At 62.0% G+C, this 56,958-nt stretch carries 50 protein-coding genes and 1 pseudogene; 31 read left to right on the top strand and 20 right to left on the bottom strand.

Going from position 1 to position 56,958, the window contains the following annotated elements:
- The 14 genes and pseudogenes from GL300_RS26485 to GL300_RS22840 form a co-directional block, all read left to right on the top strand.
- Positions 1 to 245: pseudogene (locus GL300_RS26485) on the top strand (hypothetical protein); the annotation flags it as partial.
- Between the two features lie 1,180 nt (positions 246 to 1,425).
- Complete coding sequence (locus GL300_RS22900) at positions 1,426 to 2,058, top strand: GntR family transcriptional regulator (protein WP_192338617.1); 633 nt, start codon at positions 1,426 to 1,428, stop codon at positions 2,056 to 2,058.
- A gap of 175 nt (positions 2,059 to 2,233) precedes the next feature.
- The gene (locus GL300_RS22895) at positions 2,234 to 2,590 is read left to right on the top strand and encodes a cupin domain-containing protein (RefSeq protein WP_155042003.1); all 357 of its coding nucleotides are present in this window, start codon (positions 2,234 to 2,236) and stop codon (positions 2,588 to 2,590) included.
- Positions 2,591 to 2,722: 132 nt separating this feature from the next.
- Positions 2,723 to 3,667: a 2-hydroxyacid dehydrogenase gene (locus GL300_RS22890; protein WP_155042002.1), complete on the top strand. Its 945-nt coding sequence runs from the start codon at positions 2,723 to 2,725 to the stop codon at positions 3,665 to 3,667.
- Between the two features lie 30 nt (positions 3,668 to 3,697).
- The gene (locus GL300_RS22885; protein WP_170297791.1) at positions 3,698 to 4,660 is read left to right on the top strand and encodes an NAD(P)-dependent oxidoreductase; all 963 of its coding nucleotides are present in this window, start codon (positions 3,698 to 3,700) and stop codon (positions 4,658 to 4,660) included.
- Between the two features lie 205 nt (positions 4,661 to 4,865).
- The gene (locus GL300_RS22880) at positions 4,866 to 6,446 is read left to right on the top strand and encodes an ABC transporter substrate-binding protein (RefSeq protein ID WP_225612546.1); all 1,581 of its coding nucleotides are present in this window, start codon (positions 4,866 to 4,868) and stop codon (positions 6,444 to 6,446) included.
- Between the two features lie 103 nt (positions 6,447 to 6,549).
- Positions 6,550 to 7,518: an ABC transporter permease gene (locus GL300_RS22875; RefSeq protein ID WP_155042008.1), complete on the top strand. Its 969-nt coding sequence runs from the start codon at positions 6,550 to 6,552 to the stop codon at positions 7,516 to 7,518.
- On the top strand, positions 7,508 to 8,380 hold the full coding sequence (locus tag GL300_RS22870; RefSeq protein ID WP_155042000.1) for an ABC transporter permease subunit: 873 nt from the start codon (positions 7,508 to 7,510) through the stop codon (positions 8,378 to 8,380). The genes GL300_RS22875 and GL300_RS22870 overlap by 11 nt, the downstream gene beginning before the upstream one ends.
- Complete coding sequence (locus tag GL300_RS22865) at positions 8,370 to 10,004, top strand: ABC transporter ATP-binding protein (protein WP_155041999.1); 1,635 nt, start codon at positions 8,370 to 8,372, stop codon at positions 10,002 to 10,004. The genes GL300_RS22870 and GL300_RS22865 overlap by 11 nt, the downstream gene beginning before the upstream one ends.
- A gap of 17 nt (positions 10,005 to 10,021) precedes the next feature.
- Positions 10,022 to 10,777, top strand: coding sequence for an SDR family NAD(P)-dependent oxidoreductase (locus GL300_RS22860; RefSeq protein WP_155041998.1), 756 nt, complete (start codon positions 10,022 to 10,024; stop codon positions 10,775 to 10,777).
- 101 nt (positions 10,778 to 10,878) lie between these two features.
- On the top strand, positions 10,879 to 12,204 hold the full coding sequence (locus GL300_RS22855) for a glutamine synthetase family protein (protein WP_155041997.1): 1,326 nt from the start codon (positions 10,879 to 10,881) through the stop codon (positions 12,202 to 12,204).
- A gap of 31 nt (positions 12,205 to 12,235) precedes the next feature.
- Complete coding sequence (locus GL300_RS22850; protein ID WP_155041996.1) at positions 12,236 to 13,546, top strand: NAD(P)/FAD-dependent oxidoreductase; 1,311 nt, start codon at positions 12,236 to 12,238, stop codon at positions 13,544 to 13,546.
- Positions 13,547 to 13,917: 371 nt separating this feature from the next.
- Positions 13,918 to 14,181, top strand: a complete 264-nt coding sequence (locus GL300_RS22845) for a YjhX family toxin (RefSeq protein WP_155041995.1) — start codon at positions 13,918 to 13,920, stop codon at positions 14,179 to 14,181.
- 1 nt (position 14,182) lies between these two features.
- Entirely contained in the window at positions 14,183 to 14,791 is a 609-nt protein-coding gene (locus GL300_RS22840; RefSeq protein ID WP_155041994.1) for a GNAT family N-acetyltransferase, read from the top strand.
- Between the two features lie 77 nt (positions 14,792 to 14,868).
- On the opposite strand, the gene GL300_RS22835 is transcribed toward GL300_RS22840, so the two are convergent.
- Positions 14,869 to 15,813 (bottom strand): NAD(P)/FAD-dependent oxidoreductase, encoded by a 945-nt coding sequence (locus GL300_RS22835; protein ID WP_211595350.1) that lies wholly within the window; start codon positions 15,811 to 15,813, stop codon positions 14,869 to 14,871.
- Positions 15,814 to 16,619: 806 nt separating this feature from the next.
- Here GL300_RS22835 and GL300_RS22830 point away from each other — a divergent pair.
- The 5 genes from GL300_RS22830 (at position 16,620) to GL300_RS22810 (ending at position 24,524) form a co-directional block, all read left to right on the top strand.
- Complete coding sequence (locus GL300_RS22830; protein WP_155041993.1) at positions 16,620 to 17,228, top strand: DapH/DapD/GlmU-related protein; 609 nt, start codon at positions 16,620 to 16,622, stop codon at positions 17,226 to 17,228.
- Between the two features lie 632 nt (positions 17,229 to 17,860).
- A complete protein-coding gene (locus GL300_RS22825; RefSeq protein WP_155041992.1) occupies positions 17,861 to 19,174 on the top strand; it encodes a class I SAM-dependent methyltransferase in 1,314 nt (437 codons plus the stop codon).
- Positions 19,171 to 21,732, top strand: coding sequence for a glycosyltransferase (locus tag GL300_RS22820; protein ID WP_155041991.1), 2,562 nt, complete (start codon positions 19,171 to 19,173; stop codon positions 21,730 to 21,732). The genes GL300_RS22825 and GL300_RS22820 overlap by 4 nt, the downstream gene beginning before the upstream one ends.
- Complete coding sequence (locus tag GL300_RS22815; protein WP_170297790.1) at positions 21,725 to 23,458, top strand: capsular polysaccharide export protein, LipB/KpsS family; 1,734 nt, start codon at positions 21,725 to 21,727, stop codon at positions 23,456 to 23,458. Before GL300_RS22820 ends, GL300_RS22815 begins: the two co-directional genes overlap by 8 nt.
- A gap of 4 nt (positions 23,459 to 23,462) precedes the next feature.
- Entirely contained in the window at positions 23,463 to 24,524 is a 1,062-nt protein-coding gene (locus GL300_RS22810; protein ID WP_155041989.1) for a hypothetical protein, read from the top strand.
- 493 nt (positions 24,525 to 25,017) lie between these two features.
- Here GL300_RS22810 and GL300_RS22805 read toward each other — a convergent pair whose 3' ends face one another.
- Positions 25,018 to 25,305, bottom strand: coding sequence for an HU family DNA-binding protein (locus GL300_RS22805; RefSeq protein ID WP_155041988.1), 288 nt, complete (start codon positions 25,303 to 25,305; stop codon positions 25,018 to 25,020).
- A gap of 289 nt (positions 25,306 to 25,594) precedes the next feature.
- Positions 25,595 to 25,723: a hypothetical protein gene (locus GL300_RS27205; RefSeq protein ID WP_281353202.1), complete on the bottom strand. Its 129-nt coding sequence runs from the start codon at positions 25,721 to 25,723 to the stop codon at positions 25,595 to 25,597.
- Positions 25,724 to 26,330: 607 nt separating this feature from the next.
- Between GL300_RS27205 and GL300_RS22800 the strand changes: the two genes are divergently transcribed.
- Both GL300_RS22800 and GL300_RS22795 read left to right on the top strand, forming a co-directional pair.
- Positions 26,331 to 27,263: a Bug family tripartite tricarboxylate transporter substrate binding protein gene (locus tag GL300_RS22800; protein WP_170297789.1), complete on the top strand. Its 933-nt coding sequence runs from the start codon at positions 26,331 to 26,333 to the stop codon at positions 27,261 to 27,263.
- Positions 27,256 to 27,933 (top strand): RraA family protein, encoded by a 678-nt coding sequence (locus GL300_RS22795; protein ID WP_170297788.1) that lies wholly within the window; start codon positions 27,256 to 27,258, stop codon positions 27,931 to 27,933. The genes GL300_RS22800 and GL300_RS22795 overlap by 8 nt, the downstream gene beginning before the upstream one ends.
- A gap of 33 nt (positions 27,934 to 27,966) precedes the next feature.
- Here GL300_RS22795 and GL300_RS22790 read toward each other — a convergent pair whose 3' ends face one another.
- The 7 genes from GL300_RS22790 to GL300_RS22760 are packed head-to-tail and all read right to left on the bottom strand — an operon-like array spanning position 27,967 to position 33,845.
- Positions 27,967 to 28,713, bottom strand: coding sequence for an RraA family protein (locus tag GL300_RS22790; RefSeq protein WP_155041985.1), 747 nt, complete (start codon positions 28,711 to 28,713; stop codon positions 27,967 to 27,969).
- The gene (locus tag GL300_RS22785) at positions 28,710 to 29,531 is read right to left on the bottom strand and encodes a sugar phosphate isomerase/epimerase family protein (RefSeq protein ID WP_155041984.1); all 822 of its coding nucleotides are present in this window, start codon (positions 29,529 to 29,531) and stop codon (positions 28,710 to 28,712) included. The genes GL300_RS22790 and GL300_RS22785 overlap by 4 nt, the downstream gene beginning before the upstream one ends.
- The gene (locus GL300_RS22780; RefSeq protein WP_155041983.1) at positions 29,528 to 30,331 is read right to left on the bottom strand and encodes an SDR family NAD(P)-dependent oxidoreductase; all 804 of its coding nucleotides are present in this window, start codon (positions 30,329 to 30,331) and stop codon (positions 29,528 to 29,530) included. Before GL300_RS22780 ends, GL300_RS22785 begins: the two co-directional genes overlap by 4 nt.
- Before the next feature lie 3 nt (positions 30,332 to 30,334).
- Positions 30,335 to 30,811 (bottom strand): type II 3-dehydroquinate dehydratase, encoded by a 477-nt coding sequence (locus tag GL300_RS22775; RefSeq protein ID WP_155041982.1) that lies wholly within the window; start codon positions 30,809 to 30,811, stop codon positions 30,335 to 30,337.
- Between the two features lie 10 nt (positions 30,812 to 30,821).
- Positions 30,822 to 31,979: an MFS transporter gene (locus GL300_RS22770; RefSeq protein ID WP_170297787.1), complete on the bottom strand. Its 1,158-nt coding sequence runs from the start codon at positions 31,977 to 31,979 to the stop codon at positions 30,822 to 30,824.
- A gap of 30 nt (positions 31,980 to 32,009) precedes the next feature.
- Complete coding sequence (locus tag GL300_RS22765; RefSeq protein WP_155041980.1) at positions 32,010 to 32,825, bottom strand: sugar phosphate isomerase/epimerase family protein; 816 nt, start codon at positions 32,823 to 32,825, stop codon at positions 32,010 to 32,012.
- 30 nt (positions 32,826 to 32,855) lie between these two features.
- Positions 32,856 to 33,845, bottom strand: a complete 990-nt coding sequence (locus GL300_RS22760; protein ID WP_155041979.1) for a Bug family tripartite tricarboxylate transporter substrate binding protein — start codon at positions 33,843 to 33,845, stop codon at positions 32,856 to 32,858.
- A 296-nt stretch (positions 33,846 to 34,141) separates the two neighbouring features.
- Here GL300_RS22760 and GL300_RS22755 point away from each other — a divergent pair, with 296 nt between their 5' ends.
- From GL300_RS22755 to GL300_RS22725, 7 genes are all read left to right on the top strand, one after another.
- Positions 34,142 to 34,606, top strand: coding sequence for a type II 3-dehydroquinate dehydratase (locus GL300_RS22755; protein ID WP_155041978.1), 465 nt, complete (start codon positions 34,142 to 34,144; stop codon positions 34,604 to 34,606).
- A 40-nt stretch (positions 34,607 to 34,646) separates the two neighbouring features.
- Positions 34,647 to 35,699, top strand: coding sequence for a Gfo/Idh/MocA family protein (locus tag GL300_RS22750; RefSeq protein WP_211595348.1), 1,053 nt, complete (start codon positions 34,647 to 34,649; stop codon positions 35,697 to 35,699).
- 129 nt (positions 35,700 to 35,828) lie between these two features.
- Positions 35,829 to 36,770 (top strand): LysR family transcriptional regulator, encoded by a 942-nt coding sequence (locus GL300_RS22745; protein ID WP_155041976.1) that lies wholly within the window; start codon positions 35,829 to 35,831, stop codon positions 36,768 to 36,770.
- Between the two features lie 158 nt (positions 36,771 to 36,928).
- Complete coding sequence (locus tag GL300_RS22740; protein WP_170297786.1) at positions 36,929 to 37,378, top strand: nuclear transport factor 2 family protein; 450 nt, start codon at positions 36,929 to 36,931, stop codon at positions 37,376 to 37,378.
- Between the two features lie 84 nt (positions 37,379 to 37,462).
- Positions 37,463 to 38,446, top strand: a complete 984-nt coding sequence (locus tag GL300_RS22735; RefSeq protein ID WP_155041974.1) for a Gfo/Idh/MocA family protein — start codon at positions 37,463 to 37,465, stop codon at positions 38,444 to 38,446.
- Between the two features lie 17 nt (positions 38,447 to 38,463).
- A complete protein-coding gene (locus tag GL300_RS22730) occupies positions 38,464 to 39,303 on the top strand; it encodes a sugar phosphate isomerase/epimerase family protein (protein ID WP_155041973.1) in 840 nt (279 codons plus the stop codon).
- The gene (locus tag GL300_RS22725; protein ID WP_155041972.1) at positions 39,300 to 40,073 is read left to right on the top strand and encodes an SDR family NAD(P)-dependent oxidoreductase; all 774 of its coding nucleotides are present in this window, start codon (positions 39,300 to 39,302) and stop codon (positions 40,071 to 40,073) included. Before GL300_RS22730 ends, GL300_RS22725 begins: the two co-directional genes overlap by 4 nt.
- A 61-nt stretch (positions 40,074 to 40,134) precedes the next feature.
- Here GL300_RS22725 and GL300_RS22720 read toward each other — a convergent pair whose 3' ends face one another.
- Both GL300_RS22720 and GL300_RS22715 read right to left on the bottom strand, forming a co-directional pair.
- Positions 40,135 to 41,127 (bottom strand): Bug family tripartite tricarboxylate transporter substrate binding protein, encoded by a 993-nt coding sequence (locus tag GL300_RS22720; RefSeq protein ID WP_155041971.1) that lies wholly within the window; start codon positions 41,125 to 41,127, stop codon positions 40,135 to 40,137.
- 99 nt (positions 41,128 to 41,226) lie between these two features.
- On the bottom strand, positions 41,227 to 44,145 hold the full coding sequence (locus GL300_RS22715; RefSeq protein WP_211595346.1) for an FAD-binding and (Fe-S)-binding domain-containing protein: 2,919 nt from the start codon (positions 44,143 to 44,145) through the stop codon (positions 41,227 to 41,229).
- Positions 44,146 to 44,217: 72 nt separating this feature from the next.
- Here GL300_RS22715 and GL300_RS22710 point away from each other — a divergent pair, with 72 nt between their 5' ends.
- From GL300_RS22710 to GL300_RS22700, 3 genes are all read left to right on the top strand, one after another.
- Positions 44,218 to 45,144, top strand: a complete 927-nt coding sequence (locus GL300_RS22710; protein WP_170297785.1) for a LysR family transcriptional regulator — start codon at positions 44,218 to 44,220, stop codon at positions 45,142 to 45,144.
- A 209-nt stretch (positions 45,145 to 45,353) separates the two neighbouring features.
- Positions 45,354 to 46,349, top strand: coding sequence for a Bug family tripartite tricarboxylate transporter substrate binding protein (locus GL300_RS22705; RefSeq protein WP_155041969.1), 996 nt, complete (start codon positions 45,354 to 45,356; stop codon positions 46,347 to 46,349).
- A 35-nt stretch (positions 46,350 to 46,384) separates the two neighbouring features.
- Complete coding sequence (locus tag GL300_RS22700; RefSeq protein ID WP_155041968.1) at positions 46,385 to 47,455, top strand: hydroxyacid dehydrogenase; 1,071 nt, start codon at positions 46,385 to 46,387, stop codon at positions 47,453 to 47,455.
- Between the two features lie 147 nt (positions 47,456 to 47,602).
- On the opposite strand, the gene GL300_RS22695 is transcribed toward GL300_RS22700, so the two are convergent.
- The 8 genes from GL300_RS22695 to GL300_RS27340 all read right to left on the bottom strand — a co-directional run bounded on the left by GL300_RS22695 (position 47,603) and on the right by GL300_RS27340 (position 56,819).
- A complete protein-coding gene (locus GL300_RS22695) occupies positions 47,603 to 48,589 on the bottom strand; it encodes an ABC transporter substrate-binding protein (protein ID WP_155041967.1) in 987 nt (328 codons plus the stop codon).
- Positions 48,589 to 50,406 carry a thiamine pyrophosphate-binding protein gene (locus GL300_RS22690; RefSeq protein WP_155041966.1) on the bottom strand — a complete coding sequence of 606 codons (1,818 nt, stop codon included), beginning with the start codon at positions 50,404 to 50,406 and terminating at the stop codon, positions 48,589 to 48,591. The genes GL300_RS22695 and GL300_RS22690 overlap by 1 nt, the downstream gene beginning before the upstream one ends.
- A 234-nt stretch (positions 50,407 to 50,640) precedes the next feature.
- Positions 50,641 to 52,134, bottom strand: coding sequence for a tripartite tricarboxylate transporter permease (locus tag GL300_RS22685; protein ID WP_155041965.1), 1,494 nt, complete (start codon positions 52,132 to 52,134; stop codon positions 50,641 to 50,643).
- 25 nt (positions 52,135 to 52,159) lie between these two features.
- On the bottom strand, positions 52,160 to 52,585 hold the full coding sequence (locus GL300_RS22680) for a tripartite tricarboxylate transporter TctB family protein (protein ID WP_170297784.1): 426 nt from the start codon (positions 52,583 to 52,585) through the stop codon (positions 52,160 to 52,162).
- A 41-nt stretch (positions 52,586 to 52,626) separates the two neighbouring features.
- A complete protein-coding gene (locus GL300_RS22675; RefSeq protein ID WP_246195355.1) occupies positions 52,627 to 54,135 on the bottom strand; it encodes an aldehyde dehydrogenase family protein in 1,509 nt (502 codons plus the stop codon).
- An 80-nt stretch (positions 54,136 to 54,215) separates the two neighbouring features.
- The gene (locus GL300_RS22670) at positions 54,216 to 54,359 is read right to left on the bottom strand and encodes a hypothetical protein (protein WP_155041963.1); all 144 of its coding nucleotides are present in this window, start codon (positions 54,357 to 54,359) and stop codon (positions 54,216 to 54,218) included.
- A 131-nt stretch (positions 54,360 to 54,490) separates the two neighbouring features.
- Entirely contained in the window at positions 54,491 to 56,314 is a 1,824-nt protein-coding gene (locus tag GL300_RS22665) for a relaxase/mobilization nuclease domain-containing protein (RefSeq protein WP_170297783.1), read from the bottom strand.
- On the bottom strand, positions 56,307 to 56,819 hold the full coding sequence (locus GL300_RS27340) for a plasmid mobilization relaxosome protein MobC (RefSeq protein ID WP_170297782.1): 513 nt from the start codon (positions 56,817 to 56,819) through the stop codon (positions 56,307 to 56,309). The genes GL300_RS22665 and GL300_RS27340 overlap by 8 nt, the downstream gene beginning before the upstream one ends.
- Positions 56,820 to 56,958: the final 139 nt, after the last annotated feature.

Below are 56,958 nucleotides of genomic sequence, written 5' to 3'. Positions count from 1 at the left end.
TAATTTCTTGCGCTTTCTTTGCCGCGCGCTTGACCCGGCATGGCGGTACGATCGTCCATTATGCAGGGCTGGGACAGAATGCCTATGAAATTGCGGGGATGCCGGATGTTGCGCATGGCTTTCCCGACATGCTGGATGTGCTGCAGGCCAGTAGTCCGATCAACAGGGAGCACCCGCTGAGGGCTGATGACGACCCGCAGGCGGAACGTGCGGTCCTACTCTTGGGGCGGGGGCTCAGTTACTGACGCTTTGCGCGATCCGGCGATTCACAGCGTTGAGCAGAGAATGGGGCATCGGATTTGCAAGATGCGACGTCTTGCCCGCCGGGGCTGTCGTTGGCAGAGAGAGCCATCCGTTCCAGGCCGGCCCATAACGGCCGGTCGACAGCCGCTAGCTTCTTCCAAACCGGACGTTGAGGCGGGGTTCAGCGAGATCGCTTAATCTTAAACCCCAGTGCGGACGAAGCAGTCAATGACGGCTCTATTCGCCAATAGGGCCGGGAGGTGCGAGGAGCCTGTGCCAAGCATCCCTGAATTGTGCCTGGTCGTAGGCCTTCGGTTGTAGCCAATATGACTGAACACCGTCGCGGCTCTTTGCAGGATCGCTGTGGAAACAAAGATCAACAACCTCCTGCCGCCTCAAGATGAAACAGATCGGGTTGTCCGATTTCGCGTTGATGGTAATAATCCACCAATCCGATCGAAGATTGCCAAGGTTCGACCCCAGCCCAACCGGACCTCTCTTTGACAATCCCTTGCTCTGCACCCCAAAGATGACGGTCTCTGCATCGTTCGCGCAATACAGCTCGCTTCCATTCGCGTTCCGCGTGGTTGGCATCACGTTCCAGCCCCTCTTTGAAGGCTGCCATGCGACATAGTGCATGGCAGCATTTCCGGTCGCTTGCGATGATTTCACATCCACGTCGGTGCCCCCAGTTTCTATCCGACGGCAATCTAGTCTTACCCTTTCCGATCCGACAAGTCCGACACGGCGCGCGCCACATCGTGCACGAACGCCTCTGATGGGCTCATCACGACGATCTGCTGCACAATGCGACGAGACGGGTTTAGCTCAGCCTCAGTCACGCGCATCTCGGCCCTTTGCGGCCGCTCAGTCCCGCCGGTATGCTGCGGTGCAGTATCCCCAAAGCAGCCATTGGTGATTATCGCAGCGATCGGGGCGAAAAAATAGCGGTGCCACGGAAAGCCGGTGCAAAGTCGAACGAATACCAACGCGGTTTGCTGTTTGCTCTGCAATAGTCCAAATTTTGTCCTGCAAGCGCCAACCGCAAAGTTGCAGTGTCCTCGCAACTGCGATCACAGTTACACTCCACGGATTCGTGTGTTAAGAGACTGCAGGAAAGATCGGGGAGGGAAGATGGAGTGCTGCGTTCAGAGCGACCGTGAGGCTGAGGCGCCGTTGCGCATGATGGTCTATCGCACCTTGCGCCATCGGTTGGTCACCGGGACGATTACTCCGGACCAGGTTCTTTCCTCACGCGGAATCGCGCGCGAACTTGGCGTCAGCCCGATGCCGGTGCGTGATGCGATTGCCCGGCTGGCGGCCGAAGGCGCGCTGGAGATCCGGTCGAAAAGCAGTGTTGTCGTCCCCGAAATGACGCAGATCCGGTTCGAAGACCTGCTGTTCTGCCGCCTGCGTCTGGAGCCGGCCGCTGCGTCCCGCTCACTGCCGGTGATCTCGGATGATCTGATCGAGGAAATGCACGAGATCGACCGCCGGATGAAGCTGTGCCTCTCCTCTGGCGAGGTCGAAACTTACATGAGCAGCAATTACGAGTTCCATTTCAAACTCTACAGTGCGCAGCCAGCGCCGACGACCATGCAGATGATCGAGACATTATGGCTGCAATTCGGCCCGCTGATGCGCGTGGTATTCGAGCGTACCGCCGGAAGGCACCCCGATGAGGACAGACATCCCGCAATCCTCCGCGCCCTGCACCTGCGCGATGCGGACGCGATGTGTCTTGCGCTGCGGGCCGAGATTCATGACGGCATGAATCTTCTGCCGTTCAAACACAATATCAGCCCCCTCATCTGAGATCGCAGATTTTTATTTACAGACTGAGATCGCAGTTATAGGCTTCTTTCAAGCCAAACCGCTACTCGCTTCAGTGCAGATCCTGCAATGCCGTCGCCGGGCGAAGACAGCAGAGTCATGCGCAAGCGCCAGATGACGGCGATGGCACGACATACAGTCTTTACGGGAGATGATGATGGACGCGCTTTACTTTTATGATGTGAAGCAACTGGGCACGCCAGAACCGGGTGCCCCCTTGCCCGACCGCGTAACCGAGGGCGCGCCGACCAACAAGACCTGGGAGATTGAGGTGACGCCCGATGGCTCGGTCAGCACCGGCATTTGGGAAGTCCGCGACGGTTCTTGGCGTGTGGTCAAGGAAACCTGGGAATTCTGCACGATCATCGAGGGCGAATCCGAGCTGATCGAGGACGGCAAGCCGCCACGCCGCATCACCGTGGGCGACAGCTTCATCATGCGCCCCGGGCACAGCTATATCTGGAGGGTCATCACCCCCACTAAGAAGATCTATGTGATCCGCGAAAACACCTGATCCCTGGGGATCACCCTTTCCATTATTCGGCCTGTTTCGGTCGAACGCCGCTGAAGAGCGGTCGCGCATCCTCGCGACCGAATGATGACCTGTGTCCGGGCATAATCCGGACCACCAAGGATTGATGCGACCATGTCCGACACCGAACAGGCGATGTTGATCATTGCGACCGGCGAGAACCCAGAGGATTGGCGCAGCGCGTTGCGTGCTGCAGCCCCCGATCTGCCAATCTATGTATTGGGCGAAAACTTTGACCCCGCTACGATCCGATGGGCGCTGGTCTGGAAGCCGCCCCATGGCTATCTGGCCAAGTTGCCGAACCTTAATGCGATCTTCTCTATGGCAGCGGGAGTGGATCACATCTTCGCCGACCCGGACCTGCCGCTCGGGATCCCGGTCGTGAAGCTCGTGCATGAGGTAACCCGCCAGCAGCACCGCGATTATGTGCTGCATGCAGTGATCCATCACCACCGCGACATGATGCTGTTCGATATCCGCCAAAAGGAACGCCGCTGGGCATTCGTTCGCCCTGCGATGAACTTTCAACGCAGTGTCGGGCTGATGGGTGCGGGCCCGTTGGGGCTTTTCGTTGCCGAGGCGCTGGTCGGGCTCGGTTTCCCTGTCAGGGTCTGGAGCCGTTCTCCCAAAGAAATAGCCGGAGCTGAGAGCTTTCACGGCGCGGAGCAACTGTCTGAATTTGCGGCGGGCAGCGACATTCTGGTGGCAATGCTGCCGCGCACCCCGGCCACCACCGGCATGCTGAATGCCGATCTCTTTGCCACACTGCCGCAGGGCGCTGCGGTGGTGAACATCGGTCGAGGCGACCACATGGATGAGGATGCCTTGCTGGCAGCGCTGAACAGAGGACATCTTTCAGGTGCCACACTGGATGTGATGCGGCAGGAGCCGCCACCCGCCGACCATCCGTTCTGGGCGCATCCGAATATTCGCCTGACACCGCACATCGCGAGCGAGCCTAACCCGTGGGCGACTGCTCAATCCGTTCTGAGCAATATCTCTCGTATGCGAAGTGGGCTCGCTCCGGAGCCGCTTGGAAATCGTTCGGCGGGGTATTGAGCGATGGAAGCTTTTGAAAGAACTGGGCCTGTGAAAGTGGTCGTCGTCGAACCGGGCTATGCCAGCTATGCCGCGGAAAGCGAGGTTCTGACCCCGCTCGGCGTGCAGATCACGGCTTTGGATTGGCAGGGTGACCGGCAGACGCTGCTGCGGGGTGTGGCCGATGCCGATCTGATCATGCTACGCGACACAGCTGTGGATGCTGCGCTGTTCGATGCTGCGCCGCGCCTGCGAGGGTTGGTGCGCTATGGAGTCGGGTTGGACAAAATTGATCTGGACGCGGCGCGCGAACGCCGCATCAAGGTCGCCAATGTGCCCGATTATGGCGCGGACATCGAGGTGGCAGATCACACGCTGGCGCTGTTCCTGGCTGTTCGCCGCCGGATCGTCACTCGTGACTCCGCTGTCCGCAAAGGGGCATGGGAAGTCGGCCAGACCGAGCCGTTGCAACGGATCGCCGGCGCAACACTGGGCCTTGTTGGCTACGGCCGCATTGCCCGGGCTGTCCACAAGCGCTTTGCCGCGTTCGGTGTTGATCGAGTTCTGGTCCATGACCCTTTCCTTGACGAGCAGGGCGCCGCAGCCGCCGGGGTGATACGCGTCACGCTGGAGGATCTGGTCGAGGCGGTGGAGATCTTGTCTTTTCACGCCCCTGGCCGCTCCGATCTGCGACCGACGCTGACCGCCGAACTGATTGCAAGACTGCGGCCCGGCGTCGTGATCTTGAACACCGCAAGGGGTAGCCACATCGACGAGGCGGCACTGAGTTCAGCCATTCTTTCGGGGCGTGTCGCCGGGGCAGGGCTGGATGTTTTCCAGCGCGAACCGCCGGATCGCGACAACCCTCTTTTCGATCTGCCGCATCTGGTCGTTAGTGATCACACCGCTTGGTATTCTGAACAGTCAGTTCAGCAAATTCAGCAGCTTGCAGCTGCCGAAGCCTATCGCATTCTGACCGGAAGAATACCGCTGAACTGGGTTAACCCATGGTAGGGGCATATTTCAGTTTACTTACTGAGATCTCAGATCTAACGTCAGAATCTATAACTGAGATCTCAGTTATCCAAAGCACTCTCCGACTGGCAGTTGCCACTGAAGAACTGCGAATCTTTGGCCGCAGGAAGGCTTTTCCTTCGATTTCGTCCTCAATGAGATCTGCCGAGAACAGGTAGGCTCTTCCCAACAGGAGTAGAGAGAAATGAAAGACATCGAGTTCCATCGTAGCCCTGGCGGCCTAATTATGTCGCGCAGGACGCTACTTGGCACGGCCATGGCCGCAGCGGCGTTGCCGCTATTTGCCGGCCAGAGCATGGCCCAAGATGCGCCGAAAAAGGGCGGGGTGCTACGCGTTGCCATGGGGCAGGCGAATACCGCCGAGGGGCTGGACCCCGGCACCTATGCAACCTCGCTTTCGATCGCCTTCGCCTTCTGCCGGGGCAATGGCCTGACCGAATACGGCGCGCAGGACGAGATCGTCCCCGAGCTGGCCGAAAGCTGGGAGGCCAGTCCGGATGCCCGGATATGGACGTTTAAACTGCGCAGCGGCGTGACCTTCCACAACGGCAAGGCGCTGACCAGCGAGGACGTTGTTGCCACCTATAACTACCATCGGGGCGAGGCCTCGACCTCAGGCGCCAAGGCTCTGCTTTCGGATCTGAAGGATGTGCGTGCCGACGGCGACAGCACCGTCATTTTCGAACTGGCCAATGGCAATGCCGACTTCCCGGCACTGACCGCAGGGTTCGCCCTAATCATCCTGCCTTCGGACGGCAAGGGCGGTGTCGATATCGCGTCGGGAGCGGGCACCGGTGGCTACCGCATCCAGTCCTTCGAGCCGGGCGTGCGGATCGAACTGGTGCGCAATCCCGATTATTGGAAGCCGGATGCGGCCTATTTCGATGAAATCCATCTGATCGCGGTGCTGGATCCGGCAGCGCGCAACAACGCCGTCATCTCGGGTCAAGTCGATATCAGCGAACGCAACGACACCTCGACCCTTGCCCTTCTTGCACAAGATGAGCGGGTAATCGTCGACGAAACACCCAGTGCCGCGCATAACAATTTTGCCATGGCCTGCACGATGGCGCCTTTCACCGATGCCAATATTCGTCTCGCCATGAAATACGGCGTCGACCGAGAGGACGTGCTCCGTAAAACCCAGTTCGGTCATGGCTACGTCGGCAATGACCATCCGATTGCTCGCTCGAACAAGTTTTTCAACACCGAGCTGGAGCAGACCGCCTATGATCCGGAAAAGGCACGCTATTATCTGAAGCAGGCTGGGCTGGACTCTCTGGATGTGGAATTGATTACCTCGGAAGGAGCCGGATCGGGAGCAGTGCCTGCTGCAGAGCTGTTTAGTGCCAGCGCAGCTGCAGGCGGTATCAATATTACGGTTAAGCGCGTGCCGGGCGACGGATACTTCTCGGATATTTGGCTGAAAAGTCCCTTCGCGGCATCGGACTGGGGCGGACGGCCCACGGCGGATCTCGCATTTACCGTGGCCTATGCCAAGGACGCCCCCTGGAACGAGACACACTGGCAGAATGCGCGGTTCAACGAATTGCTGGTCGCCGCCCGCACCGAGCTGGATGAGCCGAAGCGCAAGGCTATGTATTGGGAAATGCAGGAAATCTGCAACCGCGACGGCGGGGCAATCGTGCTGAACTTCGCCAACTGGATCGTGGTCCGCGCCAAGAAAGTGGCCCATGCTGAGGCTATTAGTGCGCAGTGGCCGTTGGACGGCTACAAAGCATTTGAGCGCTGGTGGTTTGCCTGATCTGCCGCAGGGTAGTCGACGGCTATCCTGCGGATGCGTGACGCAGTCTCCGGCCCCGCGCCGGGAACTGCCCCACCCTTTGCCCACCTATCAGAGACAGGCCATGCATCCGCTCATCCGAACCATTTTGCAACGTCTTGCTCTGGGTGGCATCGCACTTTTCGCCGTATCGGTGGTGGTGTTTTCGGCGCTGGAGTTCCTGCCCGGGGATTTCGCCACCTCGGTCCTTGGTCGCAATGCGACGCCAGAAACCGTCGAAGCCTTTCGTGACGAACTGGGCCTGAACCTGCCTCCGGCAGAACGCTATCTCGGTTGGATCGGTGGGGTGCTGCGAGGCGATCTGGGCCATTCTTTCGCGGGTCGAGCTTTCACACCGCGCGCAGTCAGCGACATCGTGCTGCCCCGCCTGGCGAATACCCTGTTTCTGGCCGCGATCACCGCCGCCATTGCTGTGCCCGTCGCGCTCCTCTTGGGGTTGATGGCAGCGCTCTACCGCAACACCCGCTTTGACCGCATCGTGAATGCTGCCACCCTGTCCACCGTCGCGATGCCGGAGTTCTTGGTCGCCTATCTTGTGATCCTTGTGCTGGCGGTCAAGTTACCTGCCTTCTACGCCATGTCGACCTTGTCGCCGGGAATGGACCTGACTGAGAAGCTGCAGGCGGTGGCCCTGCCGGTGCTGACCCTGTCGCTGGTGATCATCGCACATATGATGCGCATGACGCGCGCGGCGATCATCGGTGTGCTGGCCAGCCCCTATATTGAGATGGCACGGCTGAAAGGTGTGCGGCCGTGGCGCGTGATCCTGCGCCATGCCCTGCCGAATGCCCTGGCACCCATCGTCAATGTCATTGCGTTCAGCCTCGCCTATCTCGTGGTGGGCGTCGTGGTCACAGAGGTGGTCTTTGTCTATCCGGGAATTGGACAAACCATGGTTGACGCCGTGCGCAACCGTGACATCCCCGTCGTGCAGGCCTGCACCCTGATCTTTGCCGCAACATACATCCTGTTGAATCTGTTGGCCGATATCATCTCCATCGCAACCAGCCCGAGGTTGCTTCATGCAAAATAATTCGCAAGGCGCACCTGCAGTCTCCCGGCGGCGCAGGTCTCTGTCCATCGCCAGCGCATCGCTCGCGGCACGGATCGGCATGATTGTGGTGCTGATCTATTTGCTGGTGGCGCTGTTCGCGCCCTTCCTCGCGCCGTTCGGCGAGGCTCAGGTGGCCTCGTCCATCCCCTATGCGCCGCCGGATGGCACCTTTCTATTGGGCACGGATCAACTGGGCCGCGATCAGTTCAGCCGCCTCATCTATGGTGCGCGCAATTCTATGGGCATAGCGCTGGCAACAACTCTCATCTCGTTCACGGTCGGCGGCCTCGTCGGTGTCATCTCGGCCGTGCTGGGTGGATGGGTAGATCAGCTGATCTCGCGCCTTGTCGACGTGATCATGGCGATCCCGCAGCTTATCTTTGCGTTGATCCTGCTATCGATTGCCGGGTCGTCGATCCCGAACCTGATCCTGATCATCGCACTGCTGGACAGCACGCGGGTGTTCCGGGTCTCGCGCTCGGTAGCGATGAATGTGGCGGCGATGGAGTTCATCGAGGCTGCCCATCTGCGTGGCGAACGGCTGCCCTGGATTATCCGGCGCGAGGTTCTGCCGAACATCATGCCCACGCTGGTTGCAGAATTCGGGCTGCGCTTCTGCTTTGCTTTTCTGACGATCTCGGCCCTGTCCTTCCTGGGTCTGGGGATCCAGCCGCCCACGGCCGACTGGGGGTCAATGGTGCGCGAAGCCTCGGCGCTGATCGCCTATGGCAATCTGACGTTGTTCATCCCCGCCGGCGCAATTGCTGTGCTGACGATCTCGGTCAATCTGATCGTGGACTGGTTCCTCGACAAGGCAAGCGGGTTGCGAAATGGCCAGTGACACAGGACACCTGCTTGAGATCCGTGGCCTGCGGATTGAAGGCGAAAGCGATGGCCAATGGTCCACGCTGCTGCATGGCGTTGATCTGACCTTGCGGCGCGGCGAGGTGCTGGGGCTGGTCGGAGAATCCGGCGCCGGGAAATCCACACTCGGGCTGGCGGCACTTGGCCACATCCGGCCTGGATGCCGCATTACGGGCGGCAGCGTGCGCTTTGACGGCATCGACCTGCTGGCTCTACCGGAAAGCGATCGGCTCAAACTTCGCGGGAGCCGTATCTCGTATGTGGCGCAAAGTGCTGCCGCCTCGTTCAATCCAGCTCATGCATTGTTGCCACAGACCGTTGAAACCGCCGTGCAGCATCGCCTCATGCCGCTGCAGACGGCCCGTCAAGTGGCGGTGGCGCAGTATCGCCGATTGCAGTTGCCCAAGCCCGACACAATCGGCACGCGCTATCCGCATCAGGTATCTGGCGGACAATTGCAGCGGGTCATGACTGCGATGGCCATGCATTGTGGGCCAGATTTGATTGTGTTCGACGAGCCGACCACTGCACTAGATGTGACCACCCAGGTCGAGGTTCTGGCCGCGATCCGCGAGGCGGTCGAGGCCCGTGGCACCGCCGCGATCTACATCACGCATGATCTGGCGGTGGTGGCCCAGATGGCCCATCGCATCATGGTCATGCGACATGGCAGTCTCGTTGAGGAAGCCCCGACCAGCGCGATTCTTGCGGCACCGCAAGAGGAATATACACGCTCGCTTTGGGCGGTGCGCGAACTCGTCAAGCCCGACCAGCCAAGCGCCGCCGCGCCGCTGATGACCATCGAGGGACTGGATTTCAGTTACGGCCGTAATGGTGCCAAGGCGCTTGAGGGCATCACGCTGACCATCCCGCGCGGGCGTACCCTGGCCGTGGTGGGTGAATCTGGTTCTGGCAAATCTACGCTAGGTCGGGTGATCGCCGGACTGAACGTGCCCACAGCCGGGCGCATCACGCTGGACGGCCAGTCGTTGCCGCCTGCTCTGCGCCTGCGCAGCCGTGATCTGCGGCGGCGTATTCAGTTGGTCCATCAATCCGCCGATACCGCGCTGAACCCGCGGCAGACCGTCGCCGAACTGATCGCCCGACCGCTGGAACTGTTTCACAGACTCCGAGGACGGGCGACGGCCGCCCGGGTAAACGAGTTGTTGGACATGATTGAGCTTGGCCCGCGCTATGCCGACCGGCTGCCATCCGAACTGTCGGGCGGTCAGAAACAGCGCGTCAATATCGCGCGCGGCCTTGCCGCAGGCCCCGAGCTGATGATCTGCGACGAGGTCACCTCAGCACTGGACCAGTTGGTGCAGGAAGGAATTCTCCGGATGTTGCTGGATCTGCAGGCGCAACTGGGGATCAGCTATTTCTTCATCACCCATGACATCTCAACAGTGCGGGCCATCGCCGACGAAGTCGTGGTTATGAACCGTGGTCGGATCGTCGAATCCGGCCCTAGGGCCGAAGTGCTGTCACCCCCGCACCATCCCTACACCGAGCTTTTGCTCGGCTCGACCCCCGAAATGCGCCCGGACTGGCTGACCGATGTGCTGGCGGCGCGCAAGGCCGGGCAACAGGCTGAATCATGACATTGCAAGGAACAAACATGTTCGATTTCACCAATCGACTGGTGCTGATCACCGGCGGCAGCAGCGGCATCGGCGCCGCCGTTGCAAAGACATTTTCTGAGGCGGGCGCCAATGTTGCCGTCCACTACAATTCCGGCAAGGCTGCGGCAGAGGCGCTGGTCGCCGAAATCACCGCTGCGGGCGGGTCGGCACTGGCAGTGCAGGGAGATCTGTCTCAAAAGGGCGCCGCCCGGCAGGTCGTCGATACCGCCGCCGCCGGGCTTGGCGGTCTGGACGTTTTGTTCAACAACGCTGGTGCCATGATCCGGCGTGAGGCATTTGCCAATCTCGACCTTGACCTTTACCAGCAGGCCATGGACCTGAACGTGCGCTCGGTGATCGAAGCCTCACAGGCCGCCATTCCGCATATGGAGCGGCGCGGCGGCGGCGCGATCATCAATGTGGGTTCAGTCGCGGGCAATGATGGCGGCGGCAGCGGCTCGGGCCATTATGCCAGCGCCAAGGCCTATATTCACAATCTGACGCGGCATATGGGCCGCGACTTGGCGGGGCGCGGCATCCGGGTGAATGCGATCTCGCCCGGGGCCATCGCCACGCCCTTCCATTCCGCGACGCCGCCGGAACGCATGGCGGCCATGGAAAAAACTATCCCGATGGGTCGTCTTGGCCGACCTGAGGATCTGGTCGGGCCAACGCTGTTCCTGGCTTCACCCGCCTCGGCGTATGTTACGGGCCAGATCCTGCATGTGAACGGCGGCATGTTCTCGCCCTGAGCGGCACCCCGACTGCCCTCGCCTGCGTCCCTCTCCCGGCCTGAGCCTCGCGGCGCAGGCCGTTGCGGGGCTATTCCCGAACCTTTCCAGGACATTGCGACATGACATTGCGCACGACTCTGACCGCCCCGCGATCGGCCGGGTTACACACCGGTGATCCGGCGGCTTTCTACGCTGCGATCTTCGACATGAACGGCATCCTGCGCGGCAAACGCCTGCCGCTTTCGCACCTCAGCAAGGTTCTGTCAGCTGGCACGCGGATGCCGCTGTCCTCAATCGGGGTCGACATTTGGGGCACTGATGTCGCCGGAACCCGCCTTACGCTGGAGCGGGGTGATCTGGACGGATGCTGCCTGCCCACCGGGCGTGGCCTGCTGGATCTGGGCTGGCCGGGCAACCCCTTTCCATTACTGCCTTTGTGGATGACCTGCGAGGATGGCAGCCCTTACCTGGGCGATGCGCGTCATCTGTTGGCCGCGGTGTTGGCCCGCTATGCCGCGCTTGAGTTGACACCCGTGGTCGCCACAGAGGTCGAATTCTATCTGACGGATCCGGCCGCGGCGACATCAGGCAGTGACAGCATCTATGCCATCTCTGAACTTGCAGGGATGAGTGCGTTTCTGGACGATGTCTATGCTGTGGCTGCCGCCTGCGGGATCAGCGTTGAGGCGGCGACCGCCGAAGGTGCGCCCGGCCAGTTTGAATTCAATCTGGTGCATCAACCCGATGCGATGAAGGCGGCCGAGGACACCCTGTTCTTCCGCCAGATCATCCGCAACGCCGCGCGTCGCCATGGCCATGAGGCCAGCTTCATGGCCAAACCGTTCGGGGATCATGCCGGCAGCGGGCTGCATGTGCATTTCTCGGTTCTGGATGCCAAGGGGCAGAATATCTTCAGCAACGGCACGCCCGAAGGCTCGGCGATGCTGCGCCATGCGGTGGCCGGGCAACTGGCCACGCTTGCCGATCTAAGCCTGGCCTTCGCGCCGCATCTGAACTCATATCGCCGCCTGGCCCCCGGCGGGCTGGCCCCGACCCGGATTGGCTGGGGCTATGAGAACCGCACCAGCGCATTGCGTATCCCCGCAGGGCCTGATGTCGCGCGACGCATCGAACATCGGGTCTCTGGTGCGGATGCCAATCCTTTCGTGGTGCTGGCCGCCATCCTTGGCGGTGCGTTGCATGGCATCACGCAGCAGCTGAGCCCGCCGCCGCCGATCAGCACAAACGCGCATGTCGAGGACCAGCCCCGGATCGCGAAGGACTGGCCCGATGCGCTTGAACGCTTCCGACGCGTAGACCTTGTGGGCCAGATCCTGCATCCCGACTTCGTGGCAGCCTTCGCAGCCTGCAAGCAGCAGGAGCAAGAGGTCTTTGCCGCCCATGTCAGCGATTTTGAAATGAAGACCTATCGGCTGGCCCTATGATGCCACCGATCCAACTAGATCAGGGCCTGAAATGACCTCTTTGACCCTTCCTCATACCGGCTCCTACTATGCTGCCACCGCCAACCCCGTTCCCCTTTGGCCCGCGCTCGCTGAGAATCTGACAGTAGATGTGGCCATCATCGGCGGTGGTTTCACCGGCGTGGCCGCAGCGGTCGAACTGGCCGAGCGTGGTCGTTCTGTCGCTTTGGTAGAGGCCAACCGGATCGGATGGGGCGCCAGCGGTCGGAATGGTGGGCAGATCACAGGCTCGCTTTCCGGGGATACCGCAATGGAGCGCCAGTTCACCCGAATTCTGGGGGATGGGGCAAAGGACTTCGTATGGGCTCTGCGCTGGCGCGGGCATGACATCATCCGAAACCGTGTGGGGAAATACGGCATCGCCTGTGATCTGAAACATGGCCAGGTCGAGGCCGCCTGGCAGGAATCGCATGTCGCGGGGCTGGAGGCGACCCATGCCCGGGCTGTGGCCCACGGCATGGGCGACGAGGTGGAACTGGTTCGCGGTGCCGCGTTGCGCGAATATGTCGGGACCGACATCTACCCCGCCGGGCTGGTCAACCGCCGTAACATGCACGTTCATTCGCTGAACCTCTGCCAAGGAGAGGCGATGGCGGCGGAAAGCCTGGGCGCGCGGATCTTCACCGGTACCAAGGTCGACCGGATCACCTATGGCCCGCGCCCCGTGCTACAATGCGCCGGGGGACGGATCACGGCCGACAAGGTGCTGATCGCCGGGAATTTCCTGCATGATTTCGGGCGGTCACGGCTGGCCGGGCGGCTTTTCCCGGCATCGCTCGGGATCGTGGCGACCGAACCCTTGTCCGAGGCGGTGGCTCAGCAGATCCTGCCCCGGGACTATGCGCTTTACGATACCCGCTTCGTGCTGGACTACTATCGTCTGACCGCCGATCACAGGCTGATCTTCGGTAGCGGCACCAACTATTCCGGCCGTGACAGCCAAGATCTGGACGAGCGGATGCGCCCGGCGATCGAGCGCACCTTCCCGCAACTGAGAGGCGTGAGTATCGACTATGCCTGGTCGGGCCAGGACGGCATTTCCATCAATCGCATTCCACAATTGGGCAGCCTCGATTCCAATGTGTTCTATGCTCAGGGATATTCAGGCCATGGCATTGCCACGTCACATATCATGGCCGAGATCATCGCAGGTGCGCTTTGTGGGGAGAACCGGGATTTCGATGCTTTTTCAAAGGTGAGACACTGGCGCTTCCCTGTGGGCAGAGCGTTGGGCGGGTTAGGCATTTCTCTGGGCATGGCCTTGTTCAAGTTACGCGACTCGAAGCTATCCGGAGCCAAATGATCCGCAGATAGAAAACACACGGCGCGCTCCGCAGCCATCGACTTCGCCGGCCCTATGCAGTCGGTCGAGCCTTGCCGATGTCGCGCGACGGCATTCCTCGCAGCAGCCATTCGAGACGGGCGCAGCATGTCGAACCGATGATCGTCTGCGCAGCGAACAAACCTGCCGCCTGCAAGGACGCCGGGTTGAGATCCGTCTCTGCATTGCCTATCTTATCCATCGGGTGACGGCGGGGTTCGTCGCCCGGACAACGGAGACTGGATGTCAGAGCTTGTGTGATAAGGCTTTCTGAATTTCAGAGAGCCGCGTGAAACCGAAGCCGCCGAGCGCATTTGCGCTAGGGCGTTTTTTCACGTCTATCACAGACTTCCATGAATATCTCAAGAAATGAACAACTTGCGCTGCACGTTCTGGCTCTTGGTGGCCGTATCCTGCACGAGCGCGAGGATGGTCCCAAGATTACCGCTGTCACCTGTGTCACGCGCGAAGGGATGATCCTTTCCGATTTCGATATGACCATATTCAACAAGTTGCGGCGCAAGCGGCTGATCGAATCCCGGTCCGGCGGGCCCTACCACCTATGGAAACGCGGACGCCTTTCCGTTCGCGCGCAACTCGACAATCAGGGAGCATAATATGCTGATCCGAAATGAAACCGGCAGCGACCGCCCTGCGATCAGCGAGGTCGTGACCGAGGCCATGAAGCTGCTGCCGCAAGCCACCGGGACCGAGGCCGCCATTATTGACAGGCTAAGGACAGACAATGCTCTTAGCCTGTCGCTGGTGGCCGAGGACGGGGGCGAGTTGATCGGCTATCTGGCCCCGTCGAATGCCCGGATCGGGGCCGTGTCCGGCTGGGGCCTGATCGGTCCTCTTGCCGTTCACCCTTCGCGCCACGGTCAGGGGATCGGCAGCGCCCTCATGGCCGAGGCACTTCTTCGGTTGTGGGCAATCTGCAAAGGGGCGGCATTGGTCGGTGATCCAGGATATTACGCCCGGTTTGGGTTCAGGGCCTTTCCCCAATTGCGGGTGGGTGACTGCCCGCCCCAATTCGTTCAGGCCCTTCCGTTCGATGCAAGCGAGCCTGAAGGAGAGTTGATCCATCCGGGCCGCACAACCGACAGTGCGGCCCGGTCAATCCCGCTGGCCGGCAACCGTCCGCATGGGACTCAACGTGATATTTCCGCCCATCTCGTCGCACGCGTCGGCTATCGGCGTGCGGCGGCTGGAAGGTCGGAAGAATAACCCTGTCGCCCCTGGCCGCACGGGTGGGCGTATTCGCTCGTCTTCAGTTCCGCTACCGAACGCGCTGCGTTGGAGCCCTAGACCGGTTTCCAGGTCTCGCCGTCTTCGTCGCGCATGTCGTTATGCATGGTTGTGGCCGCAATAGCTGCCTGCCCCATGGCAACGCTGATCTGATCGAGCGACGACAGAATGTCGCCAGCCGCATAAAGCCCCTTTATTCCAAGACGCTGGTGGCTGTCCGCAACCAGGCACCTGTCTCCGGAAACGACGAGACCAAGCGACAAGGCAAGATCGTTATTCGGGTCCGTCCCGAGGGCAGGGTAGAGCGTATCGAACCGAAGCGTTTTGCCATTCATCAGGGTGACCGCGGCGCCAGATGAAAAATCGAACGCGGCAACCGGCGACGTTACGACCTCAATTCCGGCTTTTGCCAGCGCATCCTGATGGACAGGCTGCAACTCGCTTTCCTTGAGGGTAAGCAAGGTCACACAGTCCGAATACCGCCGGAGGAACAAGGCCTCGGCAAGCCCGGCTCCCTCCGCGCCAAGCAGCGCGATCTTCTGGGTCTTAACCTCATAGGCATCGCAGACCGGGCAATAGCGCAGAAAACCCGCATCCATCGCGGACTGATGAACCGCGTCATTGATCGGCGGCCTGCGATTGATGACACCGGTCGCCATCAACACCGTTCTGAACTTCCTCTCTCCCCTTTCGGAGGTGAGCAGGAAATCATCGCGCTTCCGCGCGATCGAAGTGATACGCTGTTCGATGACCTTCGCACCGAATTGCTCAGCCTGCTGCCGCATTCGCGCAAGAAGCTCCTGTCCTGCGATTCCATCCGGATAGCCTGCGTGATTGTGCGATCTCGGGATCCAGGACGCCCGGCTTTTCCCACCATCGAAGATCGAAACGCTTCTCAGAAACCGAGCAAGATAGATGGCCGCCATCAATCCTGCCGGCCCGCACCCGATAATCGCGCAATCCTCAACATCGCCGGACTTTCCATCGGTCTGCCGAGACAATTCTACCGCTCCCTGCCGTTGCGCACACGCCAATAGGATCGAACATCCACGCGCTGCATTACAAAACGCGGTGGCTTTGGCCTCGGTTTCACCAAGGAGCTGCCGGGGTTTGTACCCTCTCCCGCGCGCCGCATCTTGAGACGGCATGTGAGCAAGATTGCCCTGCAGCGTCACGTCAAGAGCGCGAAGAGTCTGTATCGCAGAGTTTAGATCACCTGGAAGCTTAACCTGATCAGGCCTGCCGAGGCTCCGAAGGGCACTGATCACCGAGCATTCAGAACCGAGTGAAGACCCGAATATGGGACGAAGCGGCCCAAACCTGCCGGTCGAGATCGGGTATCGCCGCTTCGCTGCGTTCCCATTAGCCGCCGCTCAGGCACCGCGCAGCGAAATCCTGAGTACAGTGTCTGCGATGCGGCCCAGAACTGACGCTCGGCCATGACAAATGGCGCAGCGCCGCATGCGTCGAAGTGGACGCTCAACCGTAGCACAGCGAAATCTTCGACGAGGTCGCAGCGAAGCGGACATTGCTGCCATAGCGCGTGAGGTGCGGGTCATTGCTTTGAAGATAGCAGACTGGTGCCTGACAATCCAAATAGTGCGGCAAGCGCACCCTCGATCCCTCGAGACGGCCGGAACGCTATAAGGTATTGATCCCGAATGGCTATCGTGATTCTACGCCCTTGTAAGACCAGTAGCTGGCAGCTCGGCAAGCGAGCAAAAGACATGCTTGCTTCGATATGCGGGACGTGCAACTTTGCTAGCAAATTTTAGGGCAATTGGCTAAAAGTGATGACGTCCACAAGATGATATTTAGTCCGAGCGAAGTTGAGAGTTTTTATGACTTATCCAGCCAACCCTCGATAGCTTCCGGAAATATTCGGGGCCCGATTAGGAGCTGGATTATAAAAGGTAAGGTGCGATGCGGCAAATATACCAGCATCAATGGTGTATTCAATGCGCGCGGAGATGTCCGAATCGGTAGCTATTGTGCGTTCGGTCAGTATGTTTCTCTTATTTCGGGCAATCATCGGACGGATATGCCGAATCAGCAAATTTGGCTTAATCAACGTTTCGGTTTCAAGGTGCCGGCCGAAAGCAAGGGTCCCGTCGAAATTGGACACAATGTCTGGATTGGCGATAAGGTGAATGTGGTGTCCGGGGTCAGCGTTGGCCACGGCGCGGTTATTGCAGCAGGCGCTACAGTCACACGCGATTTACCTCCCTTTGCGATAGCGGCAGGCTGCCCGGCACGAGTAATTCGGCTCCGCTTTGCTTCAGATGTAATCGAGCAAATGTTGGCTGTAAAATGGTGGGATTGGGACGATGAGCGTATCTCCCGCAACCAGGCCTTTTTTGAATTGGAGATACCACCGGAGCAGTCTGTCGACCTCACGTCCATCGTCGTGCCGTGATTGAGATGCGCTAAGGCCTTCTATCTGAAACGTAGTTTTGAAAAGTCGGAATGACCCATTTCCGTATCTAGGGTCAGGACCCATCTCGTGTAGAATTGTAGGATCTTACGAGACACACTTCTTGAAAATGGCAAACAGAAAGGGTGTTTGGCATGAAAGAGGATCGCCGAGAGGTTCAGCTTAAGCTTCACAAATGCACCACGCGGCGGAAATCGGGAACATCCAGAAAACCTGGCGCTATTTTGGGATCGGCCGCGCTAGTTTCCGTCGATGGCAGGCGGCTTATCGAAAACTGGGTGACCAAGGCTTAATCAACCGAAAGCCCATCCCAAAGAAGCCGGCCAACAGGACTGCAGCAGAAATCTAGGAGAGGGTCTTGCACCTCCGCCGAAACTACCATTTGGAGCCGAGGAGGATCGTCTGGTATTTCGATCGCTATCACGACATTCGTATGTCGGATGCCAGTGTCTATCGCATTCAGCGCCGCAATGGGATGAACCCGTGTGGCCGGTCAGGCATGCCATCCCGCACTTTTCTCACGCTCAGTGGAAGCGATCATCGTTTCGTATGGATGTAATCAATTAGTTAGTGGAGAATTGCGTCGATATGGGTTGGGTAGGGCTACGAATCTGATGGAAAAACTGCTCAGAACCGGCGAGAGACAGGTCGGTGTCACTAGGGACAACATACGTGACGATCATCTGGCTCGATACGAATGGGCGGCAACTTTTGTTAGCCCAGAAATGCGCGTAATGGATGCGGGCTGCGGGATAGGCTACGGCGCGGTTCTTCTGGCTGATGCTGGTGCTTCGGTTCTAGCGGTGGACAGGGATGCCGAGGCGATTAGCTTGGCGCGCGCAAATTGGCCGCATGATTCCGTGTCCTATCAGGTCGGCAATTTAAACTTTGTTCATAACCCCGGTGAGGACAGATTCGATTTGATCGTCGCCTTTGAGGTCGTTGAACATCTGGTATCACCGGAACTTTTCCTACGCCAGATCCAGACCCTGGCAAAGCCCAATGCGACTGTTCTTTTGTCTGTTCCAAACGAGTCCTGTATTGCTCACAGCATTGAGTTGAACCCCTTTCATATCCGCCATTTCGTCAAGTCCGAGCTTGAAGATCTGGCTCTTGGCTGCGGATTGCTTGTCGAGCGCGTTTATCATCAGGACAATAAGGAAATACGCGAGGATAGTGATGGCCGGACGCTGGTTGCGGTTTGTCGGATTAAACCATCCTACAGGCCAGGCTGCAGAGATTCCTCCGACCTGGAGAGAGCATACGAGAAGGCCGAACAAGAATTACACAAGAGATCAGAAGCCATTCGGCAATTACAGGCACTGTCCGCTCCACCCGGCGCCAACTCAACGCCTAGAAACCTTGGAATCTGGCAGTTTGCCGTCAGGGAACGCGCCGCACAAATCACCGCGGAGCAGAATAGGCAGACGCTCAACAAGATCAGCCACCAGTTGCAAACCAGCGAGCATGAATTGCTGAAACTGCAAAAATCTCACAGAGAAACCCTTTCGTCCTTTAATCGCGCAAATGTCACCCTTCAAGCCTATGGCGATATTCTTCGGGAAAAAGACAACCAGATCGGTTTGCTTGAAAATGCACAGCGGACCGCGGTTGCGGAACAAAAAGTCAAATCTGAGCAATTGAAGCAACTTCGCACCGCCCGAGCTCGTGAATCTGAGCAATTGAAGCAGCTTCGCTCCGCCCGAGCTCGTGAAACTGAACAATTGAAGCAGCTTCGCACCGCCCAAGCTCGCCAGAAGAAATTTTTTGATCCTGCGCGACCAACTCTTGCTGGACTCTTCCGGTTGATGAAACGGCATCGTTTGTTTGTTGGTATCATTCTGCAGGCACCGCTGAATACCGCCAAAAACCTGATCAGTGTAAGCAGGCGTAAGAGAGCAAATCGTTCTGGAATGCTGTCAAAATGAATTTTTTACTTCTGGATGTTTCCAGCTTGCAACCCAGGGCGAATGATTTTGCCGAAACACTCGTTTCTGATTTGAATCGGTGTGGGCATCGAGGTCTGAGTATTCGTGGTGAACTCCGAAATGGACAGGTATTTCCCATTTTTGGTTCTGATGATCTGGTAGTGGTAGAAAACCCTTCAGCGAATGCGCGGAACGAACGACTATTACGGGATATTGGAGTCGATATCCTGGTTGTGCTGACGGATGATGGGCACTTGCCAACCGATATTGTCGGGCTGGGCGTGCCGGAATGGCTTCTGCTTGCATCAATTATGGTGCGCAAGATGCCTAATGGGAATGTTGAGATTAGGCGATTTGGAGCGCGAACGGCGAGATCAATGCCGGTAGCGGCAATGCCCGAAAAGTTAATTGAATTCGGAATTGAACTCGCTGAGCAACAAATGGCACTGCAGGTGCCTCTTAATGATTTAACAACTTCGACTATTGATACCCTCGCCGAAGGGACTAAGCAGCTGCGCCGTTATCAATATTTGGTGGCGGATCGAGATTTAACGCTGTGGCCCGTACCAAGCGTCATGATTGGCGGAGCACTAGAATCTATTCAAGATGGGGAGGTGCTTTTTGGAGTGGATCTGTGGGTTAAAGGCTGGATCGATTGGAATCCGAAGAAATTTCATAGACTCGAACTAAGAATAGGAAACCGAGACCTTCCACTAACTATTCTTGACCTTCGTCCTGACGTGCTAAGCAAGCGAGACGCGCAGAACCCGGTCGGGTTTGAAGGTCGGATCGATATTGGTGGCTTACCGACTGAGCTTCTGTTGGAAATATGGATTGTCGACTCTCAGAGTATCGCCCGGCGGTGGCGATCTCTGACATTGTGGCGAAATGAGGAACTGTCGGGCCAGACCCGCACGCCATTGGTGACCGGGTGGGTAAAGCTGGACGGAGACAAGCTGATCTGTCTGCCGCGCTGCGCGGACCGGCGGGTGAAGGCAATCGCCGTCTATCAAGGTGGCATTTGCATCGGGGCGATGACAGGGTTGGAAGGTCGCAATCCTACCGCCCCGATTACGATCTGGTTTGCGACAGTCGACCGCACGGCCGCGCTGCTTCATGTTCATGTTTTTCTGGAGGATGGCACGGGCTGCGCATGGTTGTGTCTTGACGGCAAGACCAACGATCTGTGGCAACCAAGACATGATGACCCAACACAGGGACATGTTATTACGAGCGATACCGTCGATCCGTGGGAGCTGGAAGCACCGGCCGCGCATGAGGCTAATTGGACAGTTAACGGGATACCTGCTGAATTTATCGGCACGCATCCAGTTATTGATATCTCGCATCAACCGGGTCGTCTTGTGATCGAGGCGGATATACCGGGTCAACGTAAAATGGTCTGGGATTTGTGGCGCCATTGCCGCGATGCGCTAAACTGTCAAAGACTTCCGATTTTCACCGTCCCTCCCGCCACGAAGGGACCAACCCGGCGCCGCATCGCGCGACCTCGTGTCGTTTTGTTGCGGCCATTTGCGGCGCCGACTGATGAGCTTTATATCTTGGCGCCGCTGCGCAGACTGGCCGAGACCGGGCAGATTGATCTGCGGCTCGTCAACACACGAGATGAACAGCTTACGCCGGCGAAAAGGCTTTCCCTGCTGAGCAGCGGTTGCAGCGTAATCGTATCGCGCTACCTGCCTGACGAATGGATCGCCAGCCTGTCGCAGCGCAGGCGTCACCTTGCTGATGTCTTCTATGTGATGGACGATATCGTCACGCTGGCCGAGGACGATCCGGGGATGATCCCCGCAAGCTATCGCCAACGTATGGTTGGAGTCGCACATGGCGAATTTCAGACCCTGCTTCATCTGTGCTCCCGACTGATCGTCACTTCGGAGCGACTTGCGCAGGTGTATGCCAGCGACAAAACAGACCTACTGACACCGCCCTATCTTTCGCCCTGCGGGGATCTCGATCATCTTGAGGATTTTTCGGAAATTCGAATTGAGTATCATGGGACACAGGTGCACCGGGATGATTTGGCTTTCATCTCGCCTGCCTTGGTTGCTCTTTGCAATCGGTATCATCATGTGCGGGTCGGCGTATGGATGGGCCGCTCCGCACCGGAGGCGCTGCGCGGACACGCTAGGATTGAGATCAAGAAGGACGTCCCATGGGAGGATTACAAAACCGCAGTTGGTGAGACCCGTGCGCATATCGCCTTGGCCCCTCTGCTGGGCAAACCTTATAATCAGGGCAAGTCCTTCGTAAAAATTCTGGACAATGCAAGGATTGGTGCAGTTGGACTATACAGCCTGCGCGCGCCCTACATGGATGTGATTACCCATGGCGAGAACGGCTTTCTTCTTGAGAACGATCCGCGGTTGTGGGAGCGGACGCTGCGTTGGTTGATAGAGCATCCAGAAGATATCACCCGCACCGCGAAGGCCGCGCAGGATCTGGCCGTAACTCTCGGAGACGTCACCAAGTTGGAACGCTATTGGTCGCGACACCTTTTGGATAAGGCACCAGGAAATGAGGTGGCGGATGAATAGACCGCTCTCCAACGGAGACCAGAGCTTTGTGTTCGCCAGCTCCATGTCCAGTGCTTCCCATGCGGGGCCGCTACGGTTTCTCATTCATCTCGAAGTAGCAAACCAGCATCGCCTGTCACGTGCGGCGGCCATTGCCCGGACTCTGATGAAGGGCGGTCATGAGGCTGCTATATCCTATGAACCGCGCATCAGCTTTCGCCTGGCGCCTACTGACACCGAAACCATCTTTCTGGATGACGATCTCATTATTCAAAATTGGATCAGACGCATCCCTGATGTTCAATTCTTCTGCTTGGACACCTATTGCGAGAACAGCTTGGAGGGCATCCATGCTGCCCAAAATCTACGGGCTTCTAAGCTGGCCGCGCTAATCGGAGATTTTGCTCCGTCGTGGATCATGTTGTGGGGCGGCGAATTTGAGTACCAACAAGGTAGCCTCGCCGCGATCGAAACGACCGGAATGCAAGATCGGACACTTTACTTTGAGGTAGCATGGTTGCCTCAGCAGGAGCACATGTACTTCGACATTGCAGGCACGAACAGCCGCAGCTCTCTGGTCGAATACAGCTATCCGGGTCTGTCGCGGACGCAGATGGACCTCTTGCACGATGCCAAGCGGAGGTTTCGACATTTGCGCGGGGGGGTAACCGGTCCCATAAGAAACACAAATGAGATATTTGTGCCACTGCAGATTGAAACCGATACCAGTTTTCGTATCGGCGCACCCTTTAAGACCAATTCCGAATTTATTCGCTTTTTGGAAGGCTGGTTGCCGCCGAACCACACTGCGACACTGAAATTACATCCCAAGGAACGTATACGCGGATATCCGCCAGTACCCGTTAGGCGGAACTTTCGTCTGATCACCTCCGGATCTCTGGATCGGATGATCCTGGCGGCCGACCATGTACTGGGGGTCAACAGCACAGTACTGTTAGAGGCGGCGATGCTCGGCAAGCATACAGTGGCGCTTGGTCGCGGTCTTTTCACCGGCAGCGGAGCAGTCATCGAGGCCCGCATCACAGATGATGCTGCAAAAATCCTGTCCCGCCCGATAGACAACGAGGCACAGGATAGATTTCTTTATGAACTGCTGTTTAGAAGACAAGTATCTCTGTCGGCTCTCGAATGTCAGGACTATGCCCATCTTGCAACTCGCGAACCTTTTGCGACCATTCTGAGAACGTCGCATCAACCGTCCAAGAATGCCCGCTTTGTAGAAAAATTGTCTAAAGGAGAATCGATGATTACCGTTGGCAGAAGCCGTATTGCGAAGACCGCGGTTCTCGATGTCGAGCAGGGCGGTGAGATTGTAATCGCCAACGACAGCGATATTCGTAACAATGCTGTGCTAGAGGTGTCGGGCCGCTATAATGGGTCGATCCGCATCGGCAACAATTCGGTCATCGGCATTGGCAGTTGGCTGCAAGGCTCTGGAAAAATAGAGATTGGCGACGACGTAATCATCGGCCCATATGCCGCAATCGTCTCCACCAATCATCAGTATGAGGATGTCTCGGTTCCGATTGCAAAGCAGCCGCTTACAACAGGGGCGATTACGATCGAGAATGATGTCTGGATCGGCGCACATGTGACGGTTGCTATGAATGTCCGGATTGGAGCGCATTCAATTATCGGAGCAAATTCCTTCGTAAATTCTGATATTCCACCCTATTCCGTTGCCGTCGGCAGTCCGGCGCGCGTCATCAGAAGCCGAAAGCCATAATGTCATGCGATTGCTTTTTGTAAGCGGGGCGGGCATCCTGCCCGAACAACGGGTCGCACGATGGCAAATGGTGTCGCAACTTTATGCCAGTCTTGGTCGGGCCATGCAGGCGCTCGGACATCAAGTCTATTTCTACGTCCATCCCGAAGCTATGCATGAGGATCTCCCAAAAGCGGCGACATGGTGTCAGCCTGACCATGGGCACTTTGGCTATGTCCTCGAAAGCTTTGCGCCGGACTTCGTATTCTGCTGGAACGGGTGGTCACCGGGTGATCGAATTACAACTGCCATGGCGGCTTCAGCCAATGCAAAGATGATATTTTCTGAGCAGGGCTGGTTTCCACAGAAGTCTAAGTTGTATTTCGACATGACAGGCACGAATGCTCGGTGCGGCACACGGTTCTCTCAGTTTTCCAAACTCGACACAGCAGCAAGAGAAAAATTCTTGATTGCAAGAGCGGGTTATATTCAGGAATCCCAAATCGGACATTTGTTTGATGATGCCACTTTTCGTATCCAGCCGCCAGATATGTCTCTACCGGTCTTCGTGCCTCTGCAGGACGAGCGCGACTTGAATATTGTCCAAGATTCACCTTTCCGCACAATGGATGAATTCGTCGGATATCTGGCGCAAAAATTACCCGGTATGACGTTGCGGGTTAGACCGCACCCTAAGTACCCTGATCCAAAGTTGACGCCTCGTCCGGGCGTGGTTGTTGATAATCCCCAGAAGCCGATGTTTCAGAGTCTATCGGAATGCGGTCTTGTAATGGGCATAAACTCTACGACGCTATTGGAAAGTGCACTTTTGGGGAAGACCGTTATCTCTTTTGGAGAAAGCCTTGCTACCGGGACTGGTCTACTGTGCGATCTTCGGCCCGGAGAGGACATAAATCTTTCATCACTGGCTATCGATATACAAACAGCCGAGGCAGTTTTGGCAGTCCTTCTGGAAAAGCAGATGCCACGGACGGATCTGTCGAATCCCGTAAAGGTTATGCAATCTGCGCTTTTTCGAGATATGCGGCGATTTGTCAGGAAACCCTCGCTACATGGCTGGATGTAGCAACTTGTGCTACCTCGCAAACCGACGTCATATCGCCCGCTGGATCGAAAGCCCGTCTTTGGGGAAAACATGCACCGGAATCCATTCTGATCCGCTGCGAGAAGAACGTTCGTGCTCTCAGTCACAGGGAAAGCGTCCGGTTAGGTTGTGCTAGTCTCTGAGGTCGCTATGCCGCTTCGCGGCTGACGGTTTTCCGCCCTGTCTTGACTTATCACCCGGCTCGTGGCGCTGTCCTGAGCGACTGCTTGTAATTTTCGCTGCAGCGCGATCTGGGATGTGAGGCCCCGTGTCCCGCTGCACGCCGTCTGAGCGGCCGCTTTCGCAATCATGCTGCGTATGCGTTGCCGCAGTGCAGTGGGCAGCTCACCGCCCTGTTTGGCTATCCTGCGAGAGTTTTCGGCGTGGCTGCCACGGCGCTGGGAACCAGACGCAGATGCTGGCTTCGAGAGACGCGTCGCTCGCGCGTCGCGTCTTTTTGCGTTTCCGCGCGAACTCAGGCGTTCACCTTGTCCTTGATCGTTTTGGCAAAGGTCATTTTCACCGCACGGTCAGCTTCCTTCTCAATTGCCGCACCGGTCGAAGGATTGCGTACAGTACGTGCTGCGCGCTCGCGGCAATAGATCTTGCCTACTTCCGGGATGGTGACCGCACCGCCCGCAACCACCTGGTCATGGATCAATCCGCTGAGCGCCTCGATGATCGCGGTAGCCGCCTTCTTGTCCGTACCTGCGCGACTGGCAAGCTCTGTGATCAGTTCAGCCTTGGTCAGGGATTTGGACATGTGTAAGTTTCCTTCTGCTTTCCGTACATCCCCTTATCCCAATCGAATGCCCAGCTTCTGGCAAGATGAAAGCCACCACTTTCATCGCGGCGAAATGATGGCATGTGTGCAACGGGATCGCCCCGTAGCGCGAGAAGAGCAAGGTGAGCGCGCAATCGTCGATCTTTCCCTGATCGATCTCCATCGACTGCCCTTCCCTGCTGTAATCCTACCGTTCGCGATCACGATCCTCGCGCGGGATGGACGGAGGTCTCTCCACCTCGAGCCTGCCCTCACCCGCTCCCAGATCCTACAGCCGCGCCTTGGCCTCCGGGACCTGTTTCAGGCTCATGCCCATGCTCTCATGCTGCTCGGCGGCGGCGGTGCTGGCCCGCGCGATGTCGCGCATTTGCGCAGGATCCGGAATATGGGTGGCCAAGGCGCGGTCGTCGCCCTTGGCAGCCGTGACACCAGGTCATTGCCATAGCGCGTGCTCAGATCTCTGGCGAAGCGTCCGGCCTGTTCGTCACTTTGGAAGGCCAGCTGACCATCCAGTTGCAGCGCCTACGACATGGCCTGCAGGGGCCGTGACAGGCGATCATTGTCGCGGCGCCGCTCGAAGCAGCGCCTCCTGCGCCGGGCGCTGCATCAACGCGGCGCCACGGGCATCCCCCAGCTCGCGGGCGACATCGGCGGCGGCGGTGTGGAAGTCGCGCCGCATGTCGCCGTGCTCGCCTGGCGGCAATTGCGCCTAATCCTTTCACGTTTGAGCTGGTTCGAAGCAGAGCGCAAGCCAAGTACCCGTCTGACACCAAAGTTTTCCGGTAGGTCAGACATGCAGAGATACACTTGGACGCATCGCGTCGTACCATCCAGTGTCGACCCCGCAATTGCTCGAAAAAGACGATTTGCTGCATTCGACTTGCGCCAGCCAAGTGCTAAAGGGCGCAGGCGATCGTCGAACACTCGGGGAGGAGTGAACCATGTCAAACTATTCGGCACGACGCCGACGTTTTCTTATTTCGGCGGTAGCCACGGGGGGGGCCTTGCTGGCTGCGCCGGGCCTTCTGCGCGCTCAATCCTATGCGACAAGGCCCGTCACCATCGTGGTGCCGAATGCTGCCGGGGGCGGAAACGACCTCTTCGCCCGGCTGATTCAGCCCGTGCTGCAACAGGAACTGGGCCAGCCGATCCTTGTCGAAAACCGTGCGGGGGCTGCCGGGAATATCGGGCTTGCCTATGCCCGCGACGCCGATCCCGACGGGCATGTGCTGTTCTGCTCAAGCTCGGGAATGATGGCCACGGCCCATACCCACCAGAATGTGCCGGGCAATCCGGTCGACATTCTTGAGCATATCACCATGTTGGTGATCGGGAACTTCACCTTTACGATTCCCGCGACGCTGGGCCCGAAGAACTGGCAGGAATTCAGCGCTTTGGCAAAGTCCAAACCCGGTGAATTCCGACATGGCACTCCCGGCGCGGGTGCCAATATCCATCTGTCAGCGGAACTGCTGAAGCTGCGCGAAGGGCTGGACATGCAGGCGATCCACTACAAGGGTTCGCCCGACATCATGACCGACCTACTGAGCAACCAGATCCAGATGGCGAACAACGCCATTTCGACCACCGCCTCGCATATCCGCGCGGGCTCGCTTGTGCCGCTGTTCACCGCGTCGCAAGAGCGCGAGACCGAGATCGACGGCATTCCGACTTCGGCCGAATTGGGTATTGCCGATGTCGACCGGATCAACAACTGGTATGCGCTGCACGCCCCCAAGGGCACGCCCGAAGAGATCCTGACGCAGGTCCATGCCGCGACGATCAAGGCGCTGCAACGCCCCGAGGCGGTCGAGAAGGCAACCGCGGCAGGGATGAAGATCGTGGGCGACAGCCGCGAAAGCTTCATTGCACGGATGCAGGCGGATGACGCGATCTTCGCCTCGGTCGCACAGGCGACAGGCATCCGCGTTGGCTGACGCAATCAACGCGATTGCCACGCGATTGGGTCAGCTTCCCGTCGCCCTGCTCAGCGACACGCTGGAGGCGGCGGGCCTGCCTGATCAGGTCCTGTCGCCAGCCCTGCGCCCGCTGACAATGGCGCGGCGCTTTGCCGGCCCGGCAGCCTGCCTGTCGGGGCGGGCGGGACCGGGTCCGGGCCTTGCCATCGACGCGGTGGACACGGCAGTGACGCCGGGCAGCATCGTGGTGATCGGCCCCGCCAATGGTTGCGATATGGCGCTGGCAGGGGGCAACATGATCAGCGCATGGCGCAGGCGCGGCGCGGCGGCCGTAATCACCGATGGACGCCTGCGCGATGCTGCCGATTATCCGGAACTTCCGGCCCTGGCGCGGGGCCACTCGCCCCGCAACTGTCGCGGCGCATGGCATTTCATCGCGACCGACCGGCCAATCCCGCTGGCCGGGGCCGGACCGGCGGGTCGGGTAACCATCCATCCCGGCGACTGGCTGGTCGGGGACGAGGATGGAGTGATCGTGCTGCCGCGCGCCCAGCTGAGCGCCCTGATCGAGGATGCCGGGCTTGTGGCCGAAATCGAGGAACAGATGCGGGCGCAGATCTTTGCAGGTGCCGCGCGCGGCGCGGTCTATGCCGGGCATGACCGCTTCGGCCATGTCCGCCGCGCCTGAGAGATGAAGGGCACCGCTGTCGCGGTGCCTTTATCATTCGCGAAAACGCGCGGCGTCGGGCCGGGGAAATTCGTTCAGGGGGCGGTCGCTGGCCAGAAACTCAAGGCTTTCCCGGTCCGTTTCCAGCCGGCGGCGCACCAGCGTCACCACCTGACCCAGCAGGGCGAGGGGGATGACGCAGACCCCGCTGTCATCGGCGCAGATGATGTCGCCGGGATCGACGCGAACCCCTGCCACGGTGACCGGGCCGTTGATCTCGACGGTTTCCTGCCGCCAGCGTCCGGTGCGCGAGGTGGTTTCGCGGCACCAGACCGGATAGCCGATCCCACGGGAATGCCGGACGTCGCGAATCCCACCGTCGATGACCGCGCCAAGCCCCCCTTGACGCTTGCCCATCGTGGCCGAGATCCCGCCAAGGCTGGACATGCCCGGACATCCTTCGATCACCAGCACGTCGCCCGGCCGGGTCAGGGCATGGGCCTCGAAATCGGTCTGCCGGTTGGCGTGGCCCTCCCGCGCTGCGATGAAGGGATCGACCGCTAGCGCGCGGTTCCGAAGGGTGATGGCGGGTCCGACCATCGTTGCGCCGATGATCGTCGGCCGCAGCTCGCTTGACGCGATGACGCTGTCAAAGCCCAGATCGTCCAGCGCATCCGACACCAGCTCGCAGGGGCCGTCTATGGCCCGCAAGACGGCGAGCAACGCGTCGGGCGCGGGTGGCAGTTCCATCATGCACACCCGCTGAGGGTCGATGCGCCCCAGAAGGCGTCCCGCGCTCATGCTGTCGCCCCATGATGCTGCCGCTCCAGAAACGCCGATGTCGCGCGCCAGACACGCGCCGCCCTCGCGGCGGGCAAAAGATGCGCGTGCCTGTCATCGGGAACCTCCGCCTCGATCTCGGCATCCGCGGGCATGGCGCGCAGCAATGCGGCCAGATCGAATTCCCCCTCGCCCGGCAAAAGCCGTCCGGCCCGCATTTCATGGTAAAGCGCCTCGCCCTCGGGACGGGCCAGCGGACCGTCGCAAAGCTGAACCACATACAGCTTCTCCGGCGGCACCCCGGCCAGATCCTCGGGTCGCCCGCCCGAGCGCCACAGGTGAAGGGCGTCGATCGCCAGCCCGACATTGCTGCGGTCGGTCATCTCGATCAGGCGCAGCGCCGCGCCCAGCGAGGGCACGGTGCTGACCGGGATGAACTCGAAGGCGATGCGAATGCCATGATCCGCCGCCATGTCGGCAACCGCCGCCAGATTGCGGGCGGCAAGCGCCTGATCCTCACAGGCGGCATTTGCGATCATCGTCGCCGTGCCGAGGGTCTCGCAGGCGCGCAGGACCGCAAGATAGTCACTCGGATCGGTATCCGGAGTGAAGCGATAGGTGCAGGCATTGGCGATCAGGATGCCCGCCGCCCTTGCCCGGTCGCGCAGCCTCAAGACCTGATCGGCATCGCTCGGGTCGAGGGGCCAGGGATCGCCCGGACGATGCCCGGTCAGCCGAAGGCCGGTCGCGCCAAAGCCGCCCTCGGCGGCAGCCACGACCATGTCCATCGGATCAAGATCGCCCAGCGTCAGATAGGCCATGCCAAGGGGGTGACTCATGCCGGGGCTCCTTCGTCCTGTGGGCGGGGCGCGGGCACGCCGCCGAACAGCCCCCACGCCTGGCTGATCGTGGTCCCGGTATCGACCAGCAGGTTCGCCCCGGTAATCCCCGAGGCGCGGTCCGACATCAGGAAGGCCACGGCCTCGGCCACCTCCTCGGAGGTCACAAGCCGGCCAAGCGCCGTCATCTCGATCGGGTTCATGGTATAGCGCGTGCCGGTGCGGATGCGCTCGGCCACGCGCTCGGTCATCACCACGCCGGGCGAGACGGCGTTGAAGCGCAGCCCGCTGCGGCCCCATTCCATCGCCATCCCCTCCATCAGCAGGTTCACCGCGGCCTTGGAGCTGCAATAGGCATGCATCCTTGCCGATCGGACCCCGTTCCAGGACGACAACGCCACGAAGGAACCCTTGCCGCGCCGGGCCATCCGTTTGGCGAAGGCGACCGAGACGACATAGGTGCCGCGATGGACCAGCGAGGTGATGCGGTCCCAATCCGCGAGCGAGACCTCCTCGACCGGCTTCAACTCTCCGAAGGTGGCGGCGGAATGGGCGACGGCGACGACCGGGCCGATCTCCTGTTCGATCTGCTCGACGGTGGCTTCGACCGCGTCGGCATCGGTAATGTCGATCCGGCGTGCGTGCCCGCCGCATTCCGCGGCCACGGCCTGCGCCCCTTCAAGGTTGATATCGCAGACGACGACCCGCCAGCCCTCGCGCGCCAAGAGCCTGCAGATCACCTGCCCGATGCCCCCTGCCCCGCCGGTCACCACCGCGATGGGCTTGTCGTTCATGTTCATGCGTTACTCCTTTGCGCGGCCAAGGGCGAACTCGACCGGGTTCAATGCCAGATGCACGGCGTTCAAGGCGTGCAGATAACCTTCGGGACCAAAGCCCGCGATGAAGCCGGTGACGACCGGGCGCACCAGCGACAGATGGCGGTTCGCCTTGGCGGGATCGCGATGGACATTGGCGAAATGCAACTCGATCACCGGGCAGTTCAGCACCGAAAGCGCGTCGGCGATGGGCAGCGAGCTTTGGGTAAAGGCGGCCGGGTTGATGATCACGCCTGCCGCCCATTCGCGGGCGTCGTGGATCCAGTTGATGATCTCGCCCTCCAGATTGGACTGACGAAAATCCAACGCATAGCCCATGGCTTCGGCACTGGCCCGCGTCACGCGCTCGATATCGGCCAGCGTCGCGCCGCCGTAAAGTGTCGGGTTGCGCACCCCCACGAGGTTCAGGTTGCAGCCGTTCAGCACGAGGATCTTGGGTTTCATGAAAGTCCTTTCAGCATTTTCGCAGCATTTGTCGCGACCCGCTCAGTCCGACGCCACAGAGGATCGCGCCCAGCAGCGCAAAGACCGCGCCCGGTCCCAGCGCCGCCGCAGCACCACCCGAGGCCAGCGGGATCAGGAACTGTCCCGCCCGGTTCAGCGCAAGGCGCAGGCCAAGGCTGGTCGCGCGCGCACCCCTCGGCGCAAGGTCCATGGTCAGCGAGACCGAGGAGGTGATCGCGAAGCCCATGGACAGCCCCGTCAGCCCAAGCGCCGCGCCGGTCGCGACCGTGCCCAGCGGCAAGGCCAGAGCGGAGGAGGCGAGCGCCGTCGCCAGCACCGCCCCATACATCAACCGCCTCGGCCCCCACCACAGGACCACCCGACGATAGCAGGCGCGCGAGATCATCTGGCCAATGGCGAACATGGCCAGCAGAACGCCCACTTCGGTCGCAGCGATCCCACGGGCGACGCCCAGCACCGGCATGAAGACCAGAACGAGGTCATGAACCGCCACGCAAAGGCTGCCCGCGACGATCACCCACAGAAAGCCCGGCACGGCGATTATACGCCGCATCCTTGCCGCATCCATCCCGATCACGCGCGGGGGCGCCGCGTTGCGCCAGATCAGCAGCCCCAGCCCAAGGCCGAAAGCCGCCAGAGCGCTTGCAACCAGCGCGAGGCGCAGCGACAGCAGGCCAAGCGCGTCCCGGCCCAGCCCGATCGCGACCAGGCTCAGCAGCAGGGGCGCGGCGACCTGCCCCACGGCCTGCCAGAACATCAGCGATCCGACCATGCTGCTGCGCTGGCTGGGCAGGCGCAGCATGCCGATTTCGCCCTGCAGGCCCGTCAACTGGAAGGTCTGGCCAAGACCCAGCACGATCGAGACCGCGACCAGCCACAGCAGGTTGCCGCCCGGCCACACCAGCATCAGGCAGGCGCAAAGCACCAGCGCCGAACCGATGATCGCCGCATGACCATTGCCATGCAGGTCATTGTATCGCCCCATCCGCACCGCCAGAAACATCGGCAGCACCGAAAAGGCCGAGGAAAGCAGCAGGACCTGTTGCGGGCTCAGGTCCAAGTCGGTGGCGCGATAGCTGGTCGCGATACGCACCAATGGCGCGACGACCTGACCGATCAGGGCCGAGACCAGAAGCGGACGCGCCAACCGCCAGACCAAATTTCGCTGCCGCAATTCTCAGGCCACCGCGACCGAGTGCCGCCTGAACCAGTCCAGCGTGACGCGTCCCGCCGCCGCGATGCGGTCCTGCGGCGCCCAGCCTTGCTGGTCGCGATGCGGCGCCTCGAGCGAGATCGGGCAGCCCTCCGGCAGCAGCGCGAGCAGGTCAGACAGCGGCAACCCACCCTCGCCCGGATAAAGGCGGCCGGTCCGGCTTTCCTGCAACTTGTCCTCAAGCTGCGCGGGCGGAATGGCGGGCGCGTCGCAGATGTGGAAATGCCCGATGGCCGAGCGGTCCGGGATCGCCGCCATCTCGGCCAGCCCCGCGCCCGAGCGGCTGAGATGGATCGCATCGATCAGCAGCTTCGCCCGGGGGTGGTCGACGCGCCGATGCATCTTCAATGCGGCCTCCAGCGTCTTCATGCCGCGATAGGGCATGAACTCCATCGCCAGCACAAGGCCGTGGCCTGCGGCGGTTTCGGCCAGCCAGTGATAGTTCGCGGCCAGCCTGCCCGCATCGTCGTCGATCCCGGCCGAGGTGATGACCCCGGCGCCAAGCTCGGCCGCCGCCTCGACGGCGCGGGCATAGGCTGTCCGGTCAACCTCTGCACCCATCCCGAAGGATTCCGCCTCGAAGATGCGGATGCCGTGGTCGCGGGCAATGTCGCGCAGGCTGCGAATGCGCGCCCTGTCATTCCAGACCGGATATTGGTCGGGCGATTGCGCTGGCGGAAAGATCCGCAATCCGACACCGGAAAAGCCGGCGCGAGCGGCAGCGATGACCATGTCCTCGGGCGGCAGGTCCAATGCGGTGAGGTGTGAAACGCAGATCATCAGCTTCTCCTGCGGGCCGGTCTGGCCCGGTCATCCTTTTGCCTTGGCCTCGAAGACCTGACCGTAAAGCGCGTGATCAGCGCGCAGCCGCGCCTCGTAATCGGCAGGGCCGGCGGCGGCGGGGGTCAGACCCATCGCGCCAAGTTTCACCATCAGGTCGGGATTGGCCTGCGCCTTGGCGATGCCGTCCGAAAGCAGTCGCACGATTTCGTCCGGCGTCGATTTCGCGACCGAAGCCGCCATCCAGAAAGCCATCTGATCGACACCGGTCAGCCCGAACTCGGTCGAGGCCGGGACATCGGGCAATTGCGGCGCGCGCTTGGGCGCGGCGATCATCAGGGCCTTGACCTGACCCTGCCGGATATAGCCCTCGGACTGGCTGATCGAGCTGGTCATGAACTGGGCCTGATTGGCGAGCAGGTCGGTCATCGCCGGACCGCCGCCGGGGTAAATCACGTTGTTCACCTTGATCCCGGCCTGCTGGCACAGGTGATCGACGATATATTCGTTGACCGAACCCACGCCCACGCAGGCATGAACCAGCTTGCCCGGCTCGGACTGGGCCAGCGCGACGAATTCCGGCCAGTTGTTGGCCTTGAGCCCCGGCGCGCCGATCAGAACGTAATGGGACAGCACGCCCAGCGTGACGGGGCGCAGATCCTCGATCGGGTCAAAGTCCAGATCGGGCATGGTATAAGACCCCGCCGCCATCGAGGACGAGGTGTTGAACAGCAGCGTCGTCCCGTCGGGCTTGCTGTCCTTGACATAGCGCGAGGCGATGGTGCCGTTCGCGCCGGGCCGGTTTTCGACCACCACCGGCTGTCCCAACGCCTCCGAGAGAAACGGCGCAAGCAGCCGGACATAGTTGTCGGCGCCGCCCCCCGGCGCAAAGCCCAGAACAATCGTCAGGGGCTGGGACAGCCCCTCCCCTTGGCTGCGTGCAAGCGAAGGCATCGCCAGCCAGCCCAGTGCCGCACCGCTTGCCGTCAACAGGCGACGACGCGAGATTTCCCTATTCATCCTGCCATCCTCCCAGCACGGGCGCCGATCCTCCTCCCGAAAATCATCCGCCGCGACAGCCAGAAGTCCACCTGCGCCATGGAAAGACAAATACCGTTTCACTTGCCGAGGGATACCCAATCGGTTTGGGTCGGGCCCTGTCCCGCCGCGCCGCAGGTTTTGAACCGTCCGGGTCGCGACCGAATGAAAACGTCTGGCAGAAATAGGTTAACAGGATTGGACGGGCGCGCGGACTGCCCGCTATCCCGGTTGGCGGAGGCTGGACCGCATTGCGTCGTCCAGCATGAGGAGGTCCAATGTCAAATCCGCTGATCCTGTGCCTGAACGGGCCGAACCTGAACATGCTGGGCGTGCGCGAGCCCGAGCTTTACGGCCGCCAGACGCTGGCCGATGTCGAAACCGCCGTCCGCGCCAAGGCCGAGGGGCTGGGCCTCGATGTCGATTTCCGCCAGTCGAATTACGAGGGCGAGCTGGTGACCTGGATCCAGCAGGGGCATGGCTCGATCGCGGGCGTCATCATCAATCCCGGCGCATATACCCATACCTCGATCGCCATTCCCGACGCGCTGCGTATCCTGACCGTCCCGATCATCGAGCTGCATTTCAACAATTCCTATCGCTATGCCGACCGGGCCTTCCGGCAATTGTCGCATGTGCGGCCGGTCGCGACCGGCGTGATCTTCGGCTTTGGCGCGGCGGGCTATCTGAACGCGGTCGAGGCGATGAACAACATTCTGAACCCGCCCTTCCCCAAGAGCTGATCCATCCACCCTGCCTTAGATACAGTTCATGGAAACAATGATGCAGAATGTCAGGATCGCCTTCATCGGCGCTGGTATCATGGGCCGCCACCATATCGCGGTCGCCCGCCGCGTTCCCGGTATCGAGATTGTCGGGATCGCCGAACTCAATCCCCAGACCCGTGATCGCTATGCGGCCGAAGGCATTCCGACCTTCGCCGATCATCATGAGATGCTGGCCGAGGTCGCCGCCGAGGGGGCAGTGATCTCGACCCCGAACGCCTATCATGCAAGCGCCGCGATCGATTGCCTTGCGGCCGGCGTCGTGCCGCTGATCGAGAAGCCGGTCGCCGACACGGTCGCGGCAGGGCTTGGCCTGCGCGAGGCGCAACGCGCATCCGGCCTGCCCGCGCTGGTCGGCCATCATCGCCGCCACAACCCGATCATCAAGGCTGCGGTTGAGCATGTCCGCGCGGGCGGTCTGGGACAAGTTCTCGCCGTCAACGGCCTCTGGTTGCGGCGCAAACCCGACGAGTATTTTCAGGAAGCGTGGAAGACCGATCCCACCGCTGGGGGTGGCACCCTGCTGATCAACGCGATCCACGACATCGACAGCCTGCGCGCCATCTGCGGCGAGATCGTCGCCGTCTCCGCCATGACCTCGAACGCATCGCGCGGCGCGCCGGTCGAGGATACGGCCGCGATCCTGATGCGCTTTGCCTCGGGTGCGGTCGGAACCTTCCTGATCTCGGACAACGTCGTGGCGCCGTGGTGCTGGGAAATGACCTCGCAGGAAGACCCGCGCTTTGCCTGGCAGCCCGAGAACAGCTATGTCATCGCCGGCACCGAGGCGTCGCTGGCCGTGCCAACGCTTGAGACATGGTCGAACAGCCCCAATGGCGGGCGCGATGCGACCTTCATCCGGCGCAAGCTGTATCACGTCGCGGCCGAGTCGATGGAATTGCAGATGCAGCATTTCCTGCGCGTCATCCGGCGCGAGGAGGAGCCACTGGCCGATGTCGAAAGCGCGCTGGCGACACTTGCCGTGGTCGAGGCGATCAAGCTCTCAGCAGCACAAGGCCGCGAGGTCGCCATCGCGGACCTGCTGGGCTGATTGTGCAAGCGCCACATCGGGGATTGGACAAGGCCGGGGCCGTTGGCTCTGGCCTTGGCGTTTCTGCCCGCATGTCGGCCCTAGCCGGGCCCGGCTAGGGCCACTAGTTTGTCGGGGGGAGGAACCATAATGAACCTGCGTCAGCTTCGCTATTTCGTCCAGACGGTCGATGCCGGCAATATCACCCGCGCGGCCGAGCAGTTGCATGTCGCCCAGCCGGCGCTGGGGTTGCAAATCCGCCATCTGGAGGAGGAGCTTGGCATTCCGCTGCTGATCCGCCATTCGCGCGGCGTCTCGGCGACTGGTGCGGGAAACCTGCTTTATGAACGCTCGCGCGAGATCCTGCGTCTGGTCGAATCGACCCGGCGCGAGATGCTGGCCGAGACGACCTCGATGGCCGAGAGCATCACCCTTGGTCTGACGCCCGGTCTGGGGAACCTCTTCGGCGCGCATCTGATGCTGCGCGTGCGCGACGACATGGAGAACATCAATCTCAGCGTCGTCGAGGAGATGTCCTTTGTCCTCGTCGATGCGCTGGAACGCGGCGAGGTCCATCTGGCACTGGCCTATCAGGTCAATGACCGGCCCGGCATCTCACGCGAGGCGCTGTTTGACGAGGAACTGCTATTCGTCAGCGCCGACATGAGCACCAGCGAAGACATCTCGCTTGAGGAGTTGCTGGACCGGCCGCTGGTTCTTGCGGGCGAGCGCGATCATGTGCACCAGCTTGTCCATCAGGCCGCCGAGACGATCGGGCGCTTTCCGCAGGTCCAGTTCGAAGCGTCCTCGGTCGGGATCATGAAATCTCTGGTCAAGGACGGCGCGGTCTCCAGCGTGATGCCATATGGCAGCGTCATCGGCGAGCTTGCGCGCGGCGAGCTGACCGGCCGCAGGATCAAGGGTGGCAAGCTGGTGCGCACGCTCTATCTGCTGCATTCGCTGCGCCGCCCGCCGCTGATCAACGAGGCCGAACTGGCCGAGTTGATCAAGGTCCAGATCCGCAGCGGGCTGAGCCGCGTTCAGCCCATGGTCGCCCCGCGCGAGGGCCTGACCGCCGCCGATCTGGACTAGGCCAGACATTCCCCTTGGTGCTGGAATATCCCATCGCTATTGGACTGGCGGCGTAACGGCGCGCTAGCCTCGGCCTGCAAAGACAGACCTGCGGCCCCCCACCAGACCGGGACCGGCCGCCACAGGCGAGGTGGACCCCCTTCATGCGGATGGAAGTCTTGCCCGCTCGTCTTCCGGTCGAGGATGAGCAGGCAATCCTGCGGCTTTACGCATTGTATTGCCACTATTTCAACCATGGCGAGGCCCGGAAATGGGTCGAGCTTTTCGCCCCGGATGGCAGCTTCACACGGCTGAACCCAAGTGCCACAGCACCGGGCCAAATCGCCAACCCGGCGGGCAGCACCACGGGCCACGCGGCGCTGATGGAGATGGCGCTTGGCCGGCGCGAGATGTTCAGGGGCCTTGTCCGGCATCAGCAGACCGACATCGTCCTGAACCCCGGACCCGGACCGGATCGCGCCGAGGGCATTTCCTATATCCTGCTGACCGACTGGCGCGACGGGCCGGGCAAGATCCGTGCCGTGGGCGATTGCTTCGCGACATTCATCCGCGCCTCCGGTGACTGGAGGTTCCAGTCGATCGAGTTGAGCACCCTGCCGCTGGGCTGACCGCCGGGCAAGGAACCAACCGCACCGCTTGCGCCGACCAAGGCGCAGGCGTCGAAGCCGAATTTTCCAAATGGGAGGAGAACCATGAGATTTGCCGTCATCGGATCGCTGGGCTGGGCAGGCTCACGCCATGTAAAGGCGCTTCAGGAACTGGGCCATGACATCGTGGCCCTTGTCGATCCCGGCGCAGGCTGCGCGGATCAGGCAGCAACGGTCGGCGCGAAAGCAGTGGCGTCCTTCGACGCGCTCGACCTCGACAGCATCGACGCCGCCTGCCTTGCCCTGCCGCCGCATCTGCATCCCGACCTGACCCGCAGGCTGGCCAATGCGGGCAAGCATGTGCTGTGCGAAAAGCCGATGGCGCCCGATACGGCCGAGGCGCGCGAGCTGGTCGAATTCGCGGCCTCGGTCCCGGTCACGATCATGCCGGGCTATCTGCTGCGCACCAACCCCCATATCCGGGGCTTTCACGACGCGCTGCGCGGCATGGGCGAATTGCGCCGTGTCCATATCTCGACCAATGTCCGCAAGCCCTCGATGGCGGGCTGGCGGTCCGAGCCGGTGATCGGTGGCGCGCTGCTGGTCAACGCCATCCATCAGCTTGACCTTGCAAGCTGGTTCACCGGCGAGATGCTGACACCGCGCTTTGCCCAACTCGACAACGTGCATTTCGATGCCCCGACCGAGGATCTGTTCTTCACCTCGATGGTCTCGCCCTCGGGCGTGACGGCAAGCGTGCTTTCAAGCTGGTCACCCAACCCGCCGATCCTGTCCGACGGGCTGATGATCACCGATGCCGGAAAGCTGCGCATCGAGGCCGAAACGGATGGCGGTTCGATCGTGCTGACCGCGACCGGCTATCGCATCAACGGCACCGATGTCGATATTCCGGGCGTGGTGGGCGTGAACCAGTTCGCGCGCGAGATCGAGCATTTCGTCGATGTCATCGAAAACGGCACGCCGTTGCTGGTCACGGTCGAGGACAACTGGAAGGTCCAGAAGCTGATCGAGGATTGCCGCGCCGCCGCGATTGCCCCGGCCGGTCGCGTCGCCAATCGCGCGGCCTGACAGGGCAGGAGCATCAGATGATCCTGAACCCGGCGGAAATCGCCCTCGCACAACTCGGGATGACGGATGAAGGCCCGGTCGCGCTTGTTCGCGCGGCCGCGGCAGCGGGCTTTGCCGCGGTGGGCTTGCCGCTGCGCTCGGGCGCGCTGCGACCGCTTCACACCGAGATCGTCGGCAATGCGCCCCTGATCCGCGACATCCGCCATGCGCTGGCCGATACCGGCCTGCGCGTCTTTGATGTCGAGGCGCTGGTCCTTGGCCATCTGCCACCCGAGGCCGAATTGCAGGCCATGCTGGAGACAGCTTCGACGCTGGGGGCGTCGCGTGTCTCGTGCCTTGGTCATGAGCCGATCCATGGTCCCGGCACCCTGCGCCCCGGCGGAGAAGTGGAGGCGCTGGCCATGCTCTGCGAACTCGCCAGCAGCCACGGGCTTCGCATCGGAGTCGAATTCATGGCCTTCCGCGCCATCAACTCTCTGGGCAGCGCCGCGGCGCTGATCCGCGCATCCGGCGCGACGAATGCCGGGATCGTGGTCGATGCGTTGCACGCCTTTCGCACCAACGCCACGGCTGCGGAAATTGCGGCCCTGCCGCCCGGCATGGTTTCGCATCTTCAGATCTGCGACGCCCACCGCCTCGCGCCCAGCCGCGATGCGCTGGCCGAAGAGGCGCGCCGTGGCCGCCTGCTGCCGGGGAATGGCGCAATCCCGCTGCGCGCCTATATCGACGCCCTGCCCGAGGGGACGCCGCTTTCGGTAGAGCTGCCAGTCGAGGAACTGTTGTCCCTGCCGGTCGCCGAGCGTGCCCGGCGCGCAGCAGCGTCGCTTGCCACATTGCAACCGGTGAAAAGCCAATGACACATGAACAAAACCGCAGGCGCGTCGCGCTGGTGACCGGCGGCGCACGGGGCATCGGCCTTGCTTCAGGCCGGATGCTCGGGGCGACCGGGCTGGCGATCGCGCTGGCCGATATCGACGGCCCCGCCGCCGAGTCGGCGGCGACGGAACTGCGCGGTCTTGGCATCGACGCGCGGGGCTATGCGCTTGACGTCGCGGACCCGGTATCGGTCGTGGCGACCATCAGAGCGGTCGAGGGCGATCTGGGCGGGGTCGACGTGCTGGTCAATTGCGCCGGCATCCTGCCCCGGATCGAGGGGCGCAATCCCACTGTCGAGGACATGCCACTGGCGCTTTGGAACCAGACCCTCGCGGTGAATCTGACCGGGCCGATGCTGATGGCACAGGCGACAATCCCGTTGATGAAGCGGCACGGCTGGGGACGTATCGTCACGATCTCCTCCCGCGCGGCACGGACACGAACCTTTGGCAACGCGCATTACGCGGCGTCGAAATCGGGGCTGGCAGGCCTGCACCGGATCATGGCGGCCGAGGTCGCGCCCTTCGGGATCACCGTGAACAGCATCGCACCATCGCGGGTGAACACCGGCTTGAACAGCAACCTTGCCGATGGCGGCGCGACCCATCATGCAGCGATCCGCGAGACCCCGGTCGGCCGCATCGCCGAGCCCGAGGACATCGCCGCCGCCGTCGCCTATCTGGCTTCGGACGAGGCGGGCTTCGTCACCGGAGCCATCCTTGACATGACCGGCGGCTCTTTCATGCCGTAGCGATCGCACGGCAGATGCAAGGGCCCTGTCATGCGAAGGGCCCTTGCCATTCTTTGTGTATCTATTCGACGCGGATCCCTGCGGAATCCGCGATCTTGCGCGTCAGTTCCGCATCCATTCGCATCCGCGACACCAGAGCATCCGCCCCTTTCTGATCGACGGCGAAACCGGCAGCCGCGAGGCCGTCCTGCACGCGTTGCTCGGTCAGCACCGATGCCAGCGCGGTGTTCAGGGTCACGGACACTTCGGGGGAAAGCCCCTTTGGTCCGTGCAGGCCGAACCAGTTGCTGATGCCCTCGAGTCCGGTCAGCCCGTCCTCGAGACTGGTCGGAACATCGGGCATCAACTGAAGGCGACTGCCTCCTGCGACGAAAAGCGGGCGCAGCGCCCCGGCGCGGATCTGCGCCTCAAGAACCGCGGCCCCGGCAATACCAAGCTGCGTCTGGTTGGCGATCAATTCGTTCAGGCGCATCCCGGCATTGGCATATTGGATGACGACCATGCTGGTGCCGGTCTGCTGCTGGAACAGGGTGCCCGACAGATGGATGCCTCCGCCTGTGCCCGTCGCGCCATAGCGAACGCTGCCCGGACGCTCCTTCATCAGTGCGACGAACTCGGCCGTGTTCGCAGCGGGCACGTCCTTGTGCACGGCATAGATGAAGGCGCCGTCGCAGATCATCGTGACATGGTCCAGATCATCCAGCAGGCTGGGCGGCTTCTTCACGCTGGTCACATAGGTCGAGAGCGCGGCGGCACTGGACACCAGCAGCGTATGGCCGTCGGGTTCCGCCTGCGCCACCAGACCGACCGCCATGGTTGTCGCGCCGCCGGGGCGGTTCTCGACCACCACGGGCTGTCCAAGCGCGGCCTCAAGCCCCGGCGCGATCAGGCGCGCGACCAGATCATTGCTGCCGGCCGCCGCGGTGCCCACGAAAAGCCGCACCGGCTTGGTCGCATATGTCTTGGCCCTGAGCAGGCCCGGCGCGGCCAGAACGACCGGAACGGACAGACCCGCCGCGAGAAGGCTTCTTCGCGTTATCTTCGAAATCGTCATGAACTCCTCCCATCGGGACGGAGGAAGCTGCCCGCCCCGATGGGAATAATGGCGACCCGGTGGCTGTGCTGGCCAATGCCGTTTCCCTTGGCCAGACCATCACGTTTTGGCTGGATCGGACCTCGGCAAGCCCGCGAAACGGTCGGCAATCAGCCGCATCGGATGCACGGCCTTGGCCTGTGCGAAGCGCCGGGACTGGCAGCGGCAGGAGAAGCCCGTCGCCATCACGGTCGCGCCCGGTTCGATCAGCGGCGCCCATGACAGATCGAAAAGCTTCCGGCTGTTCGTCAGGTTGCGCGCCTCATGGCCATAGGCACCGGACATGCCGCAGCATCCCGTCGCCGCGATCTCGAAATTCAACCCCAGCCTTTCGCCAAGGGCCCGCCATTCCATGCTGCTCGTCTGCCCCTTCGCTCGTTCGGTGCAATGCAGAAACACCCTGTATCTCTGGCCATCGGGCGGCAGACGCGGCAAGGCATCCTCTGGCAGCGAGAGTAGGAATTCTGCCATCGAGACCACCTTCCGGCGCGGCATCATCCCGGCATGTCGGTATTCCTCGCGCAGAAGCGTGACGAATGACGGGTCGCAGGCAATGACCGGCAGGTTGCAATCCGCGAGCCGGTCCAGCTCGCCCTTCAGGATCGTTGCCATGCGCAAAAAGGCCGCGCGCGCACCCGAGGCATGGGCCGCCTTGCCCCCTGCTGGCAGTCGCAGGATCGCAGGCGCAAATCCAAGCGCGCGCAATCCGTCCACGATGTCGCAAATGGCATCGGTGTCGAACAGTTCGCTAAAGGCGTCCGGCGCGATCAGAACATTGTTCGGGGTCAGCTTGCCGCGCGACACGCGGCTGGCAACCTGCCGGGGCGTCACGACCTCGACCCCAAGATCGGCCAATCCCCGTCGCGAGACGGACGGAGCGTCATTGACACCCAAACGCACAGCGAGGCGCGACATGAGCGCAGCCACCGGACCAAAGGCCAGGAACGGACGCAGTCGCCCGATTGCGCGATGGTGGCGCTCCAGCAGGATCATCGCGCGGTCCGACAAACGCCGGGGCCGGGTTCCATGCCAGTGCTCAAGGAAATGCGACCGCATCTCGGGGATGTCGATCTGAATGGGGCAGGTGCTGGCGCAGGCCTTGCAGCCCAGGCAGGTCTCCATCGCCGCATGGACCGACGCTTCGATCAGGGGCGTCAGGCTGCCGCTGCGGCGCGCGCCATCCCACAGCTTCAGCGCCTCTGCCCTGCCCTTCGGTGAATGCAGCGCCTGACCGCTCACACGGAAGGACGGGCACATCGGCTGGCTGGCCGCATAGGAATGGCAAAGCGCATTACCGTTGCAGCCATAGGCGCGGGCAAGAACACCATCGCGGCGCATCGGACGAAACGGCGTCGACCGGACGCCCAGCAGCCCCCTTTCCAGCGTGATCAGCTTGCCGGGATTGAACCTCTCATTGGGATCGAACGCGGATTTGATCTGCCTGAACGCTGCGAAACACTCTGCCCCGACGAGTTCGGCAAGATACTGGCCCCGGACACCCTTGCCATGCTCGCCCCAGAAGATCCCGCCAAGCCGCGTCACCATGGCGAACACCTGATCCGAGATCCTGCCAAGCCGGACGCGGTCATTCAGATCGGCGATATCCAGCGCCGGCCGGACATGCAGGCAGCCCACATCGGCATGACCGTAGATGCCGTAGCGCAGCCCCTCGGCCTGCATCAGCGCGCCGAACTCGGCAACGAAGGTCGAGAGGTTTTCCGGCGGCAGGACGCAATCCTCGACGAAGGAGACGGGCACCCGACCTCTCTGAGCGTCATCCCGCCGGGCCAGCAACCCGACGCTCGCGCTGCGGATCGTCCAGAGCCGCGCAATCTCCTCTGGGTCCGAGGCGACATGCAGACCGGTAAATCCGGACAGCTTCGGCAAATCACGTGCAATTGCCGCAACCTGCGCATTCAGCGCCTCGGCATCGCCGCCCGAGCATTCGATGAAGTTGAAGACCGGCGCCTGACCATCCGCGCCCCGGACCGCGCGCGGCAGGTCAAGAAGCAGGCCTGCATCCCCGGCCAGACGCGCCACCCATTCGTCAAGGCATTCCACCGCCAGCGGCTGATGGCCGAGCAATGCCGAAACCGAATCGAGCGCCGCAGCGAAGCCGTCAAACGCTGCCACCAGCAGGCGGCGATGTGGCGGACGCGGCAAAAGCCGCAGCCGGATACGGGTCACCAGTCCCAGCGTCCCTTCGGCCCCGATGAAGAGGCGCCACCATTCGAACCCATCGGGTCCGCGCCGCGCGCGTTCCAGATCATAGCCCGAAAAGCGCCGCGACAGCGCGGGCACCCGGCTCAGCAGATGCGGCCGGCCAGAGTTGCAGGCGGCCTCGACCTCAGCCTCCAGCGCCGCTGGCAGGGACGCGGCCAGACTGTTGACGGCGCGCCCTTCGATGATGGCGCTGAGCCCGATCACATTGTCGGCGGTCTTGCCATAGCGGCGCGATCCCTTGCCCGACGCGTCGGTCGCCACCATGCCGCCGATGGTGCAGCGGCTGGAGGTCGAGGTCTCGGGCGCGAAGAACAGGCCATGCGCCGCCAGCGTATCGTTCAACAGATCCAGAACCACGCCCGGCTCGACATCCGCCCAACCTGCCTCCGGGTTGATTTCGAGGATCCGGTTCATGCGACGCCGCAGGTCGACGACGATCCCGCTATTCAGCGACTGCCCATTCGTGCCGGTCCCCCCGCCGCGCGCGGTCACCGGCCATCGTGCGAATTGCGGCCGGTTCAGGCATCGCATCATCGCCTCGCAATCGGCCTCGTCCTGGGGCGACAGGATCAGCGACGGCGCGATGCAATAGACGCTGTTGTCGGTCGAAGCAGCCGCGCAGCTTGCCGGATCATGGTCGATTCCCCCGCGAAAGCCTTCAGTCCGGAGGGCCCCCGTCAGGGCCGCTATATCCGATTGCGCCAACGCGCCCTCGGTCGCGGGCATCACCGGCGGAGTATCCTGTAGATCGCGCAAATCGCACCTCCCTTACTTGCAGGAAGGATTGCGATCAATGCCATAATTTCGTAAATACAGAAAATGCAGAATATGATTTCTGAAAAATCGAACATAGGTGTCCGGCATTTTCGGGCTTTCATCGCGATTGCCGCCGAGGGCTCCTTTCGCGCGGCTGCCGCGAAGCTGGGAATCGCGACCTCGGCCCTGACCGAAGCGGTTCAGGCGGTAGAGCAGGAAACCGGCACGCAACTGATCGACCGCAAGTCGCGCCCGGTCGAACTGACAGCCGCTGGAAAGCAGTTCCTGATCGACTGCCAGCAGATCATGTCGCTGCACCACCGCGCACTGCGCGACCTCAGTCTGGTCGGCGGGCTTGAGACCGGAGAAGTTTCGGTTGCGGCGGCACCGTCGCTGACCAAGACCCTGCTGATCCCCGCTTTGCGCATTTTCCGCATGCGCCATCCCGGCATCCGCATCTTGATCCATGACGATGTTGCCGGTCGCATCGAGAAGATGATCCTGAACAAGGAGGTCGAGTTTGCAGTCGCGGCCCGCTGGCGACCCACCACCGAACTTGAGGCAGAGCCGATAATTCATGACGATATCGGAATGGTTTGCTCGTTAGATCATAGACTTGCAAAGTGTGCAGACGTCAGTTTCGGCGAGCTGTCGGAGGAGACGGTGATTTCGCTTCTGGGCGAGACGGGAACCTCTGCCATGCTTCGCCGCTCGGTCCATTTTCCCCGCTCGCTACTCGAAGGACAATTGCAGGCCTACAGCACCGTCGCCCAGTTGATGATGATCGAGGCAAATCTGGGCATCGGATTTCTGCCACGACTGGCGATGGAGGTGATGGGGACCGGCGGCCTCGTATTCGTGCCGCTGCGCGGACTCAAGCTGCGCCGCGCCTGCTATATCCTGTCCGAACGCCGCCGCACCGCGTCGCCCGCCGCCGAGGCCCTGAAGCAGATCATCCGCCAGATCGCCAAGGGGCAGGACACGGATCCGACGCGCTGACCGGCCGCCGCGTCGAGATCGCTTCGCTCTGGCTGCCAGAAGATTAAAGTATTTTCCACTCGACGAGTGTTGGTGTCATTTTTGACACGCTGACCCGGTGTCCTGCAGGAGGAGCAGGCCCCATCCCCAGGAACAGGATTTCGCCTTGGGCACCGTTTGCAAGGACGGGGCGCGGCCCGGTGTCGTCGGCATCCAGCGAGGAGGAGTGGATGACAAGGAAGCTTTTCGAAACGACTTTGCTCGGCACCGGCGCGGCGGCGCTTATGGGGCTGCTCTGCCAACCCGCGCTTGCCGCGGAGACGGATTATCCGCAACGCCCGGTGCATCTGGTAATCGGCTTTGCGGCGGGTGGTGGCACGGATGTCTTCGTCCGGCTGCTGGCGCCCTATCTGTCCAAGGAACTGGGCCAGCCGGTCGTGGTCGAGAACCCCACCGGCGCGAACGGAAACCTCGCGACCGAGGCCGTGGCGAGTGCCACGCCCGATGGCCATACCCTGCTGATCTCGACCAATTCGGTGATGGGTTCGGGCCCCCATGTCTATCCCGACCAGCCGGTCGATCCGATCGAGGATCTGGCCCATGTCACCATGCTGGTCGAAAGCCCCTATTATGTGATCGCAAGCAAGGACTCGCACTGGTCCAGCTTCGACGATCTGGTGACGGCAGCCAAGGCGGATCCCGGCAAGCTGGTCTTCGGCTCTCAGGGGGTCGGCAGCATGGGGGATATCGTCGCCGGCGTGCTGGAACTGGAAACCGGCATCGACCTGAACATCGTCCAATATCGGGGTGGAGGCGCGGTCGCGACAGACATCCTGTCCAATCAGGCGCAGGTGACGAATTTCTCGTCGCAGATGATGGACAGCTATTATGCCAGCGGGCAGGTCGACGGGCTGCTGGTCATGTCGCCCGATCGGAACGGGGCGACCCCCGACATCCCCTCGGCCGGAGAGCTGGGCTATCAGGATCTCAGCCGCCTCTCTTATTGGACGGGTCTGCACGCGCCCAAGGACACTCCGCCCGAGGTGATCGAGAAGCTGCATCACGCAGTCGCGGATGCGCTCGCCGACCCGGATCTGGCCGCACGCATCAAGGCCACGGGGCAGACGCCAGTTGCCAGCAACCCCGACGCATTCGAGGGCCGGGTCCGTCAGGATCACCAGTTCTATGGCGATATCCTGACGCGGATCGGCTTCCAGCCCGAATGAAACAACTCACGCACAACCAAGCTGAAAGGCACAAGATGACAGCGAAGAAAGCGAAACTGGTCTTTTTCGAAAGATGGGCCGATGACGATGCGGCAACCCGCGTCCTGACCACCGCGCCCGAGATCGAGGTGACGCGCCTGCGCTACGCCGACCCGCGTGCGGTGAACGATACGGCGATGGCTGCGGCGCATGGCTATCAGATCCAGTCGCGGGTCGAGCTGGACCAGTTCTGGCTGGCCGAGGCGCCGCTGCTGGAACGCGCGCCCAACCTGCTTGCGATCAGTTCGACCGGCTCTGGCTATGACGTGATCGACGTCGAGGCCTGCACGCGCAAGGGCGTTTTGGTCGTCAATCAGGCGGGCGGCAATGCGCCCGCCGTGGCGGAACATGCGGTGGGCCTGATGCTGTCGCTGTCCAAGCGCATCTCCAGCTCGGACCGCGCGGTCCATCGCGAAGCGGATGTGGATCGCTTCATCTATACCGGCAACAATATCCAGCGCAAAACCGTGGGCATCCTCGGCCTTGGCAATATCGGCCGGCTGACCGCGAAGATCTGCCGCAACGGCTTTGACATGACCGTCCTTGCCCATGACCCCCATCTCTCGGAGGACGAGATCCGCGCCCGCGGCGCCGAACCCGTCTCCCGCGACGAACTGTTCGGCCGGTCCGATTTCATCAGCGTCCACTGCCCCCGCACGGACGAGACTTTCGGCAGCATCGGGCTGCGGGAATTCTCGATGATGAAGCCCACAGCTTTCTTCGTGAACACGGCGCGGGGCGGTATCCATGACGAGGCGCGACTGGCCGAAGCCCTGTCGCGGAACCTGATCGCGGGTGCGGGCCTTGATGTGTTCCTTGTCGAACCCCCGGCCCCGGATCATCCGCTGCTGGCCTTCGACAATGTCATCGCGAACCCGCACCTTGCCGGAATGTCAGCCGAATCCCAGACCGGCATCACCGAATACGCCGCAACGCAATGGATCGAGATCCTGAATGGTCGTCGGCCGCCACGGCTGATCAATCCCGAAGCCTGGCCGCTTTATTGCCGGCGCTTCGAGGCGATCATGGGTTATGCCCCGGAAGGCGCCGCGACCGAGCCCGCCTGACGCGCGATCCAAAACCCACCCGCCAGCCACAAGGATGCCGGAGAAATCCGGCATCCTTTTTCGTCACCGGCAGGCCGCGCGTCAGACAGTGAAAAACCCGGCCTTGTGGGGCCGGGTTTACAGGCAGAAGCGGTGACGCGCGCGATCTCAGATGATGTAGCTTTCCAGCGTCGACTGGTGGAACAGCTCGGACGGATCGACCCTGCGCGCCGAAAGGCCCTGATGGTGATGCGCCTCGGCGAAGTAATCCAGCACATGCCGGTTCGGCTGGAAGCCATAGGGCCAGAAATCCTCGCCCATCAGGCTGCGGGCTTGCCGCAACTGTTCCTCGATGAAGGGCAGGGTCACTTTGGTCGCCGAGGTCTCGGAGAGATGCTCCAGCGCAACCCGCTTGGATTCCACAAAGCCCTTGAACACCGCCATCGGCAGCCAGGGATGTGCATCGACCAGCGTGCGGCGGATGCCGATCACATGCATGATCGGAAAGATCCGGGTCTTCTGGAAGAATGCCCGCGCCTCAGCAGTCGGGTCGTCGAAAATCCAGCGCAGGCCGGGGTTGGATGGCACGAAACTGGTCGGGGCACGAGGCCCGATGAAGGCGTCGATGCGACCATCCGCCAGCATGTCGCGCAAGGTGTCCTCGGGGCCGATCTCCTCGATCCTGACGCCTTCGGGTAGGTCCAGCTTGACCTTTTCGACGCGGCCCGGTTCTTCCAGACCTCCCCTCACCCAGTAGATATCCTGCATCCGCACGCCATATTCATGCTCCAGCAGGGCGCGGATCCAGACATTGGCGGTCAATTGCCATTCCGGAATGCCGACCCGGCGGCCCTTCAGATCCTCGGGCCGTCGGATGCCGCTGTCGCTGCGCACGATGATGCCGGTATGGCGGAAGGCGCGCGACACGAAGGCCGGGATCGCGACATAGGGCGCATCGCCCCGCGACACCCGCAGCGTATGCGAGGACAGCGACAATTCGCAGATGTCGAAGGCCTCGTGGCGCATGGCGCGAAAGAACATTTCCTCGGGATTGAGGCGCATCACGACCGGCTCGACACCGTCGATCTGCACGCGGCCATCCAGCAGCGGGCGATTACGGTCATAGTCGCCACAGGCGATTGAAAGCTGCAGCATCACTTCTTCTCCCCCGCATGGCGGTTCAGCGAGGCGACCATTGCCGGGGTGTAGCCGGGCTCGACCCGGATATCGACGACGGCGACGCCACCGGCCTCGACATGGGCCAGCGCCTCGCGCAGCACCGCTTCCAGCGCATCGGCCGATTTCACCGGGCCAAGGCCAAGCGCGCCCTGCGCCCGCGCGATCCCCGCCACGTCGATCTCGGGATCGTCCATGCGCATCCCGATCCACTTGTTCTCGACCGGGCGGCCGCGCATCCTCGCCACCCGTTCCTGATGCACCTCGTCATTGAAGAAGGACTGATTGTTCCCGACCAGATACAGCAGCGGGATGCGGTAATGCACGGCGGTCCAGATCGCGGTGACGCCCATCAGGAAATCGCCATCGCCCCCGACGCAGACCGGCAGCCGCCCGGTATCCTTCAGCGCCAGCGCTGCGCCAACGGCGATGCCCGGTCCGCCGCCGATCCCGCCGCCGCCATCAGAGCCGAGGAAATCCAGCGGATGGCGGAAATGCCAGAGCGCTCCGTCCCAGCCCAGCGGCAGATGGACGAAGGACACATCATAGCCCTGCGTCGCGCGCGCCAGCGCATGGGCCAGATGCCCCATCAGGATCGGCTCCTCGCCCAGTTCGGGATAATCCGCCAGCGCCTTGGGAAGATAGGTTGCGGGCAGGCTGTCACCGATGCCCAAAGCCCCACAAAGGCCCGGTAAGGCCTGATCCGGATCGGCCGCCAGCATGATGTCGACGACAGGCAAGGCCTGATAATCCATGCTCCAGCCGCGATGCAGGTTATGGTCCAGCGAGATCTGGATCACCGTCGCCGTGACCGGCGCCCCCTGGAAGGCCGCATCCAGCATCCCGCCCAGATCGACCCAATCGAGCGATAGGATCACGTCGGCCTCGGCAACTGCGGCGCGGGCCTCGGGCACGGCATAGATGCCGGGCGCCCCGGCATGCAGCGGATGGTCGGTCGGAAAGCTCGCGCCGATCTTCAGGTCGGTCAGCACCTTCGCCCCCAGCCTCTCGGCAAGCGCGATCCGCCGGTTCCAGGCCTCCGGGTCGCGAGAGGCGCGGCCCGCCAGAATGACTGGCTTGCGGGCTTGCAGCAGCACCTCGGCGATCCGCGCCAACTCCACCGCATCCGCCCCCGAGGACACCGCCGGACGATAGCGGCCCGCGTCGATCGCGGAGGGCAACGCGGGCAGCTCGGCCTCCTGCAGCCCGGCATCGAGGTTCACATAGACCGGCCCCTTGGGCGCCATGTTCGAGATCCAGTCGGCCCGCAGGATCGATTCCCGCGCCGCCAGCGCCGAGCCGGGCTGGTCGTCCCATTTCACATAGTCCCGCACCAACGCGCCTTGGTCGCGCGCGGTATGGATCCATTCGATCCACGGGCGACGTTTCGCGGCATCCACCGGCCCGGTCGCGCCCAGCAAGATCAGCGGCATCCGGTCACACCAAGCGTTGAACACGGCCATGGTGGCATGCATCAACCCGACATTCGAATGCGCCACCGCCGCCATCGCGCGGCCCGTCACCTTGGCCCAGCCATGGGCGATCGCGACGGCATGTTCCTCATGCAGGCACAGCAGCATCTGCGGGCCTTCATTGCCAAGATAGTTCACCAGACTGTCATGCAGCCCGCGATAGCTCGCTCCGGGGTTCAGCGCGACATAGGGAATGTCCAGCGCCTTGATTGCCTCGGCCATCAAATCGCTGCCAAAGATCGCATCGAACGTTTCCTGACGCAGCGGCTGCTCGACATCGGCGGGTGCCGCGCTCACGCAGATGCTTTTTGGCGTGTCCTTCATGATATTCAGTCCCCTTTCATTGGAGGCAGTATTCCATTCGGGCCGGTCGACGGACAAAGACCGTCGATTTGGGGCTGCGGAAGCTTTTGGCTTTGGCGTGCCGGACCGGGCCGATATCCTGCGGGCAAGCCTGCCCCGGTCGCCCCCGCTGATGCGGGGACGGCGGGTGGCGGCATTGTCGGGTGGTGGTCTGTTCAGGCGCGGCCCGCAGGGCGGGCCGGCGCGGATCGGGTTCTAGCCCTCGTCGAAGACGGCGCGGTTCCGGCGGAACTTCGGCGCGGCCATGATCAGGACCATCAGCAGGATGACACCGATCATCGTCGCCGATACCGGCCGGGTGACAAAGACGGTGATGTCACCCCCGGCGATCGCCATGGCGCGGCGCAGGTTCTCCTCGGCCAGCGGCCCGAGGATGAAGCCCAGCAACAGGGGCACCGGCGGGAAGCCGAAGGCCGACAGCAGCACCCCCGCCCCGGCAAACAGCGCCATCGAGATCAGGTCGACGGAGGAGAACTCCATCGCATAGGCCCCGATGCAGCAGATTGTCAGGATGACCGGGAACAGGATTCGATAGGGCACGCGCAGCAATTGCACCCAGACGCCGATCATCGGCAGGTTGATGATCACCAGCATGACATTGCCGATCAGCATCGAGGCGATCAGACCCCAGAACAGGTCCGGTCGGGTCGTCATCACCTGCGGGCCGGGCTGGATGCCCTGCATGATCATCGCGCCAAGAAGCAGCGCGAGCGTCGGCGTGGTCGGAATGCCCAGCGTCAGCAGCGGAATGAACGAGGTCTGGGCGGCGGCATTGTTGGCGGCCTCCGGCGCGGCCAGACCCTCGACCGCGCCCTGCCCGAATTCCTGCGGGTTCTTCGAGATCTTCTTCTCGAAGATATAGGCGGCAAAGGTTGACAGTGTGACGCCACCGCCCGGCAGCAGCCCCAAAAGCGCGCCGATTGCCGTGCCGCGCACGACCGCCGGGGCCGCGCGACGGGTTTCCTCACGCGAGGGCCAGAGCCTGCCAATGGTCGCGCTCAGAACCTCGCGGCTTTCGGTGCGCGAGATGTTCATGATGATCTCGGACAAACCAAACAGCCCCATCGACAGCGCGACAATGCCGATGCCTTCGGACAGTTGCGGAACGCCGAAGGTATAGCGCGAGGCGCCGGTCTCGATATCGGTGCCAATGGTGCCCAGCAGGATGCCAAGGGCGGTCATCGCCAGCGCCTTCGACATCTTGCCATGCGAAAAGACGACTGCCGCGAACAGGCCCAGCATCATCAGCACGAAATATTCCGGCGCATTGAAGCGCAGCGCGAATTTCGACAGTGCCGGCGCGAAAAGCGCGATGATCAGTGTCGCGACGATCCCCGCGAACAGCGAGCCGAGCGCCGCGATGGCCAGTGCAGCCCCCGCCCGTCCTTTCCGCGCCATCTTGTGGCCGTCAAGCACGGTGACAACGGCCGAGGCCTCGCCCGGCAGGTTGCACAGGATGGCCGTGGTCGAGCCGCCATATTGCGCGCCGTAAAAGATCCCGGCCAGCATGACCAGCGACGACAGCGGGTCCAGATAGATCGTGATCGACAGCAGCATCGAGATCGTCGCCAGCGGCCCAACCCCCGGCAGGACACCAATCAGTGTGCCGAGCACGCAGCCGACCAGCGCAAAGCCAAGATTCTGCCAGCTTGCCGCAAGGCCGAAGCCGTTCATGAATTCATGCAGCATTTCTTCCTCCCCCCTTTTCAGCCGATCAGAAGATCGGAATGGCCACGCCGATGAACTTGATGAAGACGACGACCGCGATAATCACCAGCGTCAGCGGAACCAGCAGAAGATCCCAACCCCAGCGAAACGGCTCGGCCATGCGGGCCAGAAGCGAGGTGACGATCACCGTGGGAACCATTCCGGCCCAGCCGATCATCATCGCAAAGACGATGGGACAGGCCACGACGACGAGAAAGGGCCGCAGGCGCGGCAGGTCGGCAAGGGTCGGCTCGCCCCGCCAGCCCTCGACCGTGATGATGGTGCCCAGCAGGGCAAGGATCGCCGCCGTGCAGACCGGAACGAAGCCGGGCCCCATCTGCATCGGGCTGCCAAAGGACAGCCTCAGGCCATAGCCAAAGAAGATTGCCGCGACGCCGATGATCACCGCGCCGACCAGCACGTCCCATCGCATCGGTCTGTCCTCGAAACGCATATTCCCCCCTCCCCATCCGGTCAGACCGCGCGCGGCCCGAACTTGACATGGATGTTCTTTTCCTTGGTGAAGCTCAGCAGTTCGGCCAGGCATTCCTCGCGCCCCAGCCCCGACAGCTTGGTGCCGCCAAAGGGCGCGCCCAAAAAATGCCGGCTGACCTCGTTGACCCAGACATATCCGACATCAACGGCGGCCGCGATGCGCATGGCCGCCGCCAGATCGTTGGTCCAGATCGCGCAGGTCAGCCCGACCTCTACCGAGTTTACCTCGCGCAGCATCCGGGCCTCGTCCTGCCATTTCAAAACGGCAAGGACCGGGCCGAAGATTTCCTCGCGCGCGATGGTCATGTCCTGTGTGACATCGGCGAATACCGTGGGCTCGATGAAGAGTCCGCCCTCGGTCTCGGGGCCCTCCGGCACGACGCCGCCATGCACCAGCCTTGCGCCCTCGGCCTTGGCCGTCTCGATATAGCCAAGGATGCGCTGGTGCTGCGCGGGCGAGATGATTGCCCCCATGGTCGTCGCCCAATCATCCGGCCGACCCGGCCGGAAGGCACAGATCTTCTCGGCCAGATGGGCAAGGACGCGGTCATGGATGTCGGCATGCAGGAAGGCCCGGCTGGTCGAGCCGCAAGACTGCCCGCACCAGGCAAAGTTCATGCCCGCGACCATGGCACCCGCCACCGCCTCGGGGTCGGCATCAGGCCCGGCAATCAGGGCGTTCTTGCCACCAAGCTCAAGCAGCACCGGCTTGACCCTGTCGGCCGCGCTGCGCATCACGCCCTGCCCCGCACCGACCGAGCCGATCAGTGCGACCGAGTCTGTGCCTGGATGGCGCACCAAAGCCTCGCCCGTCGCACGCCCCGATCCGGTGACGACATTGAACACGCCGGGCGGCAGCACATCCTCCAGCAGCTCGGCAAGTCGCAATGCCGAAAGCGGCGCCTGCTCTGGCGGCTTGACGATGATCGTGTTGCCCGCCGCCAGCGGCGCCGCCGACTTTCCGGCCGCGAACATGAAGGGATGGTTGAAGGGCACGATTCGGGCGACCACGCCCAGCGGCTCGCGCACCGAAGTGTTCAGCCGGTCCGGTCCCATCGGGATCGAGGCCCCCTTCATCTCGGTCACGAGGCCAGCGAAGAAGTCGATCTGCGCGGCTGCGATCGCTGCATCCCCGACCATGGCGGCGACGGGATTACCGCAGTCCAGCGCGTCAAGCATCGCCAGTTCACGGGCATTGTCCCTCACGATCTGGGCCATGCGCCGCAGCATTCTGGCGCGTTCAAGCGGGGCAGTGTCGCGCCAATCCGGAAAGGCGGCGCGCGCGGCGGCCACTGCGCGATCCACATCGCACGGCGAGGCATCCGCCACCAGACCAAGGGATTCACCACTTCCGGGACTGGTTATCTCGAAGCTCCGCCCGGCTTCGGCTGCATGCCAGCCCCCTCCGAAATACAATCCGCGCTGTCTTGGCAGAACCATGTCACGGGACAGGAGTGGCGGTGGCGTCTGGCTTACGCTGATGTTCATCTGTTTCTCCCGGTAAGTTCAGCTGGACTAGCACGGGAGGGGGCAGAGCGTCCAAAACCGCTTTCATTGAGTAGGAAGAGCTACGTTATCTTGACGTAGTAAGAACTGGCAGCTTTCCAATCGTCCCGCAGATCGCGGAGTGCGTCCAATTGCCGCGCGTCGACATCATCAGCCCCGCCAAGATCAAACACCGTCCCGTCGGGGAAGATCGCAAGGGTGATCATCCGGTGCCCCTTTCCTCCTGCGCCTGGAGACCCGGCGGTCGCGATCCAGCGTCAGGAAGAGCGAAGCGAGAGCGCAATCGTCAATCTTGCCCTGATCGATCTCCATCACCCTGCCCTCCCTTGTCATCGACCTAACGCTCGCGGTCGCGATGCTCACGGTCAGGTGCTTGCGAGCGATCCGCCTGGCGCTTGCCCGCGCCCGTTCCCAGATCTGGCAGCCGCGCCTTGGCCTCCTGGACCTGTTTCAGGCTCATGCCCATGCTCTCATGCTGTTCGGCGGCGGCGGTGATGGCCCGGGCGATGTCACGCCTTTGCGCAGGATCGGGAATATCGATGGCCAAGGCGCGGTCGTCGCCCTTGGCCAGCCGTGACATCAGGTCATTGCCGTAGCGTTGGCTCAGATCCCTGGCGAAGCGTCCAGCCTGTTCGTCACTCTGGAAGGCCAGCTGACAATCCTGTTGCAGCGCCTGCGACATCGCCTGCAGGGTCCGTGACAGGCGATCATTGTCGCGGCGCGGCTCGAAGCCGCGATCCAGCAGTTCGGCGGCCTTGGCATAGAAACTGTCGACCAGGCTTGCGGCCTTGCCCGGATCCTTCTCGCCGGCGAGATCGAGCCGCCGGCTCTCCGCCACCGCCTGGATGTCCTGCCGCGTCCAGTCGCGCTCCTGCCAGGCATTGGCCGCGCCCTGGCTCAGGCGCTGTTGCACCTGGGCCGGATCCAGTCCGCTGGATCTCGCCGCCGCGGAAATCCGGTCGCGGATCTCGGCGATGCCGTCACGGCCGATCTCGCGGGTCACCCCATCGCGGGTGATTGCAGTCGCGCCGATCTGGCTGCGATGCAGCGCCTCCTGCGCCGGGCGCTGCATCAACGCGGCGCCACGGGCATCGCCCAGCTCGCGGGCGACATCGGCGGCGGCGGTGTAGAAGTCGCGCCGCATCTCGCCTTGTTCCGATTGCGGCAATTGCTTGATGCCACTCTCGACCCGGCTGAGCCAGGTATCGTAATAGCGGCCGAGATCGCCGCGGCTCTGAACGTCCTGAGCTTGCATGAAATCCTCCGTCGATTGAATGATCCCGCCGCGCGCGAGGCGCTGCGCGACAGCCTCGATCCGCGCCGCCAATTCCGCCTCGCGACCTTGCCGCGCCATGGAAGAGAAGATCTGCAAGGTGGCGACGTTCTCGCGGATCTGCGCCAGGGCATCACGCACCGCCTGACCCTGCAGCGGCACTTCCCGGACCTCGCGGCCCTCGCGCAAAGCCCGCTCCAGCTCGGCCCGCGATGGGCCATAGGTGAGCTTGCCACGCTCAATGCGCGAGGCACTGTCGAGATAGAGCCCCTGCTCCGCCGCGATCTCGACCATGCGCTCCTTCATCTTCAACACATCAAAGGCATGGCCCTTGGCCATGTAGAACCAGCTGTCGTTTTCCAGCCCGCGATTGTTGATGACGATATGGACATGGGGGTGGCTGCGATCGGTATGCAGCGCCGCGATATAGGCCCATTCATCCGCGACATGCCGGCCGCTTTGAAACATTTCCGCCGCCCAGATCTCGGCGACTTGCAGCGCACGCTCGGGCGCGACATCAGCCGGAAAGGACAGGAGCAGATGCGTGGTATGGCCGTTTTTCGGATCACCCGTCCAGGCATCTTCCCAATCCCCGGCAATGGTCTTGCGTTCCTCGCGGCTAAGCGTGCGCCCCTTCGGATCATGCTCGACCATATTGCCGAAGATCGCACTGGCCTTGGCGAAGAGATAGTCGAACTGATTGCCGAGCTGCTTGCGGTTATGGGTGCCGCCATGATGGATCTTCTTCAGCACTGCGGCATTCGAGCCCTGGGCCAGACGCCAGAGATTGTTGGCGCGAGTGGTGAAGCGTTGCCGCGTGGATCCCTTGCCACCGCGCAGATAGCGCAGGCGCAAGTCCTCGAGGACCCCTTCCGTCACGCTAGCCATCCGCACGCTCCGAATAATTCCGGAAGAGCCGCACGCCGCGGCGGCGCTGTTCCTCGACCACGGCATTGAGCCAGGTCCGGAGCTTTGGCAGCGCGAGGCGCAACTCGTTCAGCGCCTGCCATTCGGCCCGGGCGAGATCGACGCGCCCGCGATTGGCGGCCAGGGCGATCTGGTTCACATTGACACCGATCTTGTGCAGCTCGGATTTGATCTCACCGAGCTTCGCGGCCTGCTCGGGCGGGAATTCCAGCAATCCGACACTGGCGCGCAGGACCGAGCGCAGCGCATCCGAGCGCGACCCCGCCCCCATGCGGGTCTGCAGCCGGGCAAGTGCCTCAAGCTCTTCCTGCGAGAGCCGCACCGTCACCGCCTTCCCGGAAGTGGTGGTCGCCCCGGATTCCCGGATGCGTTGGGTCTTGGCGCGCTTGCGCTTGCCGAGATCCGCCCATCCCGGGGCCGGGGCCGCCTGTCGCTTCAGATCCGCACCGTCCGTGGTGGTCGCCACCGCCCCCTCCGATCCGGCAGGGCGCGCGCTTTGTACACATTGTGCATTTCCTGCCATAGCCCTTTGCTGCCAGATGCGACTCCAGCTGTCAACGCAACCGGAGCTTGCGAAGGGTGCGATGACCGGGAGGCCATCGGTG

Source organism: Paracoccus litorisediminis (assembly GCF_009711205.1).
Classification (GTDB): Bacteria; Pseudomonadota; Alphaproteobacteria; order Rhodobacterales; family Rhodobacteraceae; genus Paracoccus; species Paracoccus litorisediminis.
The sequence above is the reverse complement of the archived record's forward strand: the minus strand, read 5'-3'. Positions and strand labels throughout refer to the sequence as shown.

Excerpts from the sequence above, each read along its gene's own strand:
- GL300_RS22695 (WP_155041967.1), bottom strand. The coding sequence starts at position 48,589 with ATGCTGCAGCTTTCAATCGCCTGTGGCGACTATGACCGTAATCGCCCG.
- GL300_RS22690 (WP_155041966.1), bottom strand. The coding sequence starts at position 50,406 with ATGAAGGACACGCCAAAAAGCATCTGCGTGAGCGCGGCACCCGCCGAT.
- GL300_RS22765 (WP_155041980.1), bottom strand. The coding sequence starts at position 32,825 with ATGATCTGCGTTTCACACCTCACCGCATTGGACCTGCCGCCCGAGGAC.
- GL300_RS22815 (WP_170297790.1), top strand. The coding sequence starts at position 21,725 with ATGAATAGACCGCTCTCCAACGGAGACCAGAGCTTTGTGTTCGCCAGC.
- GL300_RS22840 (WP_155041994.1), top strand. The coding sequence starts at position 14,183 with ATGCTGATCCGAAATGAAACCGGCAGCGACCGCCCTGCGATCAGCGAG.
- GL300_RS22785 (WP_155041984.1), bottom strand. The coding sequence starts at position 29,531 with ATGAGTCACCCCCTTGGCATGGCCTATCTGACGCTGGGCGATCTTGAT.
- GL300_RS22750 (WP_211595348.1), top strand. The coding sequence starts at position 34,647 with ATGCAGAATGTCAGGATCGCCTTCATCGGCGCTGGTATCATGGGCCGC.
- GL300_RS22755 (WP_155041978.1), top strand. The coding sequence starts at position 34,142 with ATGTCAAATCCGCTGATCCTGTGCCTGAACGGGCCGAACCTGAACATG.
- GL300_RS22760 (WP_155041979.1), bottom strand. The coding sequence starts at position 33,845 with ATGAATAGGGAAATCTCGCGTCGTCGCCTGTTGACGGCAAGCGGTGCG.
- GL300_RS22900 (WP_192338617.1), top strand. The coding sequence starts at position 1,426 with ATGATGGTCTATCGCACCTTGCGCCATCGGTTGGTCACCGGGACGATT.
- GL300_RS22880 (WP_225612546.1), top strand. The coding sequence starts at position 4,866 with ATGAAAGACATCGAGTTCCATCGTAGCCCTGGCGGCCTAATTATGTCG.
- GL300_RS22675 (WP_246195355.1), bottom strand. The coding sequence starts at position 54,135 with ATGAACATCAGCGTAAGCCAGACGCCACCGCCACTCCTGTCCCGTGAC.
- GL300_RS22855 (WP_155041997.1), top strand. The coding sequence starts at position 10,879 with ATGACATTGCGCACGACTCTGACCGCCCCGCGATCGGCCGGGTTACAC.
- GL300_RS22735 (WP_155041974.1), top strand. The coding sequence starts at position 37,463 with ATGAGATTTGCCGTCATCGGATCGCTGGGCTGGGCAGGCTCACGCCAT.
- GL300_RS22890 (WP_155042002.1), top strand. The coding sequence starts at position 2,723 with ATGTCCGACACCGAACAGGCGATGTTGATCATTGCGACCGGCGAGAAC.
- GL300_RS22665 (WP_170297783.1), bottom strand. The coding sequence starts at position 56,314 with ATGGCTAGCGTGACGGAAGGGGTCCTCGAGGACTTGCGCCTGCGCTAT.
- GL300_RS22775 (WP_155041982.1), bottom strand. The coding sequence starts at position 30,811 with ATGAAACCCAAGATCCTCGTGCTGAACGGCTGCAACCTGAACCTCGTG.
- GL300_RS22825 (WP_155041992.1), top strand. The coding sequence starts at position 17,861 with ATGGAAAAACTGCTCAGAACCGGCGAGAGACAGGTCGGTGTCACTAGG.
- GL300_RS22680 (WP_170297784.1), bottom strand. The coding sequence starts at position 52,585 with ATGCGATGGGACGTGCTGGTCGGCGCGGTGATCATCGGCGTCGCGGCA.
- GL300_RS22870 (WP_155042000.1), top strand. The coding sequence starts at position 7,508 with ATGCAAAATAATTCGCAAGGCGCACCTGCAGTCTCCCGGCGGCGCAGG.
- GL300_RS22895 (WP_155042003.1), top strand. The coding sequence starts at position 2,234 with ATGGACGCGCTTTACTTTTATGATGTGAAGCAACTGGGCACGCCAGAA.
- GL300_RS22780 (WP_155041983.1), bottom strand. The coding sequence starts at position 30,331 with ATGAACATGAACGACAAGCCCATCGCGGTGGTGACCGGCGGGGCAGGG.
- GL300_RS22725 (WP_155041972.1), top strand. The coding sequence starts at position 39,300 with ATGACACATGAACAAAACCGCAGGCGCGTCGCGCTGGTGACCGGCGGC.
- GL300_RS22705 (WP_155041969.1), top strand. The coding sequence starts at position 45,354 with ATGACAAGGAAGCTTTTCGAAACGACTTTGCTCGGCACCGGCGCGGCG.
- GL300_RS22745 (WP_155041976.1), top strand. The coding sequence starts at position 35,829 with ATGAACCTGCGTCAGCTTCGCTATTTCGTCCAGACGGTCGATGCCGGC.
- GL300_RS22730 (WP_155041973.1), top strand. The coding sequence starts at position 38,464 with ATGATCCTGAACCCGGCGGAAATCGCCCTCGCACAACTCGGGATGACG.
- GL300_RS22860 (WP_155041998.1), top strand. The coding sequence starts at position 10,022 with ATGTTCGATTTCACCAATCGACTGGTGCTGATCACCGGCGGCAGCAGC.
- GL300_RS22685 (WP_155041965.1), bottom strand. The coding sequence starts at position 52,134 with ATGCTGCATGAATTCATGAACGGCTTCGGCCTTGCGGCAAGCTGGCAG.
- GL300_RS22700 (WP_155041968.1), top strand. The coding sequence starts at position 46,385 with ATGACAGCGAAGAAAGCGAAACTGGTCTTTTTCGAAAGATGGGCCGAT.
- GL300_RS22850 (WP_155041996.1), top strand. The coding sequence starts at position 12,236 with ATGACCTCTTTGACCCTTCCTCATACCGGCTCCTACTATGCTGCCACC.
- GL300_RS22720 (WP_155041971.1), bottom strand. The coding sequence starts at position 41,127 with ATGACGATTTCGAAGATAACGCGAAGAAGCCTTCTCGCGGCGGGTCTG.
- GL300_RS22830 (WP_155041993.1), top strand. The coding sequence starts at position 16,620 with ATGATATTTAGTCCGAGCGAAGTTGAGAGTTTTTATGACTTATCCAGC.
- GL300_RS22710 (WP_170297785.1), top strand. The coding sequence starts at position 44,218 with ATGATTTCTGAAAAATCGAACATAGGTGTCCGGCATTTTCGGGCTTTC.
- GL300_RS22790 (WP_155041985.1), bottom strand. The coding sequence starts at position 28,713 with ATGAGCGCGGGACGCCTTCTGGGGCGCATCGACCCTCAGCGGGTGTGC.
- GL300_RS22845 (WP_155041995.1), top strand. The coding sequence starts at position 13,918 with ATGAATATCTCAAGAAATGAACAACTTGCGCTGCACGTTCTGGCTCTT.
- GL300_RS22865 (WP_155041999.1), top strand. The coding sequence starts at position 8,370 with ATGGCCAGTGACACAGGACACCTGCTTGAGATCCGTGGCCTGCGGATT.
- GL300_RS22810 (WP_155041989.1), top strand. The coding sequence starts at position 23,463 with ATGCGATTGCTTTTTGTAAGCGGGGCGGGCATCCTGCCCGAACAACGG.
- GL300_RS22670 (WP_155041963.1), bottom strand. The coding sequence starts at position 54,359 with ATGATCACCCTTGCGATCTTCCCCGACGGGACGGTGTTTGATCTTGGC.
- GL300_RS22875 (WP_155042008.1), top strand. The coding sequence starts at position 6,550 with ATGCATCCGCTCATCCGAACCATTTTGCAACGTCTTGCTCTGGGTGGC.
- GL300_RS22805 (WP_155041988.1), bottom strand. The coding sequence starts at position 25,305 with ATGTCCAAATCCCTGACCAAGGCTGAACTGATCACAGAGCTTGCCAGT.
- GL300_RS22820 (WP_155041991.1), top strand. The coding sequence starts at position 19,171 with ATGAATTTTTTACTTCTGGATGTTTCCAGCTTGCAACCCAGGGCGAAT.